The following is a 48,288-nucleotide window of genomic DNA, read 5'->3' on the forward strand; positions in this document are numbered from 1 at the left end:
GCCGTTGGAGACAAGAATTCCGTCAAACCATAACCAACTACACCGTCAGCCACAACGATGGCGCGCCCGAACAAAAACCTGACGAAATCGGCAAAACCGTCAAATTCAAAGTTCCGCTGCTGCTGAAGCTGGAAGGCAAACCCAACGTATTGGAGATGACCAATAAAGAAGGTACAGACAGCGTCCGCTATTACCGCTACAACGAGGAAGCCATGCCTGATCTGCTGAAAAAACTGGAAGCGCAATAATCCATCTTCCCAATACTGAAAGGTCGTCTGAAAACCTAATTTCAAGGTTTTCAGACGACCTCTTGTTTTCTGTTGTCCCTTTAAGGATTTATAGTTCTTTGTAACTACAAACAATCATCAATAATATTTACATTTCGAAATAAAAAGAGTAAGGTTGCCTTGCTTTTCGGGCTTTCCGTTGGCTTTTGAACCGTAAACAATCAAATTTGAGGAAGAAACATGAAAAAATTATGGATACTTGGCGCATTGGGCTTGAGTATGGCGGCGCAGGCGCATGATTTGTGGGTGTCGGCTCCGGTGCGTTTGGATTCGGGCAGTACGTTGAAAGCGGATTTGGGTTACAGCCATGATTTCCCGAATGTTGAAAAAATCGCCGACGACCGTGTGCACATTTTCAAACCGCTGCAATTGACGGACAAATCCGGAAAAACCGTTGATTTGACGAATAAAGGTGAAAATTACCAATATGTTTCCAAATCTCGTCTGAAAGACGGTTCGTATTGGGTCGGCGCGGTGTACAAACCGACGTTCTGGTCGCAAAACAGCGAAGGCTGGAAACAGAAAACCTTGAAAGACCTGCCCGGCGCGACTTATTGCGAACAGGCTCAGATGTTCGGCAAAGCGTTTTTGCAAGTGGGCAGCGCAAGCGTGGATGAAAGCGTGTTGACCCGTCCGGTCGGTCATGAGTTGGAACTGGTGCCGCTGAAAAATCCGAATGAAGTCAAGGTAGGCGGCCTGTTGCCGGTTAAAGTGCTTTATAAAGGCAAACCGTTGGCAAAAGCGACGGTAACGGCAAGCTCGGATACGCTGGCGGAAATGGACTTGGCGGCGACACATGACCACCGCGAGCCGCAAGGTTTCTCAGGGAAAACGGATAAAGACGGCGTCGTCAACGTGATTCCTTTGATTGAAGGTTTGTGGAAAATCAAAGCCGCCCATCAGGCGGATTATGCCGATAAAAGTGTTTGCCAACAAGACAATGCCTATGCAACACTGATTATGCCCGTCGGAACGAAACGCGCGGCTGAACGGCATGAACACCATCATCATCAACACTAATTGAGTGTGAAAGATCAAAAAGGTCGTCTGAAAAGGTTTTCAGACGACCTTTCTTTATATAGTGGATTAAATTTATAGTGGATTTACAAACCCAATGCCTCAGCATGAAACTCGATATGAGAGTCGATAAAGCTGGCGATGAAGAAATAATCGTGTCCGTAGCCGGGGCGGACTTTGTATTGCACATTAAAGCCGTTGGCGCGGGCAGCATTGACGAAGGCTTCGGGTTGCAATTCGTCGGGGAACAATGGATCTACACCGCCTTGGTCGATAAGTATCGGCAGCTTGCGGGAGGTCGTCTGAACGAGCGATGTGCTGTCATAAGCCTGCCAAGCCTCCGATTCCGCGCCCAGATAGGCGGCAAACGCCTGCTTCCCGCCCCGGCTGGCGGTCGGGTGGCACAAGGGTGCAAACGCGGAAACGGCGGCGTAGCGTCCCGGATTTTTCAGGGCGATGAAAAGCGCGCCGTGTCCGCCCATGCTGAAACCTGAGATGCTGCGTTCTTGGGTGGCGGGGAAATGCCGTTCCACCCACTCGGGCAGCTCGCGGCTGATATGGCTGTACATCTGATAATGCACCGCCCACGGCTGTTCGGTCGCGTCAATGTAAAATCCCGCGCCCTGTCCGATAAATTCGTTCGCGCTGTCGCTGATATGGCTGCCGCGCGGCGAGGTGTCGGGAAAAACGACGATGATGTTCCATTGCGCGGCAAAACGCTGGATGCCGGTTTGGCGTATCAGTTCCGAGCCGTCGCCGTGCAATCCCGACAAGAAATACAAGACCGGCGCGGGATAGCCTTTCAATACCTGCGGCGGCAGGTAGATGCCGAAAGTCATATCGGTTTGACAGGTTTCGGAAAAGCAGCGGTATTGCTCTTGATGACCGTTGAACATTTTGGCGCGGGAAAGCAGGTGTAATTCGTGTGCGGACATAGATAGTATGGCGTGAAAAAAGTGAAGGCATCATCTTAACAGAAAGATCGCGTTACGGGCTTTTAAAAACCTATCGAACGGTATGGTTTCAGACGACACCAATCTATACACAAACTCTGTGGATAAGTTTGTTGATAAGCTTTGGGTAATCGGAATTTTTGCTTTTGGAACAACCCAAGCCTTTCGGTGCTTAAAAAATAGTCAAATAAAATACAATAAAATCAATTGGTTATAAAAATAAAAAATTTTAAAGCCTTTTTGGGAAAAATTTATAAGCAAAACAAGCCAATGCGGGATTGTGTATAAAAAGTGATTGACACGCCCGATAAATGTCAAATGAGTTGACTGAACAAGCAAGGCAGCGGCGACCTCCCTATGGGGAAAAACTTCAATCCCCCTGCCTTTCGCGTTACAATACGCGCTTACTTTTTTACACAGAAAAACACACCATGAAAGCCAGCCAATTTTTCATTTCCACCCTGAAAGAAGCCCCTGCCGAAGCCGCGCTTGCCAGCCACAAGTTGATGATTCGCGCCGGTCTGATTAAAGCCAACGCATCCGGCCTTTATACTTGGATGCCGATGGGGCTGCGCGTGTTGCGTAAAGTCGAAAACGTCGTGCGCGAAGAAATGGCGCGCGCGGGCAGCGTGGAGTTGCTGATGCCGGTGGTGCAGCCTGCCGAGCTGTGGCAGGAATCCGGACGCTGGGAATTTTACGGTAAAGAACTGCTGCGTCTGAAAGACCGCCACGACCGCGATTTCTGCATGGGTCCGACCTGCGAGGAAGTCATCGCCGACATCGTGCGTAAAGAAATCAACAGCTACAAACAGCTGCCGAAAAACTTTTACCACATCCAAACCAAATTCCGCGACGAAGTGCGTCCGCGCTTCGGCGTCATGCGCGCGCGCGAGTTCGTCATGAAAGATGCTTATTCCTTCCATGCCGACTACTCCTCGCTTCAGACGACCTATGATGCCATGTACGACGCTTACTGCCGTATCTTCACCCGTCTGGGCTTGGAGTTCCGCCCCGTCGCCGCCGACACCGGCAGCATCGGCGGTACCGGTTCGCACGAGTTTCAAGTATTAGCGGAAAGCGGTGAAGATGTGATTGCATACAGCGACACTTCCGATTACGCCGCCAATATCGAACTGGCACCGACCTTGCCACTCAAAGGCGAACGCGCGGCCGCTCAGGCAGAGCTGGCCAAAGTACACACGCCGAACGTCAAAACCATTGATTCATTGGTTGATTTCCTCAGCATTCCGATTGAAAAAACGCTGAAATCCATCGTTGTCGAAGGCGAAAACGAAGGCGAAATCGTCTTATTGCTGTTGCGCGGCGACCATGAGTTCAACGACATCAAAGCCGAAAAACTCGCAGGCGTGAAATCGCCACTGACCATGGCAGACCCTGTCTCCATCCGTGCGCAGTTCGGCGCAAACGGCGGCTCGCTCGGTCCCGTCGGCTTCACAGGCAAAGTCTATGCCGATTTCGCCACCGAAAAAGGCGCAGACTGGGTTATCGGCGCGAATGAAGACGACTACCACTATACCGGCTTCAACTTCGGACGCGACGCCGCCGAGCCTGAGTTTGTCGATTTACGCAACGTTGTCGAAGGCGACGAAAGCCCCGACGGACAAGGCCGTCTGAAACTGGCGCGCGGCATCGAAGTCGGACACGTTTTCCAATTACGCGACAAATACACCCAAGCCATGAACGTAAGCTTCCTCGACAACAACGGCAAATCGCAAATCATGGAAATGGGCTGCTACGGCATCGGCATCACCCGCGTCGTTGCCGCCGCCATCGAGCAGAACAACGACGAAAAAGGCATCATCTGGACAAAAGCGATGGCGCCGTTTGAAGTCGTTATCGTACCGATGAACTACAAAAAATCAGACGCCGTACGCGAAGCCGCCGACAAAATCTACGCCGAATTGCTGGCCGCAGGCGCAGACGTCCTCCTCGACGACCGCGACGAACGTGCAGGCGTATTGCTGAACGACTCCGAGCTTCTGGGCATTCCGCACCGCATCGTCATCGGCGACCGCGCCTTGAAAGAAGGCAATGTCGAATACGCCGAACGCCGCGACAATCAGGCACAAACCGTGGGCTTGAATGAAATCGCCGACAAAGTATTGGCTGCATTGAAAGACTAATGACGGTTTAAAACGGATGCAGATGAAAGAAGGTCGTCTGAAAACTGGAAACAGGTTTCAGACGACCTTCTTTATTTTGAAATCAAAATCAGCAGTAAAAATCAGGAAAACACATGATTATTTAGTCAAGTATGTTTTTACCACCTCTGCTATTTTTATGAAAAAGATGGGCGGCGCTACTAATGAATCTGAAAATTCAAGCTGGACGGCAACTTTGGCTTCGCGTATGTTCAAAGTGTATTTAGATGTATAGCTGCAATGATTCGAGATATTTTATTATCGTAACTTTCACGGATACCAACAACCATGCCTTCCAGCCCTTTTCCTCTTTCAGTTTGTCCGGAAAATGTGAATGACCTTATCCGCAGTCTGAACATGTTTGCACCTGTCTTGCAGGTATTGCCCAGTACGGTGTTTTTTGTAAAAAACATGCGGGCGGAGTATGTCTATGCCAACGATACGCTGTTGCACCGCTTACAATTGTCAGATATGGCGGCTTTGATTGGGAAAACATCGGAAGACCTGTTTCAGTCGGAATGGGGACAACGTTATACACAGCAGGACAGGGAAGTTTTGAACGACGGCAAAATCATCAACAATAAGCTGGAGCTGCATACTTATGCTTCGGGAGAACTGGGCTGGTGTATCACGCATAAAATGCCGGTGCGCAATCCTTTGGGTGAAATTATTGCCATGCTTGGTGTGTCTGTGGATGTGGAAACCAATGACAGCAACCGCCCTGAGCTGAATAAAAAAGTCGCGCTGATTGAAAAATACATTGCCGGCCACTTCGACCAAAACATAAAAATGAAAGACTTGGAAGCCGTTTCACGTCTTTCCACCGCCCAAATCGAGCGTTATTTCAAAAAGATTTTCCACATCACACCTTCGCAATATATTCAAAAAATACGCATCGAAGCAGCCATGGCGATGTTGGAAACAGGCTTGTCGGTAACGGAAATTTCTGCCCGCTGCGGCTATTCAGATCACAGTGCATTTACGCGTCAGTTTAAGGCATTGGTAGGATTGGTACCATCTGAATTTAAGAAATCAAGATAACAGTAACCGTACGGAAATGCCTGTCTGAAAATAGTTTTCAGACAGGCATTTTTTGTTTTAAGTGTGTCTGAGTGTGCACATTTCCGCATAAAAAACGGGAAATTCATCAAGACGGCAGCAGCAGCGATTTTGTAAGGTTAACGGAAGTTTTTTAGCGATAGGATTTTGCTATGCCGCATACCGAATATACTTTTTCCGTGATTGACTCCCATACCGGCGGTGAGCCGACCCGTGTAGTGTATGACGGATTTCCCGAGCTTTCCGGCAACAGCCCGCAAGAGCAGTGCGCAGATTTTGCCAAACGTTTCGACCATTTGCGTCGTGCGCTGATTTTGGAGCCGCGTGGTTCGGAGGTTTTGGTAGGGGCGTTGTTGTGCAAGCCGAAATCCCCCGCCTCTAGCGCCGGTGTAATTTTCTTTAACAACAGCGGTTATTTGGGTATGTGCGGCCACGGCACCATCGGTTTGATTAAAACGCTGCAACACCTCAAACGCATTGATATCGGCACGCATACCATCGAAACGCCGGTGGGCGATGTGCGCTGTACGCTGCATGAAGACGGCTCGGTCAGCGTGCGCAACGTGCCGTCTTACCGCTACCGTAAAGATGTGTCGCTTGACGTTGAGGGCATTGGCAGCATCACCGGCGATATTGCTTGGGGCGGTAACTGGTTTTTCTTGGTGAATGACCACGGCTGCACCATCGCGCCCGACAATCTGGAGCAATTGACTGATATTTCATGGCGCATCCGCACCGCGCTGAATGCGCAGGGCATTACCGGCAAAGATGGGCAGGAAATAGACCACATCGAGCTGTTCGGGAAAACCGATAATGCAGACAGCCGCAGCTTTGTGCTCTGTCCCGGCAAAGCTTACGACCGCTCGCCTTGTGGCACGGGCACCAGCGCGAAGATGGCCTGTTTGGCTGCAGACGGCGTGTGGCCATCTGAAAAAGAGTGGGTGCAGGAAAGCATAATCGGCAGCCGCTTTGCTGCTTCTTATGAAACACTTTCAGACGACCTTCATTCGGAAGGTCTGATAATCCCCACCATCAAGGGAGAGGCACATATTCATGCGGCATCGGAAATTTTTGTAAACGCGGATGATCCGTTCCGCTACGGAATTGAAACATCATGAGCAGCCAAATTTTTTCTGCAGCCGTGGTTGGCGGCGGCATCGTCGGATTGAGCATCGCGCTGGAATTGCAGCGTTGCGGCGAAAGCGTACTGTTGTTAGAGCGGGACACTGTATGCGGAGGAGCATCTTATGGCAATGCCGGGCATATCGCCACCGAGCAGGTGTTTCCGATTGCATCGCCGGACGTGCTCAAGCAACTGCCGAAAATGCTGCTCGACCCGCTTGGACCGTTGCGGCTGGACTGGAAATACCTGCCTAAAATCACGCCGTGGCTGTTCAGCCTGCTGTACAACCTTACGCCCAAACGCTTCCAGCACAGCCACCGCGCCCTGATGGCACTAAACAGTCTTGCTTTGGCTGCATGGAGGAAGTTTGCACAAGAATGGAGAGTGGAACAACATATCCGTATCGACGGTTCGCTGTTGGTGTGCGAAACCGAAAACGGGCAATCAGCGTTACAGAAACACGGCAGGGTGTTGAATGAATTAGGTGTGGTCAACGAATGGCTTGACTATGCCGGTCTGCATGAACGCGAACCTGCGCTGGCCGATACGCAACGCGGTGCGCTGTTTTACCCTCATACCGGTCATGTGGTCGATTTGGCAGGTATGGCGGCTGATTTACAGCACGCTTTCATACAGGCGGGAGGTACGATCAGTGAACATACCGACGTTTCCGATATCCAATTATTTTCAGACGACCTGTTCCGCATCATAGGCGGTAGTAAGGCGTTTGAAGCCAAACATGTGGTGATTGCTGCCGGTGCGTTTTCTAAACCATGGTTGAAAAAACTGTGCGGCAGCGACGTACCGCTTGATACGGAACGCGGTTACCACCTGATGTTGCCGCAAAGCCTAAATATTTTGAACGTGCCGGTGAGCAGCTTTGAGCGCAAATTCATCATGACGCCCATGAACGCAGGCTTGCGCCTGGCCGGTACAGTGGAGTTTGCCGGGCTGGATGCACCGCCGAATATAGAACGGGCTCAGCAGCTCTTTCACTTGGCAGAATCTATGCTCAAAGGTCGTCTGAACCGGCAAGGTGCCGTGCCGTGGATGGGGTTCCGACCGTCGATTGCTGATTCTCTGCCGGTAATCGACCGAAAAGAAAACATTTTGCTGGCATTCGGGCATCAGCATTTAGGCTTAACCCAAGCACCGCTCACCGCAAAACTGGTGAAAGCCCTGTATTTTGGAGAACAGCCTGCAATAGATTTAAGCCCTTACCGTTTTAGCCGTTTCTGAAGCGAACAAACCGAATCACGATTCATTTCAAGAGGAGAAACATATGAATATCGAAGGTATTTTAGTTCCCATCGTTACCCCGTTTACCGCCGACAATCAAGTGGATACCACGCTGCTGGCCGAATTGGTGGACGCGTTTATTGCTAAAGGCGTGCGCGGCATCGTAGCCTGCGGCACCACGGGTGAGTATTACGCTTTGTCGGAAGCCGAGCGCGAAACCGTATTGACCACCATCGTGAAGGCCGCTGCCGGCCGTTGTACGCTGATTGCCGGTGTCAGCGATATGTCGAGCGAAGTGGCTGCACAACGCGCCGCCCGAGCTAAAGAATTAGGCTACGACGGGCTGATGTTGTCGGCGCCGCCATACAGCCTGCCGTCGCAGCAAGGCATTATCGAGCACTTTGAATATGTGGCGTCTAAAACCGACTTGCCGATTATTCTCTACAACTTTCCCGCGCGCATCGGCGTAGAACTCGAATTTGAAACTGTGGCGCATTTGGCGAAGCATCCCAACATCGTCGGTATCAAAGAAAGCACTGGCAATTTCTCTAACGCGCTGCGTATGATCCAGGCGAAATTCGACAATTTCCAAGTCGTGTGCGGCTGCGACGACCAACCTTTGGATTTCTTCTTCTGGGGCGTGAAAAGCTGGATTGCAGGTGCGGCCAATGTGTTCCCGGGTGAGCAGGTTGCCCTGTTTAACGCCGCCCAAGCCCAAGATTGGGATAAAGCCCGCCAGATTCTTACCGACCTTTATCCCGCCCTGCATTCGATGGAGTCGGGCGACTACAACCAAAAAGCTAAAATCGGCTGCTTAAACGGTACCAAACCCGCCGGCAAAGTGCGCCTGCCGCTGCACAATCTGACCATGCAGGATGCTGCTGAATTTACGGCTTTGTTGAAATAAAGGAGCTACCACATGAGAACCATTGAACAAATCTTCGAGGCCGCCAAAACAGGCAGCCTGTGGGCGGGAAATTTGATTCCGAACCACGCCGATTCGGGCAGAAAGCTGGAAAACCGCACGCCCATCGACAATTCACTCATCGGTTACATCGCCGACGGCAGTGAACAGGATATAGATGCCGCCGTGCGTGCCGCGCGTTCTGCGTTTTCAGACGACCTTTGGGCAGGCAAAAGCCCATCTGAAAAACGTGCCGTACTGCTGCGTTGGGCGCAGTTGATTGAAGAACACGCCGAAGAGCTCGCTGCGTTGGACTGTATCGACGCTGGCAAGCCCATCAGCGAGTGTATCAACACCGATATGCCCGCCACCATCGAAACCTTTTATTTCTATGCCGAATATGTGGATAAAGCCTTCGGTCGCGTTGCGCCAACCGGCAACGACGCACTGGGTTTGATTGTGTATGATCCGGTCGGCGTGGTCGGCGTAGTGTTGCCGTGGAACTTCCCCGCGCAGATGTTTGCATGGAAAGTGGCACCTGCTTTGGCGGCGGGCAATTCGGTGATTGTAAAACCTGCCGAACTGACTTCGCTGAGCGCCTACCGCATGGTGCAACTGGCGCATGAAGCGGGCGTGCCTGAAGCAGCGCTGACGCTGGTTTGCGGCTTGGGGGAAACGGTCGGCAAGGCTTTGGGTGTGCATCAAGATGTGGACATGGTGGCCTTTACCGGCTCGACCGAAGTCGGACGCTATTTCTTGGAATATTCGGCGCAAAGCAATTTGAAAGAAATCGTCTTGGAATGCGGCGGCAAAAGTCCGCAAATCGTGTTTGCCGATGCGGACATAGACAAAGCGGTACCGTCGATTTTAGCCGCCGCGTTCTGGAATATGGGCGAAAACTGCAGCTGCGGTTCGCGCCTAATTGTGGAAGCAAGTATCAAAGATGCCCTGCTGGCCAAACTTTCAGACGACCTCAAGCAAGGCTGGAAAGTCGGCGATCCACGCCTGCCTGAAACCAACCTCGGTCCGATGGTGGAAGAAGCTCATTTTGATAAGGTGTGCCGTTATTTCGATACCGCGCTGAAAGAGGGCGGCAAACTGATCACCGGCGGTCAAACCGGCGAAGGCTGGTATTTCGATCCGGCGATTATCGACGGTGTAACTGCGGATATGACGGTGTTTAAGGAAGAAATATTCGGCCCGGTGCTGGCGGTAACCACATTCAGCAGCGAAGAAGAAGCCGTCCGTTTGGCAAACCAATCGGATTACGGTCTGGCCGCTTCGTTCTACACATCCAATGTAAGCCGCGCCCACCGTGTTGCTCGCAAAATTCAGGCAGGTACGGTATCGGTAAACGGTTTTTCAGAAGGCAGTATTGCCACACCGTTTGGCGGTTATAAACAATCCGGTTTCGGCGGTCGCGACAAAGGTGTGGAAGCGTTTGAGCAATACACGCAGGCAAAAACCATTTGGTTTATGGAATAACACAAAATAAAGCTCAGGTCGTCTGAAACCGACAGGCTTGTAACCAACACAAACCTTTTTCCAGACGACCTCTAATAACTACACAAAACCGCAAAGGAGAAGAGATGGAAAAGATCGTCAGTACACTGGTGGATTATATCTGGGGCAACGGCTTGGTTTATCTGGCTTTAGCCGTCGGTTTATATTTCACTATTATTACTAGAGGAGTGCAGTTCCGCTATTTGCCTGAAATGATCCGCCTACTGAATGAAAAGCAGGAGTCCGGTGCGGGTATTTCTTCGTTTCAGGCATTCTGCATGTCGCTGTCGGGACGCATTGGTGTCGGCAACATCGCCGGCGTAGCGACCGCTATTGCCGCAGGCGGTCCGGGCTCTGTATTTTGGATGATTGTGATGGCTCTGTTGGGTGGTGCCAGCGCGTTTGTAGAATCCACTTTGGCGCAGATTTATAAAACCAAAGTCGGTACGGAATACCGCGGCGGCTCTCCTTATTACATCGAGCGCGGCTTAAAGATGAAAGCCTTTGCAGTGCTGGTAGCCGTAGTGATTTTCCTGAGCTACGGCGTGTTAGTGCCGGGCATTCAGGCCAATACCATTGCTACATCGTTTGAGAACGCCTTCGCACTGCCTGCATGGAGCACCGGTGCTGCAGTTTCCATGATATTGGCGTTTCTGATTTTCGGCGGCACCAAACGCATCGCCCGTGCTGCTGACCGCATTATCCCCCTAATGGCGTTAGGTTATGTAGGCTTGATGCTGATTGTGTTGATAAACCACGCATCTAAAATCCCCGAAACCTTAAGCCTGATCATCGGTAGCGCATTCGGTACGGACGCGGTATTCGGCGGAATTGTCGGTAGCGCGATTTCCTGGGGGGTGCGTCGCGCCGTGTTCTCAAACGTAGCCGGTGCAGGCGAAGCAACGTTCAGCTCGGCTGCCGCTGAAGTAAGCCATCCTGTGAAACAAGGTTTGGTGCAAGGCTTTTCGGTGTATATCGATACCGTGATTGTCTGCACCTCCACCGCTATCATGATTCTGATTACCGGTATGTATAACGTACATCCGGTCGGCATGAAAACGCCGCTTGTGGAAAATATTCCCGGCGTGGAAGCCGGCTCTGCTTACACGCAGGCTGCATTGGGTACTGTGTTCGGTAATTTCGGCGGCGCATTTGTGGCGGTAGGCATCTTCTTCTTTGCCTTTACCTGCCTGCTGGCTTATTACTACATCGCCGAAACTGCGCTGCTCTATCTCGACCAAAAGCTGAAATACCCGATACTCAGTATGATTCTGCGGTTGGTGTTTTTAGCGGTGGTGTTTACCGGCAGCGTACAGTCCGCCAGCCTGATGTGGGGCTTGGGTGATATAGGCTTCGGCAGCATGTGTTATCTCAACCTGATTGCTATCGTATTTCTCAGTAAACCCGCCTTACGTGCGCTGCATGATTACGACCGCCAGAAAAAAGCCGGCCTTGATCCGGCGTTCGACCCGCGTGTAGCCGGGATTGAGAATGCCGAATTCTGGATAGAACATATGCAACAACATGATAGGCGCTAAGTTTGCTCCGTTACGATAGATGAGCAAAGTAGTTGGAGGATCTAGGTTTTAAGTGCAACATCTGATTTAATTGAGCAAACCCGTTTAATAAGTACCTCATTTGGTGCCGAATAACACAACAGTTATGTAGGTGTGTTGTTCGGCACTACTGTATATGGTGTACCAGGACATGTCTAAATTTGCCTGAAATCCTTCCCTTTCAAAAAATACTGTCAAAGCGGCTCATTAGTATTTTCATTCGATTCCTGATCCCACTAATGTGCACTAGACTTCCTGCTTGGAAAATCTTTGCACTTCAAATCCAAATGTGTGAACTCTGCGTTCAGTCGGACAACTGCCGTTTCAAAAACCAATCGCCGAACGGCCAGTCCACGCTGTCGAGCAGGTTTTTGGTAATCAGCCCCAGCTCGGTATCGCCTTCAATTTGCAGTTTGCGGTTGAAAAACAAAGTATCGGGGTCTTCCTCGCGCATCATCATGCGCATAAAGTCGATGCCGTTGGCGGCAAGGCGCAAATCGGGCGTGCCGAAGAAGTCCGCATCGATAAATTTTTCGGCATTGGCAGTGAAACGCACCTTGATGCCTGCGTCCAATACGTCGATTTCGAATTTTTTGCCGTCAAACAGGCTCATGTCGGCGGGCAGCAATCCGCGTTTGAGCATGGTGTTGAGGGCAAAAACCAAAGCGAAACGCGGCGGCCTGCCCGGTAATTTACCGCCGATTTTTCCCGCCCATGCGGGCAATACGATTTCAGGCAACGCCATAATATTCCTCCTTCACGGCTTCGATACCCGGTTGGCCGTGCCAATAGCCGTCCACCAGCGTGCCGGTGGTCAGTCGTTCCAATTCGGGCAGCGCATCCGCCAATGCGGCTTTGCCGTCCAATACGTCGCGGTGGATACGGACGATTTCCGTCATACCGTGCATTTGCGGCGACAGGCGCAGCATGTTCACACCGATTTGCCGCAAATCCTCATGGTGCGGCAGCAGGTTTTGGCAGCCGTAAGACATGGTTTGGATGCCGTTGATGGTTAAAAACGGCTTGCCCTCGCGGGTATTCATGTCCATGCCTTGTTCGTAATCCAAGCAGCGGAATTCACAGCCGTCTTTGTTCAGGTTGTAATGCCGCGCGGTAAAGCAGCGTGAAGAGTACGCCAAAGGCATTTTGCCCCAAGCAAACAATTCCGTTTCAATGTCGTCTGAAGCCTTGATGATTTCGGCAACTTTATCACGGCTCAACTCGGACGGCGCAATCCAGCGATATGCGCCCAGTTTTTGGAACAGCGCCAGCGTGCTTTCGTTGTAAATGTTCAGGCTGGCGCCGGCGACAAAGGGAATGCCGTGCTCGCGCGCCAGCTTGACCGCGCCCATGTCGTTAGCTTCGACTTTGAATTTGTCCTGCCCCATGATTTTGCGCAGGCGTTTCAAATCGGATTCGCTTTCCAGCAGCACCTGCGACGACAGAATAATTTCCTTGCCGCTTTCCGCCAAATCTTCCGCCAGGCTGACCCAGTCGGCAAAACGCATTTTCTGGCGGCGCGAACACACCACTTCACCCAAATAAATGGTATCCACCGGCGCATCCAGCATGGCGGCGTAAAATTCCAGCAGCGCTTCCTTCTGCCAGAAAAACAAAACCGGCCCCAACGATAGTTTCATCGGATTCATTTTCCCTCCCCTTATTTCCACGGACGGCTGTATGCGCCCAAGGTCGTCTGATGCCCTTCCGAAACCTTGCTCAAAGCATTGTTCCATAGCGGATTGACTTTGAAATGTGCCGGATTGGCAGCGGCCGCATCCAAAGCCTGCCGCAGCGATTTGGTTACCTGCGCCGTGTACATCGGGCTGCGCTGGCGGCCTTCGATTTTGATGGCGGATACACCGATTTTGATGAGTTCAGGCAACATTTCCAAAACATTCAGGCTGGTCGGCTCTTCCAGCGCGTAATAGGTTTCGTCGTTCACCTCGAAACGGCCTTTGCACAAGGTCGGATAGCCTGCCGGTTCGTCCGGTTTGTATTGGTCGATTAACACTTGGTTCAGCCGCACATTCATACGGTCTGGCAGCTGCTCCCAGCGCACCGCCTTCGCCGGCGAACACACGCCTTGCATATTCGGCGATTCGCCCGTCGCATAACTCGATAAAATGCAGCGCCCTTCCACCATGACGCACAAACTGCCGAAACCGAACACTTCGATTTCCACATCCGTATTGTCAATCACATGCTTGACCTGATCCACGGTCAAAACGCGTGGCAGCACGGCACGGCGGATGCCAAACAGCTCCTTCATCATATTGATGGCTTCATAATTGGTCGCCGACCCCTGCACCGACATGTGCAGCCTCAAATTAGGATGACGCTCGGCGGCGTAAGCCATAATCGCAGGGTCGGCGACGATTATCGCGTCCGCACCCAGTTGCACTGCCGTATCGACAGCCCGATGCCACCGCTCGATTTGCCCCGCCTGGGCAAAAGTATTGATGGCCATCAATACATTGCGGCCGCGCGCATGGGCGTAAGCCACTCCTTCCTGCGCCGATTTCATATCGAAATTCAGCCCCGGGAAATTGCGCGCATTCGTCGCATCTTTCAGCCCCATGTACACCGTGTCCGCGCCATTGTCCACCGCCGTCTTCAAAGCGGGCAGATTACCGGCGGGACAAACCAACTCAGGGATTTTCGGCATTTTGCGTTCCTCGACTCTTGTAGTTTGTTATTCAAAAATCAATATCTAGTATGATTTCGGGTATTTTAGAGATTTGGACACAAGATATTATGATTTAAATCAACTGTGAAATCAGGTTTGGATAACGTATGTTTTAGTTAACATAATTTAACCATATTAAATATCAAGTTAATCAGCGGGTTATCTTTTCCAATTTGATAATATGAGATTAGTTATTATCTATTAAATTTATAGATTTTTACAATAAAAGGTCGTCTGAAACAGGTTTCAGACGACCTTTTATGTACTCAACGCGAATAATCGCACCTAGGGCTAAAATTATTCATTTGCAGCCCCAAACTGCCTATCTCCTCCACTCACTCCAACAGTCCATAATGGTACGCGGATGATTTTGAACCAGTTGTTTATAAAAAATAGCGAATCCGTCGGCTTTGGGATAAAAATGATAAGCAACTTGGCTTCCATCCGCTCTAAACTCCAGCCGCCAAACATGAGTACCGAAAAGGGCCATCATCGTCCTACTCAAATAAATCAAATCTTGAAGAGGATGACGTGCTTTGATTTCACTGCCTTCACAAATGAAAATCTCGTTTTTGCCAAAATAAATCCGTTCGTTATCCAATAAATTACCGAGACTGATGCAGATGAGCGGTTCGTTTTCCCAAATGATTTCAGGCGCTGGCCGTACTCTGCGGGCAATCAGGATGAAAATGAAGCATCCGACTAAAAATATAAAAATGTATGCCATAGCTGATAAACTGGATAAATGATGATGAAACGCGGATAATCATATGGCAAATTTGCGTATTGGGAAACTCATTATCAATATCTTAATATTGTCTTGAGTAATCAGCCTTGCCGACAAATTTCTTTTAATGAGCCAAATAAATAAAAATAAGAATTGATTGTATTTGTATTTTGAACTAAGATAGCCCATATTTCACACCTCGTCTGAAACGACCATGCGCTACCATTTCCCGATTTCCGTCGATATGTACGACTTTTTGACCACAGGCCGATTTGATTATCTGGAGATCGGACAGACGGCGGAGATGATCCTGCAAATGTTCCCTGCACCCGAATGCGTGCCCAAAGGGCTTTTGGTAAAAAAGGGGTGGAACATTTGGCTCTACGGCGATATCGAATTGCATTTTTCAGACGACCGCCTGACTCAAATCCGGGCGGACTTCCAACCCGGTACCTCGCTGAACGGCGGGCGTTGGTTAAGCTTAAATCCTTGGTTTTTCAGGCACGCGGACAAGCTTGATTTGTATTCCGCCATTGCCAAACTTGTGCAACACCATATCGACTTCATCAAAATCGATACGCCTTCCGCCCTGATTTTGCGTTTGCAAAGCGGCGTAGAGCTGATGTTTGAAAAGTGCAATGGGCAGCGTCTGTTCGCCTTTTGCAAACAAAAAACCACCCTGCCCCAATGGGCGCATGAAACGGCGTAGGTTCAAGCCATCGGGCAAATCTGCAAAGTCTGTTTGCTTTCCCTGATCAAAGGTTGTCTGAAAACCAAATACCGTTTCAGACGACCTTCCCCTATCGTTTTCCGCTAAAATACCTGTCTCTTTTTCCTTCCCGACCGTCTTCAATGTCCCAGCGCAAAATCATCCATATCGACATGGACGCGTTCTACGCATCGGTAGAACTGCGCGAGCAGCCGCATTTGAAAGGGTTGCCCGTGGTCGTCGCGTGGGAGGGCGCGCGTTCAGTGATTTGCGCCGCATCGTATGAGGCTCGGCAGTTCGGGCTGCATTCCGCGATGTCGGTGGCGACGGCGAAAAGGCTGTGTCCGCAAGCGGTGTATGTGCCGCCGCATTTTGATTTGTACCGTCAGGTTTCCGCGCAGATTCATGCCGTATTCAGGCGCTATACTGATTTAATCGAACCCCTGTCGCTGGACGAAGCCTATCTTGACGTGACCCATAATTTCAAAAACATCCCATACGCCAGCGAAGTTGCCAAAGAAATCCGCGCCGCCATTTTTGCGGAAACCGGTCTGACTGCCTCCGCAGGCATCGCGCCGAACAAATTTCTGGCGAAAATCGCATCGGACTGGCGCAAGCCGAACGGGCAATTCGTCCTGCCGCCGCACAAAGTCATGGCTTTTTTGGAAACCCTGCCCTTGGGCAAAATCCCCGGCGTGGGCAAAGTCACGCTGAAAAAAATGCAGTCGCTGGGCATGCAGACGGCGGGCGATTTGCGCCGTTTCGAGCGCGGCGAACTGTTAAACCATTTCGGACGCTACGGCTACCGCCTCTATGATTTGGCGCGCGGTACGGACGAACGCCCCGTCAAAGCCGAACGCGAACGCCTCCAAATCTCCACCGAAATCACCCTGCCCGAAGACCTGTCGCTCGAACAGGCGGCAGGACATCTGCCCCATCTTGCCGAAGACCTGTGGCGGCAAATCGCACGCAAAAACGTCGAAGCCAAAGGCGTAACCCTCAAGCTGAAAACCCACGATTTCCGCATCATCACCCGCTCCCTGACCTACTCTTCCGTCCTGCCCGACACCGACGCCCTGCTTTGCGCCGCGCAAACCCTGATGCAGCGCGTGCCGCCCCAGCGCGAAGACGCCTTCCGCCTGATCGGCATAGGCGTGAACCACCTCGTACCGAAAGACCAGCAGCAATCGCTTTGGTTATAAAGAAATAGAAAAGCATTCTTTCCCCTTCGCGCAAGACCGCCCGACAATAATGTTCCGTACAAACTTTCAGACGACCCCTTTTGCCGCAAGAGGGGTCGTCTGAAAACAAAAACCAAGGAACAAGCCAACCATGTCCCTCTTCCGCCCCCAGCTTTGGCGCATCCCGACGACAGGCGAAGCCGAACGGCGCCGGCTGCCCGAGTTGACCGCCACGCTCGAAACCCGCCTCAAACACATCGCCCGCCGCTATCCGCAAGCCGTCTTCGCCTCCAGCCTTGCCGTCGAAGACATGATCATTACCGACGCCATCTGCCGCCTGAAACTCCCCCTGCGCATCATCACCCTCGACACAGGCAAGCTCAATCCCGAAACCGCCGCCCTGATTACCGCCGTCAATGTCCGTTATCAAACCGAGCTGGAAGTTTTCCACCCCGATCCCGAAAGCGCACGGCAGTTTGAGCAGGAATTCGGCGCAACCGCCATGTACGACAGCGTCGAGCTGCGCCGCCGTTGCTGCCACATCCGCAAAATCGAGCCGCTCAACCGCGCCCTGAAAAACGCCCCCGCCTGGCTGACCGGACAACGCCGCAGCCAATCGGCAACCCGCAGCGAATTGGATTTCGAAGAAACCGACCACAGCCGCAACATCGCCAAGTTCAATCCCATTTTCGACTGGGAAGAAAACGACGTCTGGGCATACGCGCAAGCCTACGACGTCCCGCTCAATGCCTTGTATTTCCAAGGCTACCCGAGCATAGGCTGCGAACCCTGCACCCGCCCCGTCAAAGCAGACGAAGACATCCGCGCCGGACGCTGGTGGTGGGAAAGCAAAGACAGCAAAGAATGCGGCCTGCACAAATAATCCTTGTCAGGCAAGGCAAAAAGGTCGTCTGAAACCCAAATTCAGGTTTTCAGACGACCTTTTTCACGAGTCGGCTTTCCTTAAATTTTTAAGGGGTGAAAAATAGGCATTTTCTATTTCAAATTATTATCAATTTTCAAAACGACAATATCGTTTTTTAAAAAATGAATTCGCCTTAACTTCATAGCCTTAACAGAATTAACCCAAGAAGGCTTGACCTAATGATTTAATATGGCTATGGTTAAATAAAAAATAACAATAATCTACATACGCACCGCAATGCTTTTCCCCTCCTCCTCACAGAAAGGATATTGCAATGCCCTGCTTGACCCGTACGTTGCCTCGTCTGACTGTTTTCCTGCTGTCCACCTTCGCAGCATTCTCCGCCGCCGCACATGGAAACCACACCCATTGGGGCTACACCGGACACGACTCCCCCGAAAGCTGGGGCAATCTGTCTGAAGAGTTCCGTTTGTGTTCCACAGGCAAAAACCAATCCCCCGTCAACATCACCGAAACCGTCTCCGGCAAACTGCCTGCCATCAAAGTCAATTACAAGCCGAGCACGGTTAACGTGGAAAACAACGGCCACACCATTCAAGTCAACTACCCGGAAGGCGGCAATACCCTCAGCGTGAACGGCCGCACCTACACCCTGAAACAATTCCATTTCCATGTACCCAGTGAAAACCAAATCAAAGGCCGCACCTTCCCGATGGAAGCCCACTTCGTCCACTTGGACGAAAACCGCCAGCCTTTAGTATTGGCAGTATTGTACGAACCTGGCAAAACCAACGACCGCCTCGCGCCTATATGGAACGTGATGCCGATGAAAGAAGGAAAGGTAAACCTCGACAAAGCTTTCGACGCCGGCACCCTGCTGCCGAAACGGCTGAATTACTACCGCTTTGCCGGTTCGCTGACCACGCCGCCGTGCAGCGAAGGCGTATCGTGGCTGGTATTGAAAACCTACGACCACATCGATCAGGCGCAGGCAGAAAAATTCACCCGCGCCATCGGTTCGCACAACAGCCGCCCCGTCCAGCCGCTTAACGCGCGCGTTGTCATCGAATAAACGGTAAAGCCGTAAATGAAAAGGTCGTCTGAAAACCAAATTTAGGTTTCAGACGACCTTTTTACATGATGGTCTAAGGTTTCAGAACACCGAATCCACCGCATATCCGAAGGAAGAATCGCAATGCAGCATCAATCATCAGGATGAAACCTTGCTGCTTCGCGTTCTTTCATAGCAGTTTCCTTATCCTTCAATTTTGCCCCCAAACCCAAGCGTTTTTCATATTCCGATTGCGGCGTGCCGTCCTCCTGCATACCAAATGCGCTGGCATTCACCCAAAGCGCAAGGACGGCAACTACGAAAGCAAAAAATCCTACGATATACCAAAACATTTCTTTTCCTATCATGGGTCAACAAACGGGAAGAAGACAGATTTCCCGTTTGACCGGCAGCTTGCTGCGGTTTGTGAAGGCAAAAATGTATCACAAATCCGGTCCGGTATAAATTGCCGATTTACCCCGCCATACTTCGTGTAAACCTTATCTCAATCGGCATTGCACACTAATGCTTTTACCAATCAGACGGTTATACAAACAAAAGCCGGTCTTTCCGCTCAAAGGTCGTCTGAAAACCCATATCTGCATTTCAGACGACCTAACGTCGGCATCCGAAAGCCTAACGGAACAAATCCAATGCCTTGACGAACACCATCACCACGCCGTAAGCCAGCGGGACGCCGACCAACGTCCAACGCCACCAAACCGAAAAACCGCCTGCCGCAACTTTTTCCTGCAGCAAGTAGGCATCGGAAACGGCGGTTTCGTCATCGGGATTGCCGCTGTGCGCCGCTGTTTTAATGTCGGTTTCGTGGTGTTTTTCATGAACCGATCTGACGGCAAGGTTGCACAGCAATCCGACAATCAACAATCCCGCCATGATATACATGGTAACGCCGTATGCCTGCGCGGCGGGAACACCGCTGTCGATTTGGCTTTGGCGGATGTAGTTCACCAAGACCGGACCGATTACGGCAGCGGTTGACCACGCCAGCAAAATACGTCCGTGAATCGCGCCGACCTGATAAGTACCGAACAAGTCTTTCAAATAAGCCGGAATCGCGGCAAAACCGCCGCCATACATGGAAATGATGACGCAAAATCCAATAATAAACAAAGCCTTGTTTCCACTCTCGCCAATGGACGGAACGGCAAAATACAGCAGCGAACCGAGTACGAAAAAGATGGTGTAGGTATTTTTACGTCCGAGTTTGTCGGAAACGCTGGACCATAAAAACCGCCCACCCATATTGAACAGGCTCAAAAGGCTGACGAAACCTGCCGCCGCCCCCGCGCCGATTGCCGCTTGTTTGCCGACCGACGCCTCTGAAAACAGCTCCTGAATCATGACCGAAGCCTGCCCCAAAACGCCGATACCGGCAGTCACGTTCAGGCATAACACCCAAAACAACAGCCAAAATTGCGGCGTTTTCATCGCTTGGGAAACATTGACATGATTGCTGCTGACCAGCTTGTTTTTCACTTTCGGCGCGACATAGCCTTCAGGTTTCCAACCCTCCGCCGGCACGCGGATGGTGAATGCACCGAACATCATCAATACAAGGTAAAACAGCCCCAAAACGACAAAAGTCGGTGCAACGCCGACCGACACGTCGTCTGAAAACGCATTCATCAATGATACGGACAACGGCGAAGCAAGCATCGCACCGCCGCCGAACCCCATAATCGCCAAACCCGTCGCCATGCCCGGTTTGTCGGGAAACCACTTCATCAAAGTGGACACAGGCCCGATATAGCCCAGCCCCAAGCCGATGCCACCGATCACGCCGTTGCCCAAATACAGGAGAAACAGATTATGCGTACTGACGCCGAGTGCCGACACAAAAAAGCCCAAGCTGAAACAGCACGCCGCGACAAACATCGCCTTGCGCGGGCCGACACGCTCCATCCAAGTGCCGAACAAAGCAGCAGACGCGCCCAACATAGCCAGCGCGATACTGAAAATCCAGCCCACAGTCGTCAGCTTCCAATCCCCGGCAGCCGATTCGGTAATACCGATAAGCTTGGTCAGCGGCGCGTTAAACACGGAATACGCATAAATCTGCCCGATGGCAAGATGCACCGCCAAAGCGGCAGGCGGCACTAGCCAACGGTTGAAACCCGGCTTGGCAATCGTCGCCTCACGGTCTAAAAATTTCATAAAAGCCTCTTGATGTCGAATGAAAAACAGCGTTCTCCGCGAGGAAAACGCCTTAAATTGTTGACAATATTGTACCACGCTTCCGCATGGGCTTTACTCCGCTTAACATGAGTTTTTTGAGTAAGAAAGAGAAAAATCATTCATAAATGACGATATTTGAAGATGGTTTGATGATATCCGTATCTCAGATAAAAGGTCGTCTGAAAATTGGTTTTCAGACGACCTAAAGAGTTTGAAAATGTATTCAAGCCTTATTACTTCTCAATATATTTTTCTATATCTCTACATTGTTCTTGCGTGCAGGAAACTGAAAAAAGCACTTTTCCACTTGTGGTACTTTGTGCAGAAAAGATGCTCTTTTCGTAATGAAATTTTATTTTATCCAATGAAATCAGCCCCTTTCCATTTTCTTTTCCGCAAAGCAGTTTATATTGCAGATTGGTTTTGCTTATATCGATATTTCCGCACACTTTTGTAGTATTGTTTTTAGATATGGATATTTTTAACCATTCATATTGCGAGTCGTAATAATAGTTTGAAATATAAGGCAAACTAGATGATGACACTGCTAGAGATATAACATAGTTAAAAAAGGTTTCCATAACTTACTCACTGTTTGTTTTTTTAATTTCAAGTAGAGGGCGATTTTGGAGTATAGCCTTATATTCCCTCTTCCCATGAAATAGAAAATTTAGAAATTTTTACCCCTTTTAAATCAAATGAAAAGACAATAGAAACGCCACCTTCGGTTTTTATTTCACACTCATGTTCCCACTCGTCTCTAGATACAAACTGCCATCCAATATCAGCAAAAAACAAATATTTTATCAATTTCTCAATAGTTAATTTTCTATTAATTTTATATTGCTTTGCAATGGTAACGCCTTTAAAACAAGGGTCTATTGACAATGAATAAACGATATCATCCGTAACCCCAACCTCCAATCCTTTCCAAAAAATGGAAAAACCACCTTCTACGTTACCTTCGTCGTATAACCATTTAGTCAGCTTTTTAAACCGTTTATGCTTGTGAAAGTCACTATACGACATACCAACAAATAAATCTTTAAATCTGCCCGTTTTTAAGAAAGATGTTATATCCATCATTATGACCTTATGACCTCATTGCGGTCTATAACTTGAAATATCAATTCCTCATGTACTACCGACCCTTTACCGTTTACCAAATTTTATTGCTGGATTTCAAATATCGGTTGTCGTCAAAAGTGTTGATCCATTGCGGTCTGAGTGCGATGAAAATGGCGGTAGTGATGCCGCTGAGAAAGGCTTCCGCCCAGGCGATCAGGATGAAAATAGGAAAGGCAGTGGTCCAAAGTACGGAGGTTGGGAAGGCATGGCTGATATCCAAAACGCTGACCAGTACCAATCCGGTCAGCATCATGCCTACGGCGGACGCAATGAAGCCGTTGACAAAAATGAAGATAAAAATATTAGCGGGAAGACGGTTGACCAAGCGACAAGAGAGCTGATTGACGATAAGCGGCGGTAAGAGCAAGGCGAGGGCGTTGACGGGATAGGCGTATCCGTCGCCACCGTTGAACAATAAAAGATAAGGAAGAAGCAAAGCCGAACCCAGCCATAATGCAGCGGGTGCGCCAATCATTAAGGCAACCAAATTCATGGCAAGCAGGTGGTAGCTCATTTGCGCGAGCTGCCCTTCGTCAGTCATTGCATTCAGGCACCATGCGGTCGTCAGTATCAGGGCCGAGAGGATGAAGGCGGAATGGTGTTTCTGCATGGATCGCCATGCCGGACGCGCGTAAGCGAGAAGCAGAGTAGACAACAGCAGCCAAGCAGCGATTAAAATCGAACTGGAAAACCATGCGGCTTGAAAATTCATACGAAACCAGACCGAGGGTAAATATTCAGACGACCTGCATTATACCCCGCAGACGAAATTCACTGCGGACTTGTTTTGTTTAGTGCTGAAACACGCTAAAATAACGACCTTTGCCGTTTATTTCAAGGGAAACAGCGAATGTTTTGGACAGTGCTGATTATCATTTTATTGTGTGCCATTTGCGGCGTATTTTGGCTGCACAGAAAACAAGAACGTGAGTGGCAGCACGAATTGGCGCGCTTAGAGCGCGGCATGCAAGAGGGCAAATATATTCCTAACGGTCAGGATGCTGATTCTCCACATCAATTTTCAGAAGATGCCAAAGCGGCATACGGAAAAACCATCGCACGCCTGCGCCTGATGGCGGCGCGTTACACTCCGCAGCAGGAGCAATTATCCGAGCAACCGGCAAACACTGAACACGAAGAATCTGAAACCGGTATGGAAGACATAGCGGATTTCTTCGAAAGCCAAGAAGCAAAACACGAATATCATCAAGATGCCGATATTGAAAGGTCGTCTGAAAATCCGTCGGCAGAACAAGTCCCCCAAGCCGAGCCGCCTCAACAACACGCAGCCGAAAGGAAAGATACGCCGTATATCGTTCCTTTTGTCGAAACCGAAGAGCCTGAATATATTCCCCGTATCGTTAAAGACGAAGGCTTTGAAGAAATTACTTTGGAAGAGGCGACCCGTTCGCTAAATGAAGCGGCGTTACAGGAATGGGAAGAGCAACAGACCGTCAACCATCCTGCAGGCGACCGGAATAACGATGACGGGGAAATCCAACCCATCCGCGCATCGGTAACACCGATGAAAGGTTTGCAGATTATCGATTTCAACGATCCCGTACTGCGCCGGACCCGCGAGCGCGTCATGGCGGGCGTCAATGGCATCCAAATCCCCAAAGCCAGTGCTCCGCATATCGAAACCGTGCAAACCGCATTGCGCACAGCCGAGCGCGAAGCCATTTTGCCTGTCGTTGACAATCTGGATAGCCGTGCAGAGATTGATGTGACGGATATTCGGAACACATTGGCTCGAAGTACGGCAGCACGCCAGCGCCTTGCCGCCGCTGTTGCGCCTGTGCGCGATTTCCAGCCGCAAATCATTCAAAACGATGAAATTTTGGCAAACCTGATTCCTGCAAGCCGCCGACGGACGGTTCGCCATGCTGAAGCGGCGGCGGAAAAACTGGCGCGCAAGCAGCAATCTGCTGCCGCGCAGGTGAAATTGTCGGAAGAAGCCGATCTGCGGTCTGAGCAAACGGTTGAGCGTTCCGTCACACGCAAACCGCTGTTCCCGCCTAAAACGCTTCGCACCGAACCTGTCGCTCCGCCAAAAGAAAAAGCAGTCTATATTTCAAGACAGCCCGCCCCTACCGCAACCGTAGTCGAGCCGCCCGAAGTACCGACCGTTACCCCGACGCCAATCGATATCCCGACGCCGCCGAGCTTTACGCCGCCACCTGTTGCGCCGGAAATCGTCGATCCTCCGGTAGCGCGCCCCGCTTGGGAAATCCCTGCTTTCCATTCTGAAGTCAATGCGCATGTCAGCGACAATCCTGTCCGCTCGATTCATGATTACTTAATCAGTGAATCCGAAACGGAGGATGAAGTCGCAGGCGGAAATGTACAGAGAAATGCTGAAACTGAATCCGCCCATACGGAAGATACGGAAATTTCTGCCTTTGAACATCATCAGCCGATACATCATGCCGATCTTGCGACGGGTTATGCTGCCGATGATGCTGATGCAGATTCAGAAGAAGAGACCGGGGCGTTTTACAAGTTTTCAGACGACCTGAAGTACCCACTGCCAACCACAGACTTGCTCCTACCGCCCCAATTCGACCCTGCCGCCACGCAGACCGAAGAAGAATTGTTAAACAACAGCATCACTATCGAAGAAAAGCTGGCGGAATTTAAGGTCAAAGTCAAAGTCGTGGATTCCTATTCCGGTCCGGTGATTACGCGTTACGAAATCGAACCTGATGTCGGCGTGCGCGGCAATTCGGTCATAAACCTCGAAAAAGACCTTGCCCGTTCGCTCGGTGTTGCCTCTATCCGCGTCGTCGAAACCATACCCGGCAAAACCTGCATGGGCTTGGAGCTGCCGAACCCGAAACGCCAAATGATACGCCTGAGCGAAATCTTCAATTCGCCCGCGTTTGCCGAATCCAAATCCAAGCTGACGCTCGCGCTCGGTCAGGACATTACCGGTCAGCCGGTCGTTACCGATTTGGGCAAAGCACCGCATTTGCTGGTTGCCGGTACGACCGGTTCGGGTAAATCGGTCGGCGTTAATGCCATGATTTTATCTATGCTCTTCAAAGCGACGCCTGAAGACGTGCGCATGATTATGATTGACCCGAAAATGCTGGAATTGAGCATTTACGAAGGCATTCCGCACCTGCTCGCGCCTGTCGTTACCGATATGAAGCTGGCGGCCAACGCGCTCAACTGGTGCGTCAACGAAATGGAAAAACGCTATCGTTTGATGAGTCATGTAGGCGTGCGCAACCTTGCGGGCTTCAATCAAAAAATCATGGAAGCTGCCGCACAAGGCATGAAAATTGCCAACCCGTTCAGCCTGACGCCCGACGATCCCGAACCTTTGGAAAAACTGCCGTTTATCGTAGTCGTGGTTGACGAGTTTGCCGATTTGATGATGACCGCAGGCAAGAAAATCGAAGAACTGATTGCCCGCCTTGCCCAAAAAGCCCGCGCGGCAGGTATTCATTTGATCCTTGCCACGCAACGCCCCAGCGTCGATGTCATCACAGGTCTGATTAAAGCCAACATCCCGACACGCATCGCTTTCCAAGTGTCCAGCAAAATCGACAGCCGTACAATTCTCGACCAAATGGGCGCAGAAAACCTGCTCGGACAAGGCGATATGCTGTTCCTGCCGCCCGGTACAGGCTATCCGCAACGTGTTCACGGTGCATTCGCTTCAGACGACGAAGTACACCGCATAGTCGAATATCTGAAACAATTCGGCGAACCGGATTACATTGACGATATTCTGATGAGCGGCACAACCGACGATCTGCCGGGTATCAGCCGCAGCAGCGACAGCGAAGTTGATCCGATGTATGACGAAGCCGTCTCCGTCGTTCTGAAAACGCGCAAAGCCAGCATCTCGGGCATCCAACGCCAATTACGCATCGGCTACAACCGCGCCGCCCGCCTGATTGACCAAATGGAAGCAGACGGTATCGTTTCTCCTGCCGAAACCAACGGCAACCGTACCGTTTTGGCACAAAGCAGCGAACATTTGGACTAAAGCCACACCAGAGCAGGGAAAAAGCCGATTGCCGTTGCAGTTTCCCCTGATTTTGGTACAATACCGCCATTCATTCTTACACAGACAAGCCGCCGAGATTTAGGCGGCTTGTATTTTTATTTTCATTTTGCGGATTTTATAGTGGATTAAGTTTAAACCAGTACTGTGCTGTACTGTCTTCGGGCTTCGTCGCCTTGTCCTGATTTAAACTTAATCCACTATATTTACCGTGTTTTTTACCAGGCAAAAGCAGTCCAAACGCTTTTGCGGAGACGACAAACCATGCAAAAAATTCCATTGACCGTACGCGGCGCAGAATTGCTCAAACAAGAATTGCAACGCCTCAAAAGCGTCGCCCGTCCCGAAATCATCGAAGCCATCGCCGAAGCCCGTTCGCACGGCGACTTGTCCGAAAACGCAGAATACGAAGCTGCCAAAGAAAAACAAGGCTTTATCGAAGGACGTATTTCCGAGCTGGAACACAAATTGTCCATGGCACACATTATCAACCCTGCCGAAATCCACGCCGAAGGCAAAATCGTCTTCGGCACGACCGTAACGCTGGAAGATTTGGAAACCGAAGAACACGTTACCTATCAAATCGTCGGCGAAGACGAAGCAGACATCAAAGAAGGCAAAATCTACGTCGGCTCCCCCATTGCCCGCGCCCTAATCGGCAAAGAGGAAGGCGATGTCGCCGAAGTACAGGCCCCCGGCGGCGTACGCGAATACGACATTATTTCGGTTCAATATATCTGATTGCCCCGAATTGCCTTGATATAAAGAGAACAGAGGTCGTCTGAAAACCAAGGAAAATGGTTTCAGACGACCCTTCTTACAGTATTCTCCTTGAACTAAGCCGTACAAGCAAAAACAGCCGATACTTTCCCGTATCGGCTGTTTCGTTTACTGCTTCATTCATATCAAACTAATTGGTGCTTAGGCAGCTCTTTCAAAGTCAGCGGCTTGATGTACCAAATATCGCGGCAGTAGTCGGCGATGGATCGGTCGGATGAGAAGAAGCCCATGTTGGCGATGTTGATCAATGCGGATTTTCGCCATGCGGCAACATCGCGGTAGTGTTCGTCCGCTTTGTATTGCGTGTCGATGTAGCTGCGGAAATCCGCCATCAGTTGATAGAAATCGCCGTAAGGTTGCAGGACGTCGTTGTAGCGGTTCGGCTCTTCGGGGGAGAACGTGCCGCTGCTGATTTGGTTGACGACGCGGCGCAGGTCGTGATCGCGTTCGATGTAGCCCAGCGGATCGTAGCCGTTGCGGCGGAGTTCTTCCACTTGTTCAACGGTGTTGCCGAAGATAAAGCAGTTGTCCGCGCCGACTTTTTCCAGAATTTCGACGTTCGCGCCGTCCAGCGTACCCATGCAGAGCGCGCCGTTGAGGGCGAACTTCATGTTGCTGGTGCCGGATGCCTCTGTGCCTGCCAATGAGATTTGTTCGTGCAAATCGGCGGCGGGGATGATGATTTGGGCGAGGCTGACGCTGTAATTCGGGATATAGACGACTTTAATCAGGTCGCGGATGCGTTCGTCGTTGTTGATGGTTTTCGCTACGTCGTTAATCAGGCGGATGATTTTTTTCGCCATGTAGTAGGCGGATGCGGCTTTACCGGCAAAGATGAAGACGCGCGGCTGCCAGTCGAAATCCGGGTTTTCCAGGATTTTGTTGTAGCGGTCGACGATGTGCATCACGTTCAACGCCTGGCGTTTGTATTCGTGGATGCGTTTGATTTGGATGTCAAACAATGCGTCCGTGTTGACCTTGATGCCCAATTCGGTTTCGATGTATTTGGCGAGGCGTTCTTTGGCGGCTTTTTTCACTGCGCTGAATTCTGCCTGTACGCTTGCATCGTCAACTTTTTCGTTGAGCTTGGTCAGATTGTCCAAATGCAGGCGCCAGTCTTGTTCGCCCAAGTGTTTATCGAGGAAACGGGTCAGCTCGGGGTTGGCGATGTTGATCCAGCGGCGCGGGGTTACGCCGTTGGTCACATTGGTGAAGCGTTCGGGGAACACTTTGGCAAAGTCGGCGAAGATGGAAGTGGTCATCAGGTCGGAGTGGATTTTCGCCACGCCGTTGACTTTGTGCGAACCGATGACTGCCAGCCATGCCATGCGGACACGGCGACCGTTGTTCTCATCGATGATGGACACGCGGCGGACGAAGTCGTCGTCAAAGTTGCCGATGGCGCGCAGGGCGTTCAGGAAGTAGGCGTTGATTTCAAAGATGATGTCCAAATGGCGCGGCAGCAGGCGACCCATCAAATCGACCGGCCAAGTTTCCAAGGCTTCGCTCATCAGAGTGTGGTTGGTGTAAGAGAAAATCTTGCAGCACATATTCCATGCTTCGGTCCATGCGATGCCTTCTTCGTCAATCAGGATGCGCATCAGCTCGGGAATCGCCAGCACGGGGTGGGTGTCGTTCAGGTGGATGGCGACTTTATCGGCAAGGTTTTTGATGCTGGGGAAACGGCATTTGTGGCGCGCCACGATGTCTTGTACGGATGCGGAAACCAGGAAATATTCCTGTTTCAGGCGCAGTTCGCGGCCGCTGTCGGTGGAGTCGTTCGGATAGAGGACGCGCGAGATGTTTTCATCGCTGTTTTGCGCGCGGACGGCGGAAGCGTAATCGCCGCGGTTGAAATCTGCCAAGTCGAAGCGGTTGCCGGCGTGAGCCGTCCACAGGCGCAACGGATTGGCGACGTCGCCGCCGTAGCCGGGGATGATTTCATCGTATGCCATCGCGGAAATTTCTTCGCTCGGATGCCATTCTTTTTTGTCACCCATATTGATGACCTGTCCGCCGAAGCTGACGGCGTATTGTTTGTTCGGGCGGCCGATTTGCCATGCCAAATCTTGGTCGAGCCACAAATCGGGTTTTTCGACCTGCTGGCCGTCCACGATTTCTTGTTTGAACATACCGTATTGATAGCGGATGCCGTAGCCCATGGCGGGAATGCGCAAGGTGGCGAGCGAGTCGAGGAAGCAGGCGGCAAGACGACCCAAACCGCCGTTGCCCAAGCCGGGGTCTTGTTCTTGTTCGCAGATGTCGGTGAACTCTTTACCCAGTTGTTTGAACGCCTCTTCAAATTCGGCATACACGCCTTCGTTAATCAAAGCGTTGACGAAGGCGCGGCCCAACAGGAATTCCATGGAAAGGTAGTAAACCATGCGTTTGCCGTTGTCGATGTGGGCGCGGCGTGTTTGCAGGAAGTCTTCGGCAATCAGGTCGCGCGCGGCGAGCATGGCGGCGTTGAGCCATTGGTGTTCGGTCGCCTCTTTCGGATCGACGCCCAAAATGAAAATCAATTTATAGACGATGGACTTGCGGATGGTTTCGGCATCCGGTTTCGGCATGACGTAATCAAAACCTGAAATGGGTTGTTTTTTCTTAGCCATGATAGCCTTTCTCTGTTGGGGATGGGATGATGAAGCGGGGGAATTTGTATCTTTTGGCGGTCTGAGGTCGTCTGAAAAGCCGTATGCCTTTATGTTCCGTCAAGCAAAGTCAATCAGGTAAATTTATTACTCATCTTCAGCATTATAACTGAGGCAGTGTAAATAATAGGGTTTCTTTTAAAAACATCCTATTAATGACATATGTCATATACTCAGCGATGTATTCTTACGCTGCAAAACCCAAATACCCATATGTTCGACTGTCAGCTTGCCGTCTGCATTGTAATTAAACTTCTCGGATGGTACGCAAGAAATCTGCCAACTTCCTTGAGGCAGGTTAAATATTTGTTGACTACGCTTGGCATTGATCAACAGCAGCCATTCATCGTCCAAAACAATCTGCATGGCTTTTGCGCCGCGGTTGTGCCAACAAAGCTCGCTCATCGTTTCGCCTTGGATATTGAGCCAGCGGACGCGCTCTTGTTTCCACCAGACATCATCACCCAATAATTTGATTTCTTGACGCAGGCGGATTAAATCGCGCGTATAGCCTTGCAACGCTTCGTCTGCCTGCTGCCAATCCAGCCAAGTAATCGGGTTGTCCTGACAATAGCTGTTGTTGTTGCCCTGTTGGCTGTTGCCGAACTCGTCACCCGCCAACAGCATGGGCGTGCCGTTGGCAAGGAACAGCGAAGCAAGCAAGGCTTTGACGGTGTAGGAGCGGTCTTCCAAAATCGCCGCATCTTGGGTTTCGCCCTCGATGCCGTGGTTGTAGCTGATGTTTTCGTTATGCCCGTCGCGGTTGTCTTCGCCGTTGGCATGGTTGTGTTTTTCGTTGTAGCTGACCAAATCGCGCAGCGTAAAACCGTCGTGTGCGGTAATAAAATTGATGCTGGCGGAAGGATGGCGGCCGCTGTGGTTGAAAATATCAGACGACCCCGCCAGACGTTCGGCAAACGCGCCCAAATTGCCGCTTTCCCACACCCAAAACGCGCGCATATCGTCGCGGAAACGTCCGTTCCACTCAGCAAAAGGCTGCGGGAAATTGCCCAAGTGATAGCCGCCTTCGCCGATGTCCCACGCCTCGACAATCAGTTTGCAGCGTGCCAACACGGGGTCTTGGTACACCACCTGAAAAAAGCGTCCGTAAGCCTGAAAATCGGGTTCCCGCCCCAATACCGTTCCCAAGTCGAAGCGGAAACCGTCCACATGAAATGTTTCCGCCCAATAGCGCAGGCTGTCCGCCGCCCAGCGGGTTACGTCGCGGCGGACGATGTTCAGCGTATTGCCGCAGCCCGACCAGTTTTCATAGCTGCCGTCGGGCTTCAGCCAATACCACAAAGCATTGTCTATGCCGCGCTGGCAAAGCATCGGGCCTTTTTCATCCTGCTCGGCGGTATGGTTGTACACGACATCCAAAATCACTTCCAAACCTGCCTGATGCAAGGTTTTGACTGCCTGCTTCAACTCTTCCGCCGCACGCTCGGCATCAGCAGCATAAGACGGCTCGACGGCAAAATGGGAATAAGTGTTGTAGCCCCAATAATTGCTCAAGCCCATTTTTTGCAGGTGGTATTCGTCCAAATGCTGGTGTACCGGCAGCAGCTCGACGGCGGTAACACCCAAAGTTTTCAAATAATCAATCACGCGCGGATCGGTCAGCGCTTGATACGTTCCCGCGTGTTCCAAATCGGGGAACTGCTTGGTAAACCCTTTCACATGGGCTTCATACACTATCGTCCTGCCCCACGGATGGTTCGGGCGGCGGTAGTCGCCCCAATCAAAATCATCGTCGCCCACCACCACGCTTTTGGGCGCCACCGCCGCATTGTCCCGCCCGTCTTCCGGACGAAACCACGCCATTTCCTCATCGTCCCGATAACTCGGTTTGCCGTCGATTTTTTTGGAATACGGGTCAATCAACAATTTGTTCGGATTGAAACACGAGCCGCCCGGCGCATCAGCGCGTCCGTAAACACGAAAACCATACCGCTGCCCTGCCCCGACCTCCGGCACAAAGCCGTAAAACACCGACCCGCGCCGCGAAGGCATTTCCAAACGGGTTTCCCCTCCCTTGTCAAAGAGGCACAGCTCGACTTTTTCGGCATGAATGGAAAACAGCGCAAAATTCGCCCCTTCCTCAGTCAGCGACACGCCCATCGGATAAGGCGCACCTTCTTCAATGCGCCATGTTTTGGTTTTCATTTTGTTTGTCCTGATTTGATGGAAACGCGTCGAGCTGCGCTTCCGGATAGTTGTTCTTTTTATAGTGGTGATGCTTGAAGGGAAAGAGGTCGTCTGAAAAGCAAAATCCCGTTTTCAGACGACCTCTTTTAGCCATAAACCTTTGTTTTAACTTGAGGCCGTCCGAATTTGAGCGCTATCAATTCGGCAACCTCACCGCCAACTCGGCAGGCCAAGCCGCCTTAGCGTCGGTTTTTACAAAACCATTGCCCGTCAGCCCGCCTTTCAGCAGGCGGTTGTATTTCACCGCCGTTTCGCGCGGCACTTGCAATTTCACTTTAAACATCAGCTTCGCGCGTTCATCGACCGTTTCCACCGACTTGGGCGTAAACTGGGCGTCCGTCGCGATAAATTTGATTTTGGCGGGGAACACCGCGTCAATGCCGTCCAAACGGATACGCGCATCGTCATTGACTTTCAGACGACTCATGCTGTCGGTCGGCAGGAAAATATTCATCGAAACATCGGCAGGATCAAGCAGGCTGACCACTTTCGAACCCGCCGCGACCACGTTGCCCGCTTCCGCAATGGTGTATTCCACCCTGCCGGCTATCGGCGCGCGGATATTCATATCATCGTTGGCGGATGTGGCCGATTTGACTGCCGCCCTCGCCTGTTCGACACCGGCGCGCGCTTCCGCTTGTGCGGCGGCACTTTGCGCCACCGTCGCCCGCGCTTCGTCCCGCGCCGCTTCGGCTGCTTTGACCGCCGCAACAGCACGCTCATAATCCGCCTGACGCTTGGTAACTTCCGATTGCGACACCAGCTGGTCGGCAAGCAATTTGCGCGCATTATCCAGCTCCATTTTCGCCACACGAAGCTGCTGCCTGTTCGCGTCCACATTCGCCTGCGCGCGCGCAACCGTCTGTTTCATCTGCGCTTCGGCGGCTTTGGCGCGCCCGACCGCCTCTTCTTGCCGCAATTCCGCCGCCCGCGCTTCTTCCAAACGGCTGTTGCTGGTTTCAGACGACAGTTCCGCCAGAATATCGCCCTCTTTCACGTCCGCGCCCTCTTCCACCAATACCGCCTTCACCCGCCCCGGATACAGGCTGGAGACATCGATGCGGTTCAGTTCCAGCCGCCCGTTGGATTGCGCGATCCATGTCGGCAGGGTTTCTTTTTGGTTTTGAAGGACATACCACACGCCGCCCGCAGCCAGCGCGACGGCAAAAGAAGCAATAACAGCTTTTTTCATGTTGCGTTACACCTTAATCGTCAAAACGGGCGTGCCTTAGAGCGGTAATGCGGAAACAGCGCGGCAAACGCCCAATCTATCCTTTGATGGATGGACGAATCGGTCAGCAAATCCTCATGCCGCCCGTTCATCTCGTCGGTCAGTATCCCCAACATACGGTAGCGCGTGTTCATAATCATCGGCGAGATGACCGCGCCGTTGAGAAACTCAAACTGATTAAACAGAGCCAGTTCCGGCACATCTTCCCTGCCGTTGCACGCCTTAATATGCTGAATCATCCCGCAGGCAAGCATCTTATGCTGCTTTTTCAACGCTTTGGTAATCAAATCCACGCCTTCTTCGCTGTCCAGCAGCATCCTGTGTATCCACGCCAAATGTTCGCGTATCGTTACCGCCAGCCGCCAGACAATCTGATACAGCCGCTCCGTATCTTCGATATTTTGGGCAAAATCGAACGACACCCGCCCCAAAGCCCGATTGCTGTACTCAATCAACATCGCCTTCACAAATTCGTCTTTATCGGCAAACATCCTGTTGAACGTTTCCAAATTCGAATTCAAATGCTCCGCGATCGCCTGCTCGGACAGCCGCTTGTAGCCGCATCTGGGATAAAAATGAATGCCTGCGGAAATAAATTGCGCACTGGTTACACCGTTCATTATCTTCACCTCATCTGCCTGTATTGTTGTCATAGGACAAATATCCAAGACTCAAATGAAACAAAAATCTTCTGAAATATCAGACCGCCTTTGGACGCTACTGTTGCAAACCAACGCCCCATCCCAAGCCGAGCCGATACAAATGCCAACCAACCGTTATTTTATCAAGCACGCAAAACGCCCCGACTCAATCATCCTGTCTGTTTTTTTATTTCACTATATAACAAACCGCCCCCGCCTTCAATGCAAGCTATCTTCCAATTATCATTAAAATCCGATAGTTAAATTTGTTTTGAGAAGATATGGGTCGTCTGAAAAAACGGTTTTAGACGATTTGAAGGAGGCACTAACATAAACCAATACCCTTAAAACCCAGTATCGTTGAACTGCAAGCCTGACGGTTTGCCGCCATTCTTGCCCGAGTAACAACGGCTGAGCAAACATAAATGAAAATATAGTGGACTAAATTTAAACCAGTACGGCGTGTTGCCTCGCCTTAGCTCAAAGAGAACGATTCTCTAAGGTACTGAAGCACCAAGTGAATCGGTTCCGTACTATCTGTACTGTCTGCAGCTTCGTCGCCTTGTCCTGATTTAAATTTAATCCACTATATCAAGACGAAACCTTATTCGTTCCCCCAAAAAAATTTCAGACGACCCCTTCATCTCAAAAGGTCGTCTGAAACAGGCAAAGCGGCTGGTTTGAACTTGTCTTACTATTTTAAAAAACCAAGTTCAGTTCAAGCTTACGCTTCGCCTTCTGCCCGATCGGCTGCCTCCGTTGCGCTTGGCTCGGCGGCTTTGTAGAGGTAAACCGTTGCCAGCGGCGGTACTTTGACAGCGAGCGAATTGGGTCTGCCGTGCGACCAGATTTCTTCGGTTTGCAGGGTTTGTCCGGCGGATACGCCGCTGCCGTTGTAACCGGGGTCGTCTGAATTGAGGATTTCGCGGTATTCGCCGGCTTCGTTCACGCCGAAGCGGTAGCTGTCGTGGACGACGGGCGTGAAATTGCTGATGACGATGACGCGGTTGCCTTCGCGGTCGCGGCGTTCGAAGACGAAGACGGAATTGTTGCCGTCGTCGGCGACCAGCCATTCGAAGCCTTCCGGCCATTGGTCAAGCTGGTAAAGCGGCGCGGTGTCTTTATAGACGCGGTTCAAATCGCGCACGAAGTTTTGTACGCCTTTGTGCCAGCCGCCTTCTTGGTCGAGCAGGAACCAATCCAGTCCTTCGTTGTAGTTCCACTCTCTGCCTTGCGCGAACTCGTTGCCCATAAACAGGAGTTTTTTGCCGGGGAAACCGTACATGAAGCCGTAGTAGGCGCGCAGGTTGGCGAATTGCTGCCAGCAGTCGCCGGGCATCCGTCCGAGCAGCGAGCGTTTGCCGTGTACGACTTCGTCGTGCGAGAGCGGCAGGACGAAGTTTTCGCTGTATTGGTACATCATGCCGAAGGTCATTTTGTTGTGGTGGTATTTGCGGTTGATGGGGTCTTCCATCATGTAGCGCAAGGTGTCGTTCATCCAGCCCATGTTCCATTTGTAGCTGAAGTTCAAGCCTTCTTGGCGGGTTACGTTGGCGAACGAGGTCGATTCTTCAGCGATTTCGGTGGCAGACGGGACGACCTCTTTCAGCATGGTATTGGTATCGCGCAGGAAGGCTATGGCTTCGAGGTTTTCATGGCCGCCGTATTGGTTGGGTATCCATTCACCGTCTTTGCGCGAGTAGTTGCGGTAAATCATGGAGGCGACGGCGTCCACGCGAATGCCGTCGAAACCGAAACGCTCTATCCAATACAGGGCATTGCCTTGCAGAAAGTTTTTGACTTCGTTTCTGCCGAAGTTGTAAATCAGGGTGTTCCAGTCTTGGTGGTAGCCTTCGCGCGGGTCGGCGTGTTCGTACAGCGCGGTACCGTCAAACTTGGCAAGCCCGTGGTCGTCGGTCGGGAAGTGTCCGACCACCCAGTCGAGAATGACGCCGATGCCTTCGTTGTGGGCGGCTTTAATCAGGGCACGCAATTCGTCGGGCGAACCGAAACGGCTGGTCGGCGCATACAATCCTGTCGCCTGATAGCCCCACGAGCCGTCAAACGGATATTCGGACACGGGCAGGAACTCGATATGGGTGAAGCCCATGTCTTTGACGTATGCGACCAATTCTTTGGCGAGCTGTTCGTAAGTCAGCCAGAAGTTGTTTTCGGGATTGCGTTTCCACGAACCCAAATGCACTTCATAAATACTGATGGGCGCGTCAATGGCATTGGCGCGGGCGCGGAAGTCGGGTGTTTCGACTTTTTCCGGCAAACCGCGCACGACAGACGCGGTATTCGGACGCAACTCTGCGCCGAAGGCATACGGGTCGGTTTTTTGCCGCACATCGCCGTTGGCATCGCGGATTTCAAATTTGTAGAGGGCGTTGAGTTTGACGGCGGGGATGAAGATGTCCCAAATGCCGTTGTCGCGGTGGAAACGCATGACGTGGCGGCGGCCGTCCCAGTGGTTGAATTCGCCGATGACGGACACGCGCTGCGCGTTCGGCGCCCATACGGCAAAGCTGACGCCTTTCACGCCGTCCACTTCGGCAAAATGCGCGCCCAAAGTTTCATAAGGGCGCAGGTGTTTGCCTTCCGCCAGCAACCAAGAATCCATGTCTTTTAAGGCAGAGCCGAAGCGGTATGGGTCTTCTTCGCGCACAGGCTCGGCATCTTCGGCATAACGGACGTTCAACGCATAATCGGGCGCACCTTCGGGCAACACGGCAACAAAGAATCCGCGTTCATCGACTTTTTCAGACGACGTAATCAGTTCGCCGCTCTCACGGTTGACAATATCCACGCCCCAAGCGTTCGGAATCAGAGTCCGTACGACCTCGTCGCCTTCGGCAAGGCGGTGTCGTCCCAAATAGGCGAACAAATCGCTGTGGGTGGCAAGAAACAGGCTTTCGACCGTGTCGCGTTCGACTTGGTCAAGCTCGTGATAAGGCTTCATCCGGCTGTTTTTCTTCATGCGTACCTCTCCAATCATGGCAAGTTGGCCGCCCATCAGGCGGTTGTGGGGAAAATCTTCAAGCGCGACGGGCATTTTGCGCGCCCAGTTGGGATAACCCTCGGAAACGCCCGGCACATTCAGGTTGTCGCTCATGCCCAGCAGGTTTTCCAGCTGCACCGCATACAGTTTGCTGCGGCTCATGGCGGCATACCGGTGTAAGGCAGTTAACAGCGCTTCGTCAATTTCAGACGACATCTCGGCGTCGGCAGGCAGGCAGCCGGCGTGTTTCAACTTATCGAACAAATCCGCCTTGTCGTGTTCGCGCGCTTCCAAGGTCGTCTGAAAAGTTTCCGCATCGGGAATCGTACCCAAGCGGAACATCAAATCCAAATCCTTGCCCGTCCAATAGCCTGCCAAGGGCGCGACATCGTGCGTACTGACCACCGTAATCGCCTGTTCGGGATATTCTTCGGGCAATTCAAAGCCGTGCCAGCCTTTGCTGAAATACACGACCTTATAAGAAAACACCTGATAACGGTTCAGCAAATAACGCGCTTGGTCTGGTACTGTCCCCAAATCCTCGCCAATGACCACGCATCGATTCCGCCGGCTTTCCAAAGCCAGGATGGCAAACATCACATCTGCGTCGTAATGCACATACGCGCCAAAGTCCGCCGTCTTGCCCGCAACCCACCACAGACGGCACAAAGCCATCACATGATCGATGCGCAAGATGCCGTAAAGCCGCATATTTTCACGCAAAAGGCGGACGAACTTCTCATAGCCCGTGTGCTTCAACATCATCGGATTGAGCGGCGGCAAATCCCAGTTTTGCCCCGTCGGGCTGAATGGATCGGGCGGCGCACCGACCGCCATATCCATGCAGTAATCGGCGCGGTTAAGCCAAGTGTCCGCGCTGCCGCGTGCTACGCCGACCGCCAAATCGCCGTAAATTCCGAGCTTCACGCCGCGCGCCGCAGCCGCCTCGTTCACTTCGCGCAACTGCTCCGCGCAAAGCCATTGCAGCCACATATAAAAACGGATTTCGCGGCGATGACCCTGTGCAAATCTTTGAACCGCCTCGCCATGCGGATCATGAAACTCCGACGGCCAAGACAGCCAACCCACTTCGCCGGAACGGTTGTAATACTGATCCAACGCCTCAAACAAGCCGAAGCCTTCCAAAGCCTCGCTGTGTTCTTCAACAAAGGCGTCAAATGCCGCCCGCTCTTGTTTGGCGGCTTCGCATTCATCGTTTTCAAACGCATCAAATGCCTTCTGTAAAGCATCACGCTTAAACGCCCAAACCGCCGTATAAGCAACGGTTTCCGTAATCCGCAACGCCGCAATGCGCTGGCAGATATTCGGCTGCTTGAGCCAGTTTTTCAGCTTTTCGTTGTAAGAGAATGCGCCAACCTTCTCCACATCCAGATAAATCGGATTGAGCCATTCGCGCGAAGACGGGCTGTACGGGCTGGCAAAAGCAGGCTTGGCGCTGAAAAGCGCATGCAGCGGATTGATGCCGACGAAATCCAGTTGCTTATCCGCCGCAAACGCCATCAAATTCAGTAAATCGGTAAAATCCCCAATACCCCAGTTCCGTTGCGAACGCAGGCTGTACAAATGCGTCGTCAGCCCGTTCATGCGCAAACCGTGTTCCAGCATTTTCGGCTGATAAACCGACTGCGGCGCAACCACCAGCCGCACCTTGCGGACGCTGCCTTCCACTTCCGCAGACAAAGTGTAATAGCCGCAAGCCAAAGCCGGCAGCGCAACCCAAAGCACGCCGTCTTCGCCATGGTTCAACGGCAAAACCTGCCGTCCGCCCGCTTCGTCTCCCAAGCAAATTTCAGCCGCGCCATGAAACTCAGCAGGCAGTCGCAAAGATTCCCGACCGTTTTCATGCGCCACCAAAGTATCCGCATAAAGGTCGTCTGAAAAACCGTCCTGCCGCAAAGCCTTAATAATCCCTTCCAAAACCTCGGGCTTGGTCGCATGATAAATTCCACCGATGTCGTGGAAACCCAAATCAATACCCAAGCCTGCAGCCTGCTCTTCCAAATGTTCGCTCATGACACAATTCGCCTGTTTACAATAAACCGAATCTTAATATAAATAAGATTGAATGTTTCCCATAATTCAGAGAAAACAACCGTTCAGACCAGAATTTCCCTGCTTAGTTTGACTTAACCCAAAATTTTGATTGATGACTCTAAAGACATGCTGACAAAACGGCAGGAAAATTTCTATTATCATAATATTCTAAAATAGCAGCCATCTTTTTCGTTGTTTCAGCAGCAAACCTAAGTATTTCTCATTTAATCTCTGAAATTCGTTTTTCGTAAGATTTAAATAAGTTTTCCAAGTAATAATTTATCGAGGAACTTCTATAAAACCCAATATTGTCATACAGTTCATTGCAAAAAACGATTTGATTTGTTTCTTTCATATATGAAATAAATTCCAAAACATTCGTTAACATACTTTTTTGAATTACGACAGAAGTTTTAACTTGTAAATTCCATAAGATTAAAATAATATACAGAAAATTTTTTACCAGCCCTTCTTTTCATCTGAGATTATTACCTATGTTAAAACAAGCTATTTTACTGACTGCTCTGATTGGTGCGCTTACCGGCTGTACTTACGGCCATATGCACTACTCACCATCCTATGAACAAGAAGCCACCATGCGTGCCGACTCCCGTCGCGTTCAAGCTGACGAACGTGCAGAGCGTGCAGAGCGCCGCCGCGAGCGCCGTCAAGAAATGATGGATGAAGCCGACGCTATCAACCGCGCAAACCGCAATAACCGCATCTACATCCTTCACTGATCACCGGTCCTTACGGATTATTGGATTCCTAATACTTATATTTCAAACAGGTAACATCATGAAAAATAAAATCGCAGCCCTGCTCCTGACTTCTTTCGTTATCACCGGTTGCTCTGCGCCCGGAGGCTCCGTAGGCGATTTGGCTATCGGTAGCGATTCCGCAGCCATCAAAGCAGGCCGCAACCGCGAATCTGCACAACTCTCCCGTGCCGAGCTGGAACAACACCGCCGTCAACGTACCAATGTTTCAGAAGAGTTGGCATTGGAACGTGAAAAACGCCAAGACAAACGTGACCAAGTCAACGGTGCAATGGGTACCGCAGCCAATGCAGTCGGTCTGATTGGCGGTATCGCAGGTACTGCCGCTTTGATCAAAGCTTGGTTCTAATTTAGCAGGTATTCGTAAAAACGACCGGTACAGCGTATCGGTCGTTTTTCTTATCCTCAGCTTCAAAGGCTAATTGAGTTTAAACTTTCTATAGTGGATTAACTTTAAACCAGTACGGCGTTGCCTCGCCTTGCCGTACTATCTGTACTGTCTGCGGCTTCGTCGCCTTGTCCTGATTTAAATTTAATCCACTATAAATACCGCAGTTTAAACTCGTCCATCCTTTATAAAGTCCTAGACAAAACCCAAAAGGTCGTCTGAAAACCCAAAACCGGTTTTCAGACGACCTTTATCTATTCAATACCATCAAGCCGCTTTACGATGGTAATGCCGTAGCGCATGTTCTTTGCGCCGTCCGCTCGAGAAGGCAGATACGCGTTTCAGGTAGCCGATAACGCGGGTGCCGTAATCGATGTCGTGCGAACAGCAGGCGGAACAGGCGTGCAGGGTGCGTTTATCGATGTGGCCGCATTCGTTGCAGATGGTGATGCGCACGTTCACGCAGAAGTAGTTGCAGCCGGTTTGCGCGGCAATGTCCAAGAGCGAGCGGTAGCCGGATTCGGGCAGGGCTTCGTCAAGGTTCAAGTGCAGCGCGGAGCCGCCGTCGAGCCAGTCCACCAATTCTTTGCCGTGCAGCAGGAATTTGTCGAGCGCGTTGATTTCTTCGTCTTCGACAACGTAGAAATAGGAGTTGTAGCATTCGCGGCTGACTTTGTAGCCGTCGGCTTTATCCCATTTGGCGTTTTTCACACCGAGGTTTTCGGCAGGGACGAACTCGGTGTTGAATTTTACGCCGTAGTGTTTGCTGGCGGCTTGGTTGGCTTCGAATATGGTTTTCAGACGACCTTGGACGAAGTTGATGTAATCGTCGTTGTAACCGACTTTGATGCCTTGCGATTCGGCGGCTTCCGCCATGCCGTTGATGCCGATGGTGAGGAACTGTTTGTCCAGCGTGATGAAGCCTGCATCGTAAACGGGCAGCATTCCGGCGGCTTGGTATTCTTCCATCAGTTTGCGGTAGGCGTATTGGTATTTGTGGATTTTGGCGACTTCGGCGGCAAGGTCGCGCCCGTCTTGCTCCAACCGGTTCATGTTGATGGTGATGACGTTGATGGAACCGGTCGCCACGCCGCCCGCGCCGAGGGTATAGCTGAAAGTGCGGTCTTCAATGGCGTTGCGCAGGCGGCAGCAGGAAGCCAACGAGTCGGGATTGTCGGAAAGATAAACGAAGAAGGAATTGCCTTCCGCCAACTCTTTTGCCATTTCGTTGGCGAACACGGTGTCTTTGCATTTGCCGCCGTCGGTCAGCATCGCAGCGGTCACGACGGGGAAAGTCAAAACGGCTTTGGTGCGTTCCTGATTGAACCATTTGAGGAAGAAGTTTTGCAGCTTCGCCACGCTCGCCCACACCGGTTTGCTGAAATCGGGGAAGACGAAATCGCCGAACATCGCATCGAAATAGTATTGATCGTAAACGGAAATATTCCAGAATACACTCTGATAACCGCGCGCGGCAGCGGGCTGGTTGATGCTGTACACCACCTGCTGCATGTGGTTGGCGATTTCTTTGCCGTGGGTTTCCAAATAATCGTCGCCGTAGTCTTTGCGGGCAAAGTAGTCGAAATAGGTCAGAAATTCCACCGTCGCCACCGCGCCGGCAAACTGCGCGCTGATGGCAAACACAAGGTTGATAAATGAGCCGCAAAACGATGCCAGATGTTGCGGCGCCTTAGATTCGCCGCCGAGTTTGCTTAAGCCGTCGAGCAGGAAGGGATACAGCGTGACCGACACACAATAAGGCTTGAGGCTGGTTTCGTCGTGCACATAAATCTCGTGCGCCTCAATCTGGCGGATGTATTCGTCGGCAACGGATTGGTCGAAAATTTCGGCAATTTTGCGCGACACTTGGGCGCGGTTAATCTGCACGAAAAAGTCTTTCATGATTTCCGCTTCCATCGTGGCGATGTTTTTCTGGGTAACGTTGGCGTTGGCGTCCATTTTCGAGCCGTCCGCCGCGTTTTGCGCGCTGATGTAGTCATGCATGAATTGCAGTTTGCCGTTTAACTGTTCGGGATGCAGCCGAATCATGTTAAGTCCTCCTGTGTGGGTTGGATAAAAAGCCTCAGGCCGTCTGAAAAGCGGCCGCCTGCGGCTGAGTCGTAATCGGGATGATTTTGGGCGCGGGTTTGTCTTTGATAAACAAGCGGTTCAACACCTCGCCCGTGCGCAAATCGATAAATTTCTGATTGGTTGTCGGGCTGTCCAAACCGCCCAGCTCCATCTGCCAGCGGCCGGTTTTCAGATACGTCAGATAAGGCAGGATGCCGTCTGAAACCGCCTCCAGCTCCTCACGCTCCAAACCGGTGTACAAACAGGCTTTCAAACCTGCCTGCGTCACGATGCCCAACATTTTCTGCAAAGCTTCCGGCTGCCATTCCCCGCCCATAAACAACACGCAGCTAATCAGCCCGCGATAGCGTTTCAGACGGCCTTTCAAATAATCCTCGGTCAATTCCGTGCCGACACCCTCTTTCCACGCATCGGCACTGTGGCAGCCTTTACAGCGCAGCGGGCAGCCGGAAAACAGAAACGCCAGCGACACTTCGCCCGGCACTTCCTGCCATACGATTTGCTCGATTGTGAATTTCAACGCTGCCATGACTTGCTACTCATAAATACAATATATGGTGTGAATTAAATCATAAGAACACAAGATATGGTATTTTTATTTAACAATGCAACAAACCGATATGATAGTTTTTAATAATTCACTATATTAAAAATCCAAATCAAAAAGCAGTTTAAATATAAAAAAGCCGTACTCGGGAAACACGCTTCGCATTCCCCAATACGGCCGTTACGCCATCATATAGTGGATTAAATTTAAATCAGGACAAGGCGACAAAGCCGCAGACAGTACAGATAGTACGGCAAGGCGAGGCAACGCCGTACTGGTTTAAAGTTAATCCACTATACTTTTTTGAAATTTACATCCTTTTCTTACAGTACGACCTTGCCCGAATAGCGAAAACCCAAAACGATAAGCAAACTCCGTAATAACAAAAGCCATTAACAATCCATTCCCTCCAATGACCAAAGGTCGTCTGAAAATCCGCTCCCCAACTTTTCAGACGACCTCCCGCAGTCTGAAACCCAAGCGAAAAGTGTTACAATAGCCGTTTTATTTTAGCCGCTTAAGACAGTCCGACCATGTGCAACCACCATCATCAAAACGACAGCAAAACTCCCCACTCAGAAGCTCGCGACAACGACACCATCCGCATCCGCGGCGCGCGTACGCATAATTTGAAAAACGTCGATTTGGACATTCCGCGCCACAAGCTCGTGGTGGTAACAGGATTGTCAGGCAGCGGCAAGTCGTCGCTGGCGTTTGACACGCTGTATGCCGAAGGGCAGCGGCGTTATGTCGAGAGCCTTTCCGCCTATGCGCGGCAGTTTTTGCAGATGATGGACAAGCCCGATGTCGATTTGATCGAAGGACTGTCGCCCGCAATTTCCATCGAGCAGAAATCCACCAGCCACAACCCGCGTTCCACCGTCGGCACGGTAACGGAAATCCATGATTACCTGCGTCTTTTGTACGCCCGCGTCGGCACGCCGTATTGCCCCGAACACAATCTGCCGCTATCCAGCCAAACCGTGTCGCAGATGGTCGATGCCGTGTTGAAGCTGCCGGAAGACACGCGCGTGATGATTCTGGCGCCGGCGGTGCGCGAGCGTAAGGGCGAATTTGTCGATTTCTTTGCCGACTTGCAGGCGCAAGGTTTTGCGCGGGTACGCGTGGACGGCGAGGTCTATCAGTTAGACGAAGTGCCGAAACTGGAAAAAAACATCAAACACAATATCGACGTGGTCATCGACCGCGTGAAAGTGAAGGCGGACATCAAGCAGCGGCTGGCGGAAAGTTTTGAAACCGCGCTGCGCCACGGTAACGAGCGCGCGCTGGCGATGGAAATGGACAGCGGTGAAGAGCATTGGTTTTCCGCACGTTTTGCCTGCCCCGTTTGTTCGTACAGCCTGCCCGAATTAGAGCCGCGCCTCTTTTCGTTCAACAACCCGATGGGTTCCTGCCCGACTTGCGACGGCTTGGGCAACACCAATTTCTTCGACCCTGAAAAAGTGGTCGCGCATCCCGAATTATCGCTGGCAACGGGGGCGATTGACGGCTGGGACAAACGCAACCAGTTCTATTTCCAAATGATTCAATCATTGGCGCGGCATTACGGTTTCGACGTGCAGGCTGCTTGGGAAACGCTACCTGAAAAAGTCAAAAAAGTCGTGTTGCACGGTTCGGGTAAAGAAGTCATTGATTTCACTTACCTGTCTGAACGCGGCACCACCTTCAACCGCAGCCACGCCTTCGAGGGCATCATCCCCAATCTCGAACGCCGCTACCGCGAAACCGACAGCGAAACCGTGCGCGAAAAACTGCGCGAATACCAAAACCACCGCGCCTGCCCGAGCTGCGGCGGCGCACGTTTGCGCAAAGAAGCCCGCTACGTTTACGTCAGCGGCGAACCGTTGCACGAAGTCTCCGCTTGGCCATTGACCAAAACCCACCAATTTTTCGAAACGCTGGATTTGGACGGCAACAAAAAACAAATCGCCGAAAAAATCCTCAAAGAAATCACCGAACGGCTCGGCTTCCTGATTAACGTCGGGCTGGATTACCTGAATTTAAGCCGCTCCGCCGAAACCCTTTCCGGCGGCGAAGCCCAACGTATCCGCCTCGCCAGCCAAATCGGCAGCGGCCTGACCGGCGTAATGTACGTTTTGGACGAACCCTCCATCGGCCTGCACCAGCGCGACAACGACCGCCTGCTCGCCACCCTCAAACGCCTGCGCGATTTGGGCAACAGCGTGATTGTGGTCGAACACGACGAAGACGCCATCCGCGAAGCCGATTTCGTCGTCGATATGGGCCCCGGCGCGGGTGAACACGGCGGCAACGTATTGATTGCCGACACGCCCGAAAACGTTGCCAAATGCGAAAAATCCGTTACCGGACAATACCTCAGTGGCAAAAAATCCATTGCCGTGCCGTCTGAACGCACGCCCGTCAATCCCGACCGAATGCTCATCCTCAAAGGCGCGCGCGGCAACAACCTTAAAAACGTTACCCTCGAACTGCCGCTCGGTTTGATTACCTGCATCACCGGCGTATCCGGCAGCGGCAAATCCACCCTGATTAACGACACCCTCGCCAAAATCACCGCCCGCGAACTCAACCGCGCCCAAGAAGAACCCGCCCCATACGACGACATCCACGGCCTCGAACACCTCGACAAAGTCATCAACGTCGACCAATCCCCCATCGGCCGCACCCCACGTTCCAACCCCGCCACCTACACCGGCCTGTTCACCCCCATCCGCGAACTCTTCGCCGGCGTACCCCTCTCGCGCGAACGCGGCTACAACGTCGGCAGATTCTCCTTCAACGTCAAAGGCGGCCGCTGCGAAGCCTGCCAAGGCGACGGCGTGATTAAAGTCGAAATGCACTTCCTGCCCGACGTGTACGTCCCCTGCGAAGTCTGCCACGGCAAACGCTACAACCGCGAAACGCTCGAAATCCAATACAAAGGCAAAAACATCAGCCAAGTCCTCGACATGACCGTCGAAGAAGCCCGCGAATTTTTCGACGCCGTCCCCACCGTATCGCGCAAACTGCAAACCCTGATGGACGTAGGCCTCGGCTACATCCGCCTCGGACAATCCGCCACTACCCTCTCCGGCGGCGAAGCCCAGCGCGTCAAACTTGCCTTGGAGCTATCCAAACGCGACACCGGCAGAACGCTCTACATCCTCGACGAACCCACCACCGGCCTGCACTTTGCCGACATCGCCCTTTTGCTGGAAGTCATAGGTCGTCTGAAAGGCAAAGGCAACTCGATAGTGATTATCGAGCATAATCTGGACGTGATTAAAACTGCCGATTGGATTGTGGACTTAGGGCCGGAAGGCGGCGACGGCGGGGGCAGGATTATTGCGGAAGGTAGCCCCGAAGAAGTGGCGAATGTTAAGGGGAGTTATACTGGGAAGTATCTGAAAAATATAGTGAATAGAATTTAAGTATAGTGTCTTGTTATATGGATTACTTAGATAATTTAAATATTACGTGAGTTAGTTATGAATCAATTTCTGCAAAGTCTATTATTTGCCATAGGCATTCCATTTTCGCTTTTTTCAGCATTGAAAATAGTTGATGATGTTTTTGGTAGTGGAGACATTGGAAAAAAATTAGCTAATAAGTTTTCTAGTGCTAGTTTTCATTCGACACCAAGAAAATGGTGTCTCAGTGCTTTTTTGGTAGTGGATAAAATTTTTGGGGAAAAACTTATTTCTCTAAGAAGTCTTATAATTTCTAGCTTAATAACAATAATTTGGGTTATTATTCAAATTATTGGATCGTATTTTTTCTATAAAAATGGAATAGTTATAGATGGTATTCTGAAAATTAACATTATGCTAAAAAAGTTCTTACTCCTACTTTCAGTATGCATTCTAATAGACTATATTTCTGTCTGTATAACAAGGCTAATTTTTAGGAAAATGATTCTAAAATATACCACGTTATCAATAATTACTGATCTTGCGGTATCAGTTTCTCTATTTTATGTGCTTTATAATTTATTTAAATATTTTTTAATTATAAAGGGATATCAAGAATTCCTTCCATATTTGCAAGATTTGCATCCAGAAGAAACTATTCTATACTGGTTAAGTTCTCCCTTTGAGGTGCAGTCTCAACTTATTGCATTAAATGATGTTTTTGCTCAACCCATAGGCAATGGAAAATATGAGCTTATTAATGGTAATTTTGAGATATTGTATAGCTTCCCAGAAGGAATGCTGTTTGTATCAAGCTTATTTACTTCTGTGTGGGTTTGGGCTTTCTCAATTTCATTATGGTTATTCAATGTATTAAAAAGAGCAACCTCGTTAAAGAATTTTCTTGTCAAAGAATCATCTATTGCTAGCAAACCATATTTATCAGTCGGAATAATTACAACAATTCTGTTTTTTATCCCTGCATTTTTATTCCACTTTGTATGGTCATTATTACAGCAAACCGTAGCCTGATTCACACCAACCACCCACAAACAAAAATCCTATGGCGCGTTATCGCAGAAACTTCATTGCCGGCGGCACATTCTTTTTCACTGTCAAACTCGCCAACCCAAAATCGCGCCTGCTTGTCGAACATATCGGCTTCGCGTGCGGCTTATATGGATGTGCAAAAACAATATCCCTTTGAAACCGTCGCCGTATGCGTACTGCCGAACCATATTCACGCCATTTGGACGCTGCTGCCCGACGATGCGGATTATTCCCTGCGTTGGCGGCTGATTAAAACCAAATTCTCCGCACATTTCCCTCGTGCCGAAAACCTGTCTGCCAGCAAACAGCGGCGGCACGAACGCGGTATTTGGCAACGGCGTTTTTACGAACACACCGTGCGTGACGAAACGGATTTGCAACGTTGTGCAGCCGACATCCATTTCAATCCCGTCAAACATGGATCGTGCGGCAATGTTCGCGATTGGGCGTTTTCGTCGTTTCACCGTTATGTTCGGGACGTTCTTTAACATATCCACCACTACCAGCACTTAAATTACAAGATACGCTTTCACGAGCTATATTTACATCATCTAAGTTCCCAGTTTTCGTCGAAACCCTACACCTCCGTCCGCCCCAATGCGTCGGTAACGACGGTATGGTCTTTGCGGTAGTCGAACGTCCATTCTTCGCCGAGGTTGTTGCTGCTCTTGAGCACTTTGCCGTCGGTGTCGTAACGGTCGTATTCGTAGCGGGATACCAGTCCGTCAGGCTGGCTATGTTCGACCATAATGTGGTTGCGGTAGGCGAAACCGCGCAGTTTTTTGCCGTCACGTCCGTAAACGGCGGTCAAATCGCCGTAGCCGTCGTAGTCGTAGCGCACCAGTTCCTTGCCGTTGAAGGTGACGGAGGTGAGGCGGTTGACGTAGAAACGTTCGTCTTCGGAAACGAAGACGTCCCGTTCCCCGGCCGGGTCGAAGTCGGGATCGTTGTCGTTCAGTTGGATGGAGGAAAATACGGGTTGGAAGTGTCGGCCGCTGCCGTCGTAAATGCTGTGCGGCAGCCCGTTGTCGTCGTAGCAGAGGCGGATATGGCGGCCGTTGCGGTCGAGTTGGGCGACCAGTT

Annotated in this window: 38 protein-coding genes and 3 pseudogenes; 22 read left to right on the forward strand and 19 right to left on the reverse strand. The window is 51.1% G+C overall.

The features are described from left to right. Together HMPREF1051_RS05110 and HMPREF1051_RS05115 are read left to right on the forward strand one after the other, a co-directional pair. Positions 1 to 248 (forward strand): annotated as a pseudogene (locus tag HMPREF1051_RS05110) (hypothetical protein); the annotation flags it as partial. A 219-nt stretch (positions 249 to 467) separates the two neighbouring features. Further along, positions 468 to 1,307, forward strand: coding sequence for a DUF4198 domain-containing protein (locus tag HMPREF1051_RS05115; RefSeq protein ID WP_003765408.1), 840 nt, complete (start codon positions 468 to 470; stop codon positions 1,305 to 1,307). 83 nt (positions 1,308 to 1,390) lie between these two features. Here the strand turns inward: HMPREF1051_RS05115 and fghA are convergent, their stop codons facing one another. Beyond that, positions 1,391 to 2,239 (reverse strand): S-formylglutathione hydrolase, encoded by an 849-nt coding sequence (fghA, locus tag HMPREF1051_RS05120; protein WP_003765421.1) that lies wholly within the window; start codon positions 2,237 to 2,239, stop codon positions 1,391 to 1,393. Between the two features lie 449 nt (positions 2,240 to 2,688). Between fghA and HMPREF1051_RS05125 the strand changes: the two genes are divergently transcribed. The 8 genes from HMPREF1051_RS05125 (at position 2,689) to HMPREF1051_RS05160 (ending at position 11,785) form a co-directional block, all read left to right on the forward strand. Next, the gene (locus HMPREF1051_RS05125; RefSeq protein ID WP_003765395.1) at positions 2,689 to 4,401 is read left to right on the forward strand and encodes a proline--tRNA ligase; all 1,713 of its coding nucleotides are present in this window, start codon (positions 2,689 to 2,691) and stop codon (positions 4,399 to 4,401) included. Positions 4,402 to 4,417: 16 nt separating this feature from the next. After that, positions 4,418 to 4,654, forward strand: a complete 237-nt coding sequence (locus HMPREF1051_RS05130) for a hypothetical protein (protein WP_141765237.1) — start codon at positions 4,418 to 4,420, stop codon at positions 4,652 to 4,654. 122 nt (positions 4,655 to 4,776) lie between these two features. Then, positions 4,777 to 5,460: an AraC family transcriptional regulator gene (locus HMPREF1051_RS05135; protein ID WP_003756412.1), complete on the forward strand. Its 684-nt coding sequence runs from the start codon at positions 4,777 to 4,779 to the stop codon at positions 5,458 to 5,460. Positions 5,461 to 5,630: 170 nt separating this feature from the next. Then, a complete protein-coding gene (locus HMPREF1051_RS05140) occupies positions 5,631 to 6,596 on the forward strand; it encodes a proline racemase family protein (protein WP_003756414.1) in 966 nt (321 codons plus the stop codon). Then, complete coding sequence (locus tag HMPREF1051_RS05145; protein ID WP_003765437.1) at positions 6,593 to 7,840, forward strand: NAD(P)/FAD-dependent oxidoreductase; 1,248 nt, start codon at positions 6,593 to 6,595, stop codon at positions 7,838 to 7,840. The genes HMPREF1051_RS05140 and HMPREF1051_RS05145 overlap by 4 nt, the downstream gene beginning before the upstream one ends. Before the next feature lie 43 nt (positions 7,841 to 7,883). Continuing rightward, positions 7,884 to 8,747: a 4-hydroxy-tetrahydrodipicolinate synthase gene (gene dapA, locus HMPREF1051_RS05150; RefSeq protein ID WP_003765431.1), complete on the forward strand. Its 864-nt coding sequence runs from the start codon at positions 7,884 to 7,886 to the stop codon at positions 8,745 to 8,747. 12 nt (positions 8,748 to 8,759) lie between these two features. Continuing rightward, positions 8,760 to 10,229, forward strand: a complete 1,470-nt coding sequence (locus tag HMPREF1051_RS05155) for an aldehyde dehydrogenase (protein ID WP_003765429.1) — start codon at positions 8,760 to 8,762, stop codon at positions 10,227 to 10,229. Positions 10,230 to 10,333: 104 nt separating this feature from the next. Further along, complete coding sequence (locus HMPREF1051_RS05160) at positions 10,334 to 11,785, forward strand: alanine/glycine:cation symporter family protein (protein ID WP_003765435.1); 1,452 nt, start codon at positions 10,334 to 10,336, stop codon at positions 11,783 to 11,785. Positions 11,786 to 12,107: 322 nt separating this feature from the next. Here HMPREF1051_RS05160 and ubiT read toward each other — a convergent pair whose 3' ends face one another. The 4 genes from ubiT to HMPREF1051_RS13135 all read right to left on the reverse strand — a co-directional run bounded on the left by ubiT (position 12,108) and on the right by HMPREF1051_RS13135 (position 15,219). After that, positions 12,108 to 12,548 carry a ubiquinone anaerobic biosynthesis accessory factor UbiT gene (gene ubiT, locus HMPREF1051_RS05165; RefSeq protein WP_003765348.1) on the reverse strand — a complete coding sequence of 147 codons (441 nt, stop codon included), beginning with the start codon at positions 12,546 to 12,548 and terminating at the stop codon, positions 12,108 to 12,110. Next, on the reverse strand, positions 12,535 to 13,452 hold the full coding sequence (locus tag HMPREF1051_RS05170) for a U32 family peptidase (protein WP_036492002.1): 918 nt from the start codon (positions 13,450 to 13,452) through the stop codon (positions 12,535 to 12,537). Before HMPREF1051_RS05170 ends, ubiT begins: the two co-directional genes overlap by 14 nt. 11 nt (positions 13,453 to 13,463) lie before the next feature. Continuing rightward, positions 13,464 to 14,471, reverse strand: coding sequence for a ubiquinone anaerobic biosynthesis protein UbiU (gene ubiU / locus HMPREF1051_RS05175; RefSeq protein ID WP_003765351.1), 1,008 nt, complete (start codon positions 14,469 to 14,471; stop codon positions 13,464 to 13,466). 343 nt (positions 14,472 to 14,814) lie between these two features. Next, positions 14,815 to 15,219, reverse strand: a complete 405-nt coding sequence (locus tag HMPREF1051_RS13135; protein ID WP_003778993.1) for a hypothetical protein — start codon at positions 15,217 to 15,219, stop codon at positions 14,815 to 14,817. 214 nt (positions 15,220 to 15,433) lie between these two features. Here HMPREF1051_RS13135 and HMPREF1051_RS05185 point away from each other — a divergent pair, with 214 nt between their 5' ends. The 4 genes from HMPREF1051_RS05185 (at position 15,434) to cah (ending at position 19,067) form a co-directional block, all read left to right on the forward strand. Beyond that, a complete protein-coding gene (locus HMPREF1051_RS05185) occupies positions 15,434 to 15,928 on the forward strand; it encodes a hypothetical protein (protein ID WP_003756439.1) in 495 nt (164 codons plus the stop codon). Positions 15,929 to 16,071: 143 nt separating this feature from the next. Beyond that, positions 16,072 to 17,130 (forward strand): DNA polymerase IV, encoded by a 1,059-nt coding sequence (gene dinB / locus HMPREF1051_RS05190; protein WP_003761139.1) that lies wholly within the window; start codon positions 16,072 to 16,074, stop codon positions 17,128 to 17,130. Positions 17,131 to 17,260: 130 nt separating this feature from the next. Continuing rightward, positions 17,261 to 17,992 carry a phosphoadenylyl-sulfate reductase gene (locus HMPREF1051_RS05195; RefSeq protein WP_003765388.1) on the forward strand — a complete coding sequence of 244 codons (732 nt, stop codon included), beginning with the start codon at positions 17,261 to 17,263 and terminating at the stop codon, positions 17,990 to 17,992. A gap of 316 nt (positions 17,993 to 18,308) precedes the next feature. Beyond that, positions 18,309 to 19,067, forward strand: a complete 759-nt coding sequence (gene cah, locus HMPREF1051_RS05200) for a carbonic anhydrase (protein ID WP_003765414.1) — start codon at positions 18,309 to 18,311, stop codon at positions 19,065 to 19,067. A 131-nt stretch (positions 19,068 to 19,198) separates the two neighbouring features. On the opposite strand, the gene HMPREF1051_RS05205 is transcribed toward cah, so the two are convergent. The 5 genes from HMPREF1051_RS05205 to HMPREF1051_RS05220 all read right to left on the reverse strand — a co-directional run bounded on the left by HMPREF1051_RS05205 (position 19,199) and on the right by HMPREF1051_RS05220 (position 23,085). Beyond that, positions 19,199 to 19,399 carry a hypothetical protein gene (locus tag HMPREF1051_RS05205; protein WP_003765401.1) on the reverse strand — a complete coding sequence of 67 codons (201 nt, stop codon included), beginning with the start codon at positions 19,397 to 19,399 and terminating at the stop codon, positions 19,199 to 19,201. Positions 19,400 to 19,682: 283 nt separating this feature from the next. Further along, complete coding sequence (locus HMPREF1051_RS05210) at positions 19,683 to 21,224, reverse strand: OFA family MFS transporter (RefSeq protein WP_003765386.1); 1,542 nt, start codon at positions 21,222 to 21,224, stop codon at positions 19,683 to 19,685. 254 nt (positions 21,225 to 21,478) lie between these two features. Continuing rightward, positions 21,479 to 21,826: a hypothetical protein gene (locus HMPREF1051_RS13145; protein ID WP_003779004.1), complete on the reverse strand. Its 348-nt coding sequence runs from the start codon at positions 21,824 to 21,826 to the stop codon at positions 21,479 to 21,481. Positions 21,827 to 21,884: 58 nt separating this feature from the next. Further along, positions 21,885 to 22,328, reverse strand: a complete 444-nt coding sequence (locus HMPREF1051_RS05215) for a hypothetical protein (protein ID WP_003765428.1) — start codon at positions 22,326 to 22,328, stop codon at positions 21,885 to 21,887. A gap of 76 nt (positions 22,329 to 22,404) precedes the next feature. After that, entirely contained in the window at positions 22,405 to 23,085 is a 681-nt protein-coding gene (locus HMPREF1051_RS05220) for an energy-coupling factor ABC transporter permease (RefSeq protein ID WP_003765363.1), read from the reverse strand. 138 nt (positions 23,086 to 23,223) lie between these two features. Between HMPREF1051_RS05220 and HMPREF1051_RS05225 the strand changes: the two genes are divergently transcribed. Beyond that, positions 23,224 to 26,373 (forward strand): DNA translocase FtsK, encoded by a 3,150-nt coding sequence (locus HMPREF1051_RS05225; RefSeq protein WP_003765423.1) that lies wholly within the window; start codon positions 23,224 to 23,226, stop codon positions 26,371 to 26,373. Between the two features lie 282 nt (positions 26,374 to 26,655). After that, the gene (gene greA, locus HMPREF1051_RS05230; RefSeq protein WP_003742680.1) at positions 26,656 to 27,132 is read left to right on the forward strand and encodes a transcription elongation factor GreA; all 477 of its coding nucleotides are present in this window, start codon (positions 26,656 to 26,658) and stop codon (positions 27,130 to 27,132) included. 164 nt (positions 27,133 to 27,296) lie between these two features. Here the strand turns inward: greA and HMPREF1051_RS05235 are convergent, their stop codons facing one another. From HMPREF1051_RS05235 to glgB, 6 genes are all read right to left on the reverse strand, one after another. Next, positions 27,297 to 29,783, reverse strand: coding sequence for a glycogen/starch/alpha-glucan phosphorylase (locus HMPREF1051_RS05235; RefSeq protein WP_003765355.1), 2,487 nt, complete (start codon positions 29,781 to 29,783; stop codon positions 27,297 to 27,299). A 204-nt stretch (positions 29,784 to 29,987) separates the two neighbouring features. Beyond that, positions 29,988 to 31,988 carry a glycogen debranching protein GlgX gene (gene glgX / locus HMPREF1051_RS05240; RefSeq protein WP_003765379.1) on the reverse strand — a complete coding sequence of 667 codons (2,001 nt, stop codon included), beginning with the start codon at positions 31,986 to 31,988 and terminating at the stop codon, positions 29,988 to 29,990. Further along, a complete protein-coding gene (locus HMPREF1051_RS14260) occupies positions 31,963 to 32,124 on the reverse strand; it encodes a hypothetical protein (RefSeq protein ID WP_003765376.1) in 162 nt (53 codons plus the stop codon). Before HMPREF1051_RS14260 ends, glgX begins: the two co-directional genes overlap by 26 nt. 42 nt (positions 32,125 to 32,166) lie before the next feature. Continuing rightward, the gene (locus HMPREF1051_RS05245; RefSeq protein WP_003765416.1) at positions 32,167 to 33,222 is read right to left on the reverse strand and encodes an HlyD family secretion protein; all 1,056 of its coding nucleotides are present in this window, start codon (positions 33,220 to 33,222) and stop codon (positions 32,167 to 32,169) included. Between the two features lie 20 nt (positions 33,223 to 33,242). Then, the gene (locus HMPREF1051_RS05250; RefSeq protein ID WP_003779018.1) at positions 33,243 to 33,914 is read right to left on the reverse strand and encodes a TetR/AcrR family transcriptional regulator; all 672 of its coding nucleotides are present in this window, start codon (positions 33,912 to 33,914) and stop codon (positions 33,243 to 33,245) included. A 712-nt stretch (positions 33,915 to 34,626) separates the two neighbouring features. Further along, a complete protein-coding gene (gene glgB / locus HMPREF1051_RS05255; protein ID WP_003765394.1) occupies positions 34,627 to 38,937 on the reverse strand; it encodes a 1,4-alpha-glucan branching protein GlgB in 4,311 nt (1,436 codons plus the stop codon). A 515-nt stretch (positions 38,938 to 39,452) separates the two neighbouring features. On the opposite strand from glgB, the gene HMPREF1051_RS05260 reads away from it, so the two are divergent. Next, positions 39,453 to 39,698, forward strand: a complete 246-nt coding sequence (locus HMPREF1051_RS05260) for a hypothetical protein (protein WP_003761186.1) — start codon at positions 39,453 to 39,455, stop codon at positions 39,696 to 39,698. A gap of 58 nt (positions 39,699 to 39,756) precedes the next feature. After that, positions 39,757 to 40,086: an NGK_0946 family protein gene (locus HMPREF1051_RS05265; protein ID WP_003761187.1), complete on the forward strand. Its 330-nt coding sequence runs from the start codon at positions 39,757 to 39,759 to the stop codon at positions 40,084 to 40,086. A gap of 306 nt (positions 40,087 to 40,392) precedes the next feature. Here the strand turns inward: HMPREF1051_RS05265 and nrdD are convergent, their stop codons facing one another. After that, the gene (gene nrdD / locus HMPREF1051_RS05270; protein WP_003765353.1) at positions 40,393 to 42,174 is read right to left on the reverse strand and encodes an anaerobic ribonucleoside-triphosphate reductase; all 1,782 of its coding nucleotides are present in this window, start codon (positions 42,172 to 42,174) and stop codon (positions 40,393 to 40,395) included. A gap of 34 nt (positions 42,175 to 42,208) precedes the next feature. Then, positions 42,209 to 42,745 carry an anaerobic ribonucleoside-triphosphate reductase activating protein gene (nrdG, locus tag HMPREF1051_RS05275; protein ID WP_003765419.1) on the reverse strand — a complete coding sequence of 179 codons (537 nt, stop codon included), beginning with the start codon at positions 42,743 to 42,745 and terminating at the stop codon, positions 42,209 to 42,211. A gap of 209 nt (positions 42,746 to 42,954) precedes the next feature. Here nrdG and HMPREF1051_RS14270 point away from each other — a divergent pair. The 4 genes and pseudogenes from HMPREF1051_RS14270 to HMPREF1051_RS05290 form a co-directional block, all read left to right on the forward strand. Next, positions 42,955 to 43,071, forward strand: a pseudogene (locus HMPREF1051_RS14270) (IS5/IS1182 family transposase); the annotation flags it as partial. Positions 43,072 to 43,296: 225 nt separating this feature from the next. Further along, positions 43,297 to 46,176, forward strand: a complete 2,880-nt coding sequence (gene uvrA / locus HMPREF1051_RS05280) for an excinuclease ABC subunit UvrA (protein WP_003765356.1) — start codon at positions 43,297 to 43,299, stop codon at positions 46,174 to 46,176. 57 nt (positions 46,177 to 46,233) lie between these two features. Continuing rightward, positions 46,234 to 47,187, forward strand: coding sequence for a hypothetical protein (locus tag HMPREF1051_RS05285; RefSeq protein ID WP_003765369.1), 954 nt, complete (start codon positions 46,234 to 46,236; stop codon positions 47,185 to 47,187). Positions 47,188 to 47,300: 113 nt separating this feature from the next. Then, entirely contained in the window at positions 47,301 to 47,693 is a 393-nt protein-coding gene (locus HMPREF1051_RS05290) for an REP-associated tyrosine transposase (RefSeq protein WP_231286270.1), read from the forward strand. Between the two features lie 89 nt (positions 47,694 to 47,782). Here HMPREF1051_RS05290 and HMPREF1051_RS15180 read toward each other — a convergent pair. Further along, positions 47,783 to 48,288 (reverse strand): annotated as a pseudogene (locus tag HMPREF1051_RS15180) (sugar-binding protein); the annotation flags it as partial.

The sequence above is a fragment of the Neisseria sicca VK64 genome, from assembly GCF_000260655.1.
GTDB lineage: Bacteria > Pseudomonadota > Gammaproteobacteria > Burkholderiales > Neisseriaceae > Neisseria > Neisseria sicca_B.

Bases quoted from the DNA above. Each gene is read 5' to 3' on its own strand.
- uvrA (WP_003765356.1), top strand. From the start codon at position 43,297: ATGTGCAACCACCATCATCAAAACGACAGCAAAACTCCCCACTCAGAA.
- HMPREF1051_RS13145 (WP_003779004.1), bottom strand. From the start codon at position 21,826: ATGGAAACCTTTTTTAACTATGTTATATCTCTAGCAGTGTCATCATCT.
- HMPREF1051_RS05185 (WP_003756439.1), top strand. From the start codon at position 15,434: ATGCGCTACCATTTCCCGATTTCCGTCGATATGTACGACTTTTTGACC.
- HMPREF1051_RS05155 (WP_003765429.1), top strand. From the start codon at position 8,760: ATGAGAACCATTGAACAAATCTTCGAGGCCGCCAAAACAGGCAGCCTG.
- dapA (WP_003765431.1), top strand. From the start codon at position 7,884: ATGAATATCGAAGGTATTTTAGTTCCCATCGTTACCCCGTTTACCGCC.
- HMPREF1051_RS05115 (WP_003765408.1), top strand. From the start codon at position 468: ATGAAAAAATTATGGATACTTGGCGCATTGGGCTTGAGTATGGCGGCG.
- nrdG (WP_003765419.1), bottom strand. From the start codon at position 42,745: ATGGCAGCGTTGAAATTCACAATCGAGCAAATCGTATGGCAGGAAGTG.
- nrdD (WP_003765353.1), bottom strand. From the start codon at position 42,174: ATGATTCGGCTGCATCCCGAACAGTTAAACGGCAAACTGCAATTCATG.
- cah (WP_003765414.1), top strand. From the start codon at position 18,309: ATGCCCTGCTTGACCCGTACGTTGCCTCGTCTGACTGTTTTCCTGCTG.
- HMPREF1051_RS05145 (WP_003765437.1), top strand. From the start codon at position 6,593: ATGAGCAGCCAAATTTTTTCTGCAGCCGTGGTTGGCGGCGGCATCGTC.
- glgB (WP_003765394.1), bottom strand. From the start codon at position 38,937: ATGAGCGAACATTTGGAAGAGCAGGCTGCAGGCTTGGGTATTGATTTG.
- HMPREF1051_RS05135 (WP_003756412.1), top strand. From the start codon at position 4,777: ATGTTTGCACCTGTCTTGCAGGTATTGCCCAGTACGGTGTTTTTTGTA.
- HMPREF1051_RS05170 (WP_036492002.1), bottom strand. From the start codon at position 13,452: ATGAATCCGATGAAACTATCGTTGGGGCCGGTTTTGTTTTTCTGGCAG.
- HMPREF1051_RS05125 (WP_003765395.1), top strand. From the start codon at position 2,689: ATGAAAGCCAGCCAATTTTTCATTTCCACCCTGAAAGAAGCCCCTGCC.
- HMPREF1051_RS05215 (WP_003765428.1), bottom strand. From the start codon at position 22,328: ATGGATATAACATCTTTCTTAAAAACGGGCAGATTTAAAGATTTATTT.
- HMPREF1051_RS05265 (WP_003761187.1), top strand. From the start codon at position 39,757: ATGAAAAATAAAATCGCAGCCCTGCTCCTGACTTCTTTCGTTATCACC.
- HMPREF1051_RS05260 (WP_003761186.1), top strand. From the start codon at position 39,453: ATGTTAAAACAAGCTATTTTACTGACTGCTCTGATTGGTGCGCTTACC.
- HMPREF1051_RS05220 (WP_003765363.1), bottom strand. From the start codon at position 23,085: ATGAATTTTCAAGCCGCATGGTTTTCCAGTTCGATTTTAATCGCTGCT.
- HMPREF1051_RS05195 (WP_003765388.1), top strand. From the start codon at position 17,261: ATGTCCCTCTTCCGCCCCCAGCTTTGGCGCATCCCGACGACAGGCGAA.
- fghA (WP_003765421.1), bottom strand. From the start codon at position 2,239: ATGTCCGCACACGAATTACACCTGCTTTCCCGCGCCAAAATGTTCAAC.
- ubiU (WP_003765351.1), bottom strand. From the start codon at position 14,471: ATGCCGAAAATCCCTGAGTTGGTTTGTCCCGCCGGTAATCTGCCCGCT.
- HMPREF1051_RS05250 (WP_003779018.1), bottom strand. From the start codon at position 33,914: ATGACAACAATACAGGCAGATGAGGTGAAGATAATGAACGGTGTAACC.
- HMPREF1051_RS05285 (WP_003765369.1), top strand. From the start codon at position 46,234: ATGAATCAATTTCTGCAAAGTCTATTATTTGCCATAGGCATTCCATTT.
- greA (WP_003742680.1), top strand. From the start codon at position 26,656: ATGCAAAAAATTCCATTGACCGTACGCGGCGCAGAATTGCTCAAACAA.
- HMPREF1051_RS05225 (WP_003765423.1), top strand. From the start codon at position 23,224: ATGTTTTGGACAGTGCTGATTATCATTTTATTGTGTGCCATTTGCGGC.
- HMPREF1051_RS05130 (WP_141765237.1), top strand. From the start codon at position 4,418: ATGCAGATGAAAGAAGGTCGTCTGAAAACTGGAAACAGGTTTCAGACG.
- ubiT (WP_003765348.1), bottom strand. From the start codon at position 12,548: ATGGCGTTGCCTGAAATCGTATTGCCCGCATGGGCGGGAAAAATCGGC.
- HMPREF1051_RS05140 (WP_003756414.1), top strand. From the start codon at position 5,631: ATGCCGCATACCGAATATACTTTTTCCGTGATTGACTCCCATACCGGC.
- HMPREF1051_RS05205 (WP_003765401.1), bottom strand. From the start codon at position 19,399: ATGTTTTGGTATATCGTAGGATTTTTTGCTTTCGTAGTTGCCGTCCTT.
- HMPREF1051_RS14260 (WP_003765376.1), bottom strand. From the start codon at position 32,124: ATGGCTAAAAGAGGTCGTCTGAAAACGGGATTTTGCTTTTCAGACGAC.
- HMPREF1051_RS13135 (WP_003778993.1), bottom strand. From the start codon at position 15,219: ATGGCATACATTTTTATATTTTTAGTCGGATGCTTCATTTTCATCCTG.
- HMPREF1051_RS05245 (WP_003765416.1), bottom strand. From the start codon at position 33,222: ATGAAAAAAGCTGTTATTGCTTCTTTTGCCGTCGCGCTGGCTGCGGGC.
- HMPREF1051_RS05160 (WP_003765435.1), top strand. From the start codon at position 10,334: ATGGAAAAGATCGTCAGTACACTGGTGGATTATATCTGGGGCAACGGC.
- glgX (WP_003765379.1), bottom strand. From the start codon at position 31,988: ATGAAAACCAAAACATGGCGCATTGAAGAAGGTGCGCCTTATCCGATG.
- HMPREF1051_RS05210 (WP_003765386.1), bottom strand. From the start codon at position 21,224: ATGAAATTTTTAGACCGTGAGGCGACGATTGCCAAGCCGGGTTTCAAC.
- HMPREF1051_RS05235 (WP_003765355.1), bottom strand. From the start codon at position 29,783: ATGGCTAAGAAAAAACAACCCATTTCAGGTTTTGATTACGTCATGCCG.
- dinB (WP_003761139.1), top strand. From the start codon at position 16,072: ATGTCCCAGCGCAAAATCATCCATATCGACATGGACGCGTTCTACGCA.